At 73.3% G+C, this 57348-nt stretch carries 48 protein-coding genes and 1 pseudogene (2 of these 49 cut by a window edge); 22 read left to right on the top strand and 27 right to left on the bottom strand.

Annotated elements, in window-relative coordinates; genetic code table 11:
- Positions 1-557, top strand: the 3' portion of a protein-coding gene (locus QQM67_RS11010) for a hypothetical protein (protein WP_314173511.1). 433 nt of this gene lie to the left of the window's left edge; 557 of the gene's 990 nt are visible here — the last part of the coding sequence; its start codon lies beyond the left edge, outside the window; its stop codon occupies positions 555-557.
- A 283-nt stretch (positions 558-840) separates the two neighbouring features.
- Here the strand turns inward: QQM67_RS11010 and QQM67_RS11005 are convergent, their stop codons facing one another.
- Positions 841-1920, bottom strand: coding sequence for a lactonase family protein (locus QQM67_RS11005; RefSeq protein WP_314173768.1), 1080 nt, complete (start codon positions 1918-1920; stop codon positions 841-843).
- A gap of 191 nt (positions 1921-2111) precedes the next feature.
- Between QQM67_RS11005 and QQM67_RS11000 the strand changes: the two genes are divergently transcribed.
- A complete protein-coding gene (locus QQM67_RS11000; RefSeq protein WP_314173510.1) occupies positions 2112-2804 on the top strand; it encodes an HAD family hydrolase in 693 nt (230 codons plus the stop codon).
- A 16-nt stretch (positions 2805-2820) separates the two neighbouring features.
- Here the strand turns inward: QQM67_RS11000 and QQM67_RS10995 are convergent, their stop codons facing one another.
- The 3 genes from QQM67_RS10995 to QQM67_RS10985 form a co-directional block, all read right to left on the bottom strand.
- Positions 2821-3498, bottom strand: a complete 678-nt coding sequence (locus QQM67_RS10995) for a ScbR family autoregulator-binding transcription factor (RefSeq protein ID WP_314173509.1) — start codon at positions 3496-3498, stop codon at positions 2821-2823.
- Positions 3499-3703: 205 nt separating this feature from the next.
- Positions 3704-4666, bottom strand: a complete 963-nt coding sequence (locus QQM67_RS10990; RefSeq protein WP_314173508.1) for an NAD-dependent epimerase/dehydratase family protein — start codon at positions 4664-4666, stop codon at positions 3704-3706.
- Entirely contained in the window at positions 4663-5280 is a 618-nt protein-coding gene (locus tag QQM67_RS10985) for a ScbR family autoregulator-binding transcription factor (protein WP_314173507.1), read from the bottom strand. The genes QQM67_RS10990 and QQM67_RS10985 overlap by 4 nt, the downstream gene beginning before the upstream one ends.
- 110 nt (positions 5281-5390) lie before the next feature.
- Here QQM67_RS10985 and QQM67_RS10980 point away from each other — a divergent pair, with 110 nt between their 5' ends.
- Complete coding sequence (locus QQM67_RS10980) at positions 5391-6437, top strand: ScbA/BarX family gamma-butyrolactone biosynthesis protein (protein ID WP_314173506.1); 1047 nt, start codon at positions 5391-5393, stop codon at positions 6435-6437.
- A 167-nt stretch (positions 6438-6604) separates the two neighbouring features.
- A complete protein-coding gene (locus QQM67_RS10975; protein WP_314173505.1) occupies positions 6605-7558 on the top strand; it encodes a HemK family protein methyltransferase in 954 nt (317 codons plus the stop codon).
- On the opposite strand, the gene QQM67_RS10970 is transcribed toward QQM67_RS10975, so the two are convergent.
- Positions 7555-9081 (bottom strand): purine-cytosine permease family protein, encoded by a 1527-nt coding sequence (locus tag QQM67_RS10970; RefSeq protein ID WP_314173504.1) that lies wholly within the window; start codon positions 9079-9081, stop codon positions 7555-7557. The genes QQM67_RS10975 and QQM67_RS10970 overlap by 4 nt on opposite strands.
- Positions 9082-9624: 543 nt before the next feature.
- On the opposite strand from QQM67_RS10970, the gene QQM67_RS10965 reads away from it, so the two are divergent.
- Complete coding sequence (locus tag QQM67_RS10965; protein ID WP_314173503.1) at positions 9625-9972, top strand: hypothetical protein; 348 nt, start codon at positions 9625-9627, stop codon at positions 9970-9972.
- A gap of 147 nt (positions 9973-10119) precedes the next feature.
- Here the strand turns inward: QQM67_RS10965 and QQM67_RS10960 are convergent, their stop codons facing one another.
- The 7 genes from QQM67_RS10960 to QQM67_RS10930 form a co-directional block, all read right to left on the bottom strand.
- Positions 10120-10536 (bottom strand): ATP-binding protein, encoded by a 417-nt coding sequence (locus QQM67_RS10960; RefSeq protein WP_314173502.1) that lies wholly within the window; start codon positions 10534-10536, stop codon positions 10120-10122.
- 228 nt (positions 10537-10764) lie between these two features.
- Positions 10765-11148, bottom strand: coding sequence for a monovalent cation/H(+) antiporter subunit G (mnhG, locus tag QQM67_RS10955; protein ID WP_314173501.1), 384 nt, complete (start codon positions 11146-11148; stop codon positions 10765-10767).
- A complete protein-coding gene (locus tag QQM67_RS10950; protein ID WP_314173500.1) occupies positions 11145-11618 on the bottom strand; it encodes an MrpF/PhaF family protein in 474 nt (157 codons plus the stop codon). The genes mnhG and QQM67_RS10950 overlap by 4 nt, the downstream gene beginning before the upstream one ends.
- On the bottom strand, positions 11603-12364 hold the full coding sequence (locus QQM67_RS10945; RefSeq protein ID WP_314173499.1) for a Na+/H+ antiporter subunit E: 762 nt from the start codon (positions 12362-12364) through the stop codon (positions 11603-11605). The genes QQM67_RS10950 and QQM67_RS10945 overlap by 16 nt, the downstream gene beginning before the upstream one ends.
- Complete coding sequence (locus tag QQM67_RS10940; RefSeq protein WP_399066155.1) at positions 12361-14100, bottom strand: Na+/H+ antiporter subunit D; 1740 nt, start codon at positions 14098-14100, stop codon at positions 12361-12363. Before QQM67_RS10940 ends, QQM67_RS10945 begins: the two co-directional genes overlap by 4 nt.
- Before the next feature lie 238 nt (positions 14101-14338).
- Positions 14339-14974, bottom strand: coding sequence for a Na(+)/H(+) antiporter subunit C (locus QQM67_RS10935; protein ID WP_314173498.1), 636 nt, complete (start codon positions 14972-14974; stop codon positions 14339-14341).
- Positions 14971-18072, bottom strand: coding sequence for a Na+/H+ antiporter subunit A (locus tag QQM67_RS10930; RefSeq protein ID WP_314173497.1), 3102 nt, complete (start codon positions 18070-18072; stop codon positions 14971-14973). Before QQM67_RS10930 ends, QQM67_RS10935 begins: the two co-directional genes overlap by 4 nt.
- Before the next feature lie 348 nt (positions 18073-18420).
- On the opposite strand from QQM67_RS10930, the gene QQM67_RS10925 reads away from it, so the two are divergent.
- Positions 18421-18615 (top strand): hypothetical protein, encoded by a 195-nt coding sequence (locus QQM67_RS10925; protein WP_314173496.1) that lies wholly within the window; start codon positions 18421-18423, stop codon positions 18613-18615.
- Between the two features lie 86 nt (positions 18616-18701).
- Positions 18702-20369, top strand: coding sequence for a hypothetical protein (locus tag QQM67_RS10920; RefSeq protein ID WP_399066151.1), 1668 nt, complete (start codon positions 18702-18704; stop codon positions 20367-20369).
- A 185-nt stretch (positions 20370-20554) separates the two neighbouring features.
- Here the strand turns inward: QQM67_RS10920 and yczR are convergent, their stop codons facing one another.
- Complete coding sequence (gene yczR, locus QQM67_RS10915) at positions 20555-22054, bottom strand: MocR-like transcription factor YczR (RefSeq protein ID WP_314173495.1); 1500 nt, start codon at positions 22052-22054, stop codon at positions 20555-20557.
- A gap of 140 nt (positions 22055-22194) precedes the next feature.
- On the opposite strand from yczR, the gene yczE reads away from it, so the two are divergent.
- The 4 genes from yczE to QQM67_RS10895 all read left to right on the top strand — a co-directional run bounded on the left by yczE (position 22195) and on the right by QQM67_RS10895 (position 25913).
- Positions 22195-22935 carry a membrane protein YczE gene (gene yczE, locus QQM67_RS10910; protein WP_314173494.1) on the top strand — a complete coding sequence of 247 codons (741 nt, stop codon included), beginning with the start codon at positions 22195-22197 and terminating at the stop codon, positions 22933-22935.
- Positions 22935-23795: a glycerophosphodiester phosphodiesterase gene (locus QQM67_RS10905; protein WP_314173493.1), complete on the top strand. Its 861-nt coding sequence runs from the start codon at positions 22935-22937 to the stop codon at positions 23793-23795. Before yczE ends, QQM67_RS10905 begins: the two co-directional genes overlap by 1 nt.
- A 121-nt stretch (positions 23796-23916) precedes the next feature.
- Complete coding sequence (locus QQM67_RS10900; protein WP_314173492.1) at positions 23917-25275, top strand: MFS transporter; 1359 nt, start codon at positions 23917-23919, stop codon at positions 25273-25275.
- Between the two features lie 254 nt (positions 25276-25529).
- The gene (locus tag QQM67_RS10895; RefSeq protein WP_028434437.1) at positions 25530-25913 is read left to right on the top strand and encodes an RNA polymerase-binding protein RbpA; all 384 of its coding nucleotides are present in this window, start codon (positions 25530-25532) and stop codon (positions 25911-25913) included.
- Positions 25914-26067: 154 nt separating this feature from the next.
- On the opposite strand, the gene fxsA is transcribed toward QQM67_RS10895, so the two are convergent.
- The 5 genes from fxsA to QQM67_RS10870 all read right to left on the bottom strand — a co-directional run bounded on the left by fxsA (position 26068) and on the right by QQM67_RS10870 (position 32123).
- Positions 26068-26718 carry an FxsA family membrane protein gene (gene fxsA, locus QQM67_RS10890; RefSeq protein ID WP_314173491.1) on the bottom strand — a complete coding sequence of 217 codons (651 nt, stop codon included), beginning with the start codon at positions 26716-26718 and terminating at the stop codon, positions 26068-26070.
- Between the two features lie 3 nt (positions 26719-26721).
- Positions 26722-27492 (bottom strand): polyprenol monophosphomannose synthase, encoded by a 771-nt coding sequence (locus QQM67_RS10885; protein WP_314173490.1) that lies wholly within the window; start codon positions 27490-27492, stop codon positions 26722-26724.
- Positions 27489-29366: an apolipoprotein N-acyltransferase gene (lnt, locus tag QQM67_RS10880; protein ID WP_314173489.1), complete on the bottom strand. Its 1878-nt coding sequence runs from the start codon at positions 29364-29366 to the stop codon at positions 27489-27491. Before lnt ends, QQM67_RS10885 begins: the two co-directional genes overlap by 4 nt.
- A 632-nt stretch (positions 29367-29998) precedes the next feature.
- Positions 29999-31639, bottom strand: a complete 1641-nt coding sequence (locus QQM67_RS10875; protein WP_314173488.1) for an amidohydrolase — start codon at positions 31637-31639, stop codon at positions 29999-30001.
- A 43-nt stretch (positions 31640-31682) separates the two neighbouring features.
- Entirely contained in the window at positions 31683-32123 is a 441-nt protein-coding gene (locus QQM67_RS10870; RefSeq protein ID WP_314173487.1) for an Lrp/AsnC family transcriptional regulator, read from the bottom strand.
- Positions 32124-32324: 201 nt separating this feature from the next.
- Between QQM67_RS10870 and QQM67_RS10865 the strand changes: the two genes are divergently transcribed.
- Positions 32325-32723 carry a hypothetical protein gene (locus tag QQM67_RS10865; RefSeq protein ID WP_314173486.1) on the top strand — a complete coding sequence of 133 codons (399 nt, stop codon included), beginning with the start codon at positions 32325-32327 and terminating at the stop codon, positions 32721-32723.
- A gap of 125 nt (positions 32724-32848) precedes the next feature.
- A complete protein-coding gene (locus QQM67_RS10860; RefSeq protein ID WP_314173485.1) occupies positions 32849-33529 on the top strand; it encodes an HhH-GDP family DNA glycosylase in 681 nt (226 codons plus the stop codon).
- A gap of 103 nt (positions 33530-33632) precedes the next feature.
- Here the strand turns inward: QQM67_RS10860 and QQM67_RS10855 are convergent, their stop codons facing one another.
- Positions 33633-34808, bottom strand: coding sequence for an acyl-CoA dehydrogenase family protein (locus QQM67_RS10855; RefSeq protein ID WP_314173484.1), 1176 nt, complete (start codon positions 34806-34808; stop codon positions 33633-33635).
- 424 nt (positions 34809-35232) lie between these two features.
- On the opposite strand from QQM67_RS10855, the gene QQM67_RS10850 reads away from it, so the two are divergent.
- The gene (locus tag QQM67_RS10850) at positions 35233-36522 is read left to right on the top strand and encodes a glycoside hydrolase family 18 protein (RefSeq protein WP_314173483.1); all 1290 of its coding nucleotides are present in this window, start codon (positions 35233-35235) and stop codon (positions 36520-36522) included.
- Between the two features lie 128 nt (positions 36523-36650).
- A complete protein-coding gene (locus QQM67_RS10845) occupies positions 36651-38402 on the top strand; it encodes a bifunctional 3'-5' exonuclease/DNA polymerase (protein WP_314173482.1) in 1752 nt (583 codons plus the stop codon).
- 139 nt (positions 38403-38541) lie between these two features.
- Here QQM67_RS10845 and QQM67_RS10840 read toward each other — a convergent pair whose 3' ends face one another.
- The 3 genes from QQM67_RS10840 to QQM67_RS10830 all read right to left on the bottom strand — a co-directional run bounded on the left by QQM67_RS10840 (position 38542) and on the right by QQM67_RS10830 (position 44224).
- Positions 38542-38955 carry an HIT family protein gene (locus tag QQM67_RS10840; protein ID WP_314173481.1) on the bottom strand — a complete coding sequence of 138 codons (414 nt, stop codon included), beginning with the start codon at positions 38953-38955 and terminating at the stop codon, positions 38542-38544.
- 66 nt (positions 38956-39021) lie between these two features.
- On the bottom strand, positions 39022-42408 hold the full coding sequence (locus QQM67_RS10835; RefSeq protein WP_314173480.1) for an amidohydrolase family protein: 3387 nt from the start codon (positions 42406-42408) through the stop codon (positions 39022-39024).
- An 895-nt stretch (positions 42409-43303) separates the two neighbouring features.
- The gene (locus QQM67_RS10830) at positions 43304-44224 is read right to left on the bottom strand and encodes a LysR family transcriptional regulator (protein WP_314173479.1); all 921 of its coding nucleotides are present in this window, start codon (positions 44222-44224) and stop codon (positions 43304-43306) included.
- A 112-nt stretch (positions 44225-44336) separates the two neighbouring features.
- On the opposite strand from QQM67_RS10830, the gene QQM67_RS10825 reads away from it, so the two are divergent.
- Positions 44337-45302 carry an aldo/keto reductase gene (locus tag QQM67_RS10825; protein ID WP_314173478.1) on the top strand — a complete coding sequence of 322 codons (966 nt, stop codon included), beginning with the start codon at positions 44337-44339 and terminating at the stop codon, positions 45300-45302.
- A 226-nt stretch (positions 45303-45528) separates the two neighbouring features.
- Positions 45529-46497, top strand: coding sequence for an aldo/keto reductase (locus QQM67_RS10820; RefSeq protein WP_314173765.1), 969 nt, complete (start codon positions 45529-45531; stop codon positions 46495-46497).
- A 131-nt stretch (positions 46498-46628) separates the two neighbouring features.
- Here QQM67_RS10820 and QQM67_RS10815 read toward each other — a convergent pair whose 3' ends face one another.
- On the bottom strand, positions 46629-47414 hold the full coding sequence (locus QQM67_RS10815) for an aldo/keto reductase (RefSeq protein ID WP_399066366.1): 786 nt from the start codon (positions 47412-47414) through the stop codon (positions 46629-46631).
- 209 nt (positions 47415-47623) lie between these two features.
- On the bottom strand, positions 47624-48538 hold the full coding sequence (locus QQM67_RS10810) for a TIGR03619 family F420-dependent LLM class oxidoreductase (protein ID WP_314173476.1): 915 nt from the start codon (positions 48536-48538) through the stop codon (positions 47624-47626).
- A 318-nt stretch (positions 48539-48856) separates the two neighbouring features.
- On the opposite strand from QQM67_RS10810, the gene QQM67_RS10805 reads away from it, so the two are divergent.
- Both QQM67_RS10805 and QQM67_RS10800 read left to right on the top strand, forming a co-directional pair.
- Positions 48857-49420: a TetR/AcrR family transcriptional regulator gene (locus tag QQM67_RS10805; protein ID WP_314173475.1), complete on the top strand. Its 564-nt coding sequence runs from the start codon at positions 48857-48859 to the stop codon at positions 49418-49420.
- Between the two features lie 299 nt (positions 49421-49719).
- A complete protein-coding gene (locus QQM67_RS10800) occupies positions 49720-51609 on the top strand; it encodes a propionyl-CoA synthetase (protein ID WP_314173474.1) in 1890 nt (629 codons plus the stop codon).
- Between the two features lie 95 nt (positions 51610-51704).
- Here the strand turns inward: QQM67_RS10800 and QQM67_RS10795 are convergent, their stop codons facing one another.
- Positions 51705-51932 (bottom strand): DUF5133 domain-containing protein, encoded by a 228-nt coding sequence (locus QQM67_RS10795; RefSeq protein WP_314173473.1) that lies wholly within the window; start codon positions 51930-51932, stop codon positions 51705-51707.
- A 373-nt stretch (positions 51933-52305) separates the two neighbouring features.
- Here QQM67_RS10795 and QQM67_RS10790 point away from each other — a divergent pair, with 373 nt between their 5' ends.
- Positions 52306-53412, top strand: a complete 1107-nt coding sequence (locus QQM67_RS10790) for a PP2C family protein-serine/threonine phosphatase (protein ID WP_314173472.1) — start codon at positions 52306-52308, stop codon at positions 53410-53412.
- Between the two features lie 37 nt (positions 53413-53449).
- Here QQM67_RS10790 and QQM67_RS10785 read toward each other — a convergent pair whose 3' ends face one another.
- The gene (locus tag QQM67_RS10785) at positions 53450-54286 is read right to left on the bottom strand and encodes an endonuclease/exonuclease/phosphatase family protein (RefSeq protein WP_314173471.1); all 837 of its coding nucleotides are present in this window, start codon (positions 54284-54286) and stop codon (positions 53450-53452) included.
- 121 nt (positions 54287-54407) lie between these two features.
- Positions 54408-54803 carry a hypothetical protein gene (locus QQM67_RS10780; RefSeq protein WP_314173470.1) on the bottom strand — a complete coding sequence of 132 codons (396 nt, stop codon included), beginning with the start codon at positions 54801-54803 and terminating at the stop codon, positions 54408-54410.
- 234 nt (positions 54804-55037) lie between these two features.
- Here QQM67_RS10780 and QQM67_RS10775 point away from each other — a divergent pair.
- Both QQM67_RS10775 and QQM67_RS10770 read left to right on the top strand, forming a co-directional pair.
- Positions 55038-57140: pseudogene (locus QQM67_RS10775) on the top strand (penicillin acylase family protein); the annotation flags it as partial.
- Positions 57107-57348, top strand: the 5' portion of a protein-coding gene (locus QQM67_RS10770; protein WP_314173469.1) for a penicillin acylase family protein. The gene runs 151 nt beyond the window's last position; 242 of the gene's 393 nt are visible here — the first part of the coding sequence; its start codon is at positions 57107-57109; its stop codon lies off the right edge, out of view. The pseudogene QQM67_RS10775 and the gene QQM67_RS10770, both read left to right, overlap by 34 nt.

Genomic DNA, 57348 nt, shown 5'->3' with positions numbered 1-57348 from the left:
TGCTGGCCGGCCCGGACGCCGCGGGCATGCGGCAGATACGGCAGGCGGTGCTCTCCAGCGGCACGGGCGCGGAACTCACCGACGTGCTGGGCCCGCATCCGCTGCTCGCCGAGGGAGTGCACGTGAAGCTCTCCGAGGCGGGCCTGGCACGCGCCGACCGCGCCCGGCTGTTCACCGTCGCGACCGCCGCGGACGGCATCATCCTCGCGTCCGTCGGTGGCGAGGAGGCGGTGCAGGCCGCGGGCATCACCGGCATGCTGCTGGCCGCGCGGCTGGCCGTCCCCGTGCTCGCCGCGGGCCTCGACGAGGCCGGAGCGGTGGCGCGCGTGGCCGAGCAACTGCGCGAGTCGGGATCCCAGCAACTCGCGGTCGCCCCCTGCCTCATCGGCCCCGAGGTCCCGGAGGGGCTGCTGGACGCGGCAGCGGCCGAGGCCGGCTGTGCCGTGGCCGAGCCGCTGGGCGCCTACCCGGCGGTGGGCAAGCTGGTGGCGTCCACGTACGCGGCGAAGCTCGGCATACCGCACCAGCAGTCGCCGCAGGGCCTGGCGGCGCGCTGACGCAGGCGGGCCGGGCGAGCTCCTCGGTCCGCGTGCCGGTGCCATACGGAGGCGGTGTGCCCGTCGGAGACGACGGGGCGCGCCGCCTCTCGCGCGCGCGGACGGGCCGGGTCGGAGCCGGGGTGGACCAGGGCCCGGAACCGGAGCTGTGAGCTGTCAGCTGTCAGCTGTCAGCTGTCAGCTGTCAGCTGTCAGAGACCGTAAGCCGAATCCGTGCACCGAAGCCGTGGGCCGGAGTCCCCGAACTCCCGCCGTGAGCCCGCCCGCACTCCCCTGGCCCGCCTCAGCCGAAGACGATGCAGCTCGCCGCGGGAGCGGCCAGCGTCCCCACGCGGTGCGGGGTCCCGGTCGCCTGGTCGATGCCGAACCAGGTGACGTCGCCGGAGCGTTCGTTCGCCGCGTAGAGCCAGCGGCCGGACGGATGCAGCGCGAGGTCGCGCGGCCAGTGCCCGCCGCACGGCACCGTCCCCATCAGCTCTATCGAGTCGCCGGAGGCGGCGACCGTGAACACCGAGATGCTGTCGTGCCCGCGGTTGGCGGCCCACGCGAACCGCCCGTCCCGCGAAACGGTCAGCTCCGAGGGGTAGTTGCGCTCCGGGGCCGCGCCGTTCGGCACGGTGGCGGCCCCGCCCAGCGCTTCGAGTGCGCCGGTCGCCGCGTCCCAACTGCACACGGTCACCGTGGAGTCGAGCTCGCACACGACGTAGGCGTGGGCGCCGCCCGGGTGGAAGGTCAGGTGCCGCGGCCCGCTGCCGGGAGGCATGCACGCCTCGGCGTACGGCAGCGGCTCGCCCTCCGGGCAGGCGTCGCGCAGATCGTAGATCCACACCGAGTCGGTACCGAGGTCGACGGAGAGCAGCCACCGGCCGGACGGGTCCGGGACGACGGCGTGCGCGTGCGGTCCCTCCTGCCGCTGCGCCTCGGGGCCGCTGCCGGTGTGCTGGTGCACGGACGCGCGTCCGCCGAGCGTGCCGTCCGCCCGCACGGGCAGTGCGCTGATGCTCCCCGAGCCGTAGTTCGCGGTGATGAGGTGGCCGGCGGCGATGGTCAGATGGGTCGGTCCCCCGCCTCTGACGAGGGCCGGCTCGCCCAGCGGCTCGGGTCTGTCCCGGTCGGCGAGGGAGAAGGCCGCGGCACCGCCCGCGTCGCGCTCGCTGACCGCGTAGAGGTGTCCGCCGGGGCTGCCCGGCCCGCCGGGGCCGTCGGTGAGCGTGAGGTACGAGGGGTCGGGGACGAGCGTCTCCGTGTGGTGCAGCTCCGTCAGCGCGCCGCTCTCCGGGTCGAGTTCGGCGGTGGTGATGCCCCGGCCGCCGGCCGAGGTGAACGACCCGATGTACGCCCTGTCGGCCCACTGCCCGCTCACTTCGGTCACGACGCCGCACCCTTCCCTGTCAGACGGTTCCCCTCGGACGGATGCGCCGGGACGGATCCGCCGAGACAATTCCGTGATCTTGGCCGACCGTAGCAGCGCCCGGCGCGAGTCGGGGTTTCCCGATCACACACGCCCGCGGTCCGGGTCATACCCGCGCGGTGCCTCTTGGCACCCTGGTCGCCATGGACAGCTCTCCGGCCACGGCCACCGCCGTGATCTTCGACCTCGACGGCACCCTCGTGGACAGCGAACCCCACTACTTCGAGGCGGGGCGGCACGTGCTGGCCGCCCACGGCGTCACGGACTTCACCTGGCGGGACCACACCCGGTTCGTCGGCATCAGCACCCGCGAGACGATGGAGACGCTCCGCGCCGAGCACGCGATCGCCGCGCCCGTCGAGCAGTTGCTCGCGGAGAAGAACCGCCGCTATCTGGAGCTGGCCGCGCGCTCCACGCCGGCCTTCCCCGGGATGCGCGGCCTCGTCGAGCGACTGCACGCCGCCGCCTGCCCGTTGGCGGTGGCCTCCGGTTCGTCGCGGGCGGCCATCGACGCGGTGCTCGCGGGGTCGGGCCTGGCGGCGCTGCTGCCCGTACGGGTCTCGGCGGACGAGGTCGCCCACGGCAAACCGGAGCCGGACGTCCTCCTGGAGGCGGCACGGCGGCTGGGCACGGCCCCGGAGGACTGCGTCGTGCTGGAGGACGCACCGCCCGGCGCCGAGGCGGCCCGCCGGGCAGGCATGCGGTGCGTGGCGATTCCGTACGTACGGGGGACGGAACGGGATCCGGGGTTCGCCTCGGCGGGCCTGCTCTTCCCGGGCGGGCAGGGCGAGTTCGACCCGCGGCGTGCCTTCGACTGGATCACGGGCGCCGGGTGACGCCGGCGAGCGCGGCTCAGCCGGCGGCGTGCGGCTGCCCGCCCGCGGCGGCGGCCCGCAGCCAGTCCGTCTCCGTGCCCGCGCTCCACAGGTCCTCGGGCCCGGGCTGCGTCACGAGCCCGTGCAGCAGCAGCTGCCAGTGAGCCGCCAGGCGCTGGTGGACGTCGACACCGGAGTCGTCCGCCCGGCTCGCGCGCTCGGAGTGCGCCCCCGAAGCGAGGCAGAAGGCGAGCTCCGCGACGGACTCCGCGGTGGCCTCGCAGCGCAGCGTGCCCTCCTTCTCCGCCTCGCGCGCGACGTCCGTGAAGACCTGCTGCCAGCAGGCGAGCGGGTTGATCTCCGGGTCGGGCGGGGTGTCCAGCTCCCGGGCGAGCTTCACCGCCGCCCTGGCCAGGTGGTCGTGCTCCAGCTGATGCGCCACCAGGTGGGTCAGGTCGATGAGCGTCTGCAGCGCGGGCTGCTCCTTGGCGCGCAGCGACTCGGCCGCCCTGTACGTCCGGGAGCATGCCTCGCGCCGTACGGTGTCAGCCAGTTCCTCCTTGCTCCCGAAGTGGAAGGAGAGAGCGCCCTTGCTCATCGCTGCGCCGCGGCTGACCTCGAAGAGCGTGGTGCGCTGGTAGCCGAGACGGTCGAACGACGTCGCGGCCGCCATCGTCAGTGCCTGCCGGGTGAGTTCTGCACGCTCTTGCCTCATTCGGCTGTTTTCCCTTCATGCGATCCGGCCCGCGGGGAGACGAGCCGTCAGAAGCGGCGGTCGTGGGGGAGGAAGAAGTGCCGCCGCCCCCACAAACATACAAAGTGTTCTGTTTTTTTGCTCCGGAAGAGATGACAGAGCCGGTTGACTGAAACTTGTCGTCGGTTGTTCCGGCGGTGCCGACGGGCGGCGTGACGCCTTCGCGTCAGGGACGGTCCGTGCGGTCCGTAAGGGCCAGATGCGTGCGGTACCAGGGGGCGGCGGCCGCGAGCGCGGCCAACGGGCCGTCTCCGGGGGCGGATTGGCACGCCTGCCACAGCCCGGTCGCATAGTGATGGTCGAAGGCGAGGAGCGAGAGCTGACGCTCGGCGACCCGCCCGGGGTTCTTCTCCAGGAGCGCCAGGCACTCCTGCCACGTCAACTCACCGCTCACGGACGGCAGTACACCGAGTCCGGCGAGGGTGTCCAGCAGGTCCCGGTTGCGTACGGGCTCGGGGTGCACGGCGTGGTGGACGCCCCGTACGACGGGCGCGGGCCGTCCCGCTACGGGGAGCGGCAGGGAGGCCCGTACGACGAGCCGCGCCAGGTCGTCCACGTCGATCAGGGACAGCTCCGCGCGGCCTCCCCGCCAGTATCCCGGTACGCGGCGCGTCAGTTCGGCGAGCGCGGGCACGACCCAGCGGTCCCCCGGCCCGGTGATCAGACCGGCGCGCAGCACGAGGGCGTCCTCGCGCAGGGCGTGCTCCTCTGCGGCCAGGCGGCTGCGGCTGGCCGGGGATCCGGGACCGGGCTCCAGGTCGCCGACGGCGGCGCCGCGGTGGGGGCCTCGTCCGTAGACGGCGGTGGTGGACAGCTGCACGACGCGCTCGACACCGGCACGCCGTGCCTCGCGCATCAGGGCCGCCGTGCCCAAGTCGTTGACCTGCGTGCAGAGTTGCTCGTCGGAGCCGACGTGGGACGCGGCGTGTACGAGCACCCTGGCGCCGGAGCACACGCCCGTGAGGGATTCGGGGCGGGCTAGGTCGGCGTGGACCTGTTCGACGCCAGGGGGCAGCTGCCGCGGCGAGCGGGTGACGGCCCGTACGGCGGCGTCCTGCCGTACGAGCCGCCGCAGCACGGCGGATCCGATGAAGCCGCCGGCGCCCGTCAGCACGACGGGTGTGGTCATCCGGCAGCCAGCAACGGGGTGTCGGGGTTGACCACCATCTCGGCCGCGATCTGCGGCGGCGCGATGCCGAGCAGCATGTAGTGCCACAGGTCGGCGATGCGGTCGGGCAAGTCGGCACGTCTGCACGAGAGTTTGGAGAAGTGCTGCACGCCGGTGTAGCAGCCGACCAGCAGCAGCGCGAGGCGCTCCACCTCGACTCCGCTGCGCAGCTGCCCGCGCGCGGCGGCGGCGGAGAGCTGCCCGCGGAAGACCCCCGCCCACTCCAGGTACGGGGCGTCGTCGTGGAAGCCGATCTCCTCCTGCTCCACGGCCAGCCGGACCCCCGCACGCAGCAGCTTGTTGGTCTGCAACTCGCGGGCGAGGAGGAGGGTCGTGTCGATCAGGCGCTGCAACCCGTCGGGCCCGGGCGGCAGGACGACTGCGTCCCGCTGGGCGAGCATCACGGTGCGGGCCAGATCCATCTTGGAGGAGAAGTGGAAGTAGAGGGCTCCCTGGGTGATGCCCGCCCTGTGCATGATCTCCGAGATCCTTGCTGCCTTGTAGCCTCCCTCGTCGAACACCTCAGCCGCTGCTTCGAGGATCAACTGCCGCGTCTCCACGGCTCGTTGCTGCATCGGCTTCGCTCTTGCTGCCGCCATCCGACCTCGCCCCCAGAAGGTTCTATCGTTTCAGGCACAGGTCACTGTCACTTTCTTCGGACACCGTCCCACCCGGAGGACCGCACATGGCTTTCACCCCCGCTGTGCCCCATCTGCCGGAGAGCACAGCGTACTCGTGGCCGGTGCCGCGGGAGTTCGTACACAAGAGAGCCCATACGGAAGTGCTGCTGACCGGCTGGCGGCAGTGCAGCGAGCGCGAGTTCGAGGTGGGCGCCCAGTGGCCGCGGGACCACGGCTTCTGGCGCACGGACGGGGACGGTGTACAGGACCCGTTACTCCTCGTCGAGACGACGCGTCAGGTGCTGCCGCTGATCGCGCACGCCGCCTACGGGGTGCCGTCCGGGCACCAGTTGATATGGGACCACCACCACTGCGCCTTCTCGGCACCGTTCTTACCGGTGGACGGCAGCCCGGCAGAGGTCGTGCTCCGCCTGTCGGCCTCGCAGGCCCCGGACCGCAGCGCCCGGCTGCGCCGGATAGCGCTGACGATGACCGTGCACGGCGCGGGCCGCACCCTCGGCAGCGCCTCGACCGTCTACAGCGCGCACAGCCCTCAGGTCTATCGCAGGCTGCGCGGGCCCGGAACTCCCGCACCCCCGGAGGCCATGGCCGCGGCGCTCGCGCCCGCGGAGCCGCTGAGCCCGTCGCTCGTGGGGCGGGAGAGCGAACGGGAGGTGGTGCTCGGCCCGGACGGGGAGAGGGACGAAGCAGGCGACGCGGGCGGCGCCGGGAGCGGGGGCGGGGGCGAAGCCGAGGGGCGCCGGCGGCTGCGGGTGCTGACCACGAGCCCCTGGCTCTTCGACCACCCCGTCGATCACGTCCCAGGGATGCTCCTGATGGAGGCGGCACGCCAGTGCGCACACCTCGCCGCGGCCCCGTACCGGCCCCGACTGACGCGTCTGGAGGCCGAGTTCCACCGCTACGTCGACCTGGACGCGCCCAGCTGGGTCGAGTACTCGCCCGGTCCCGTCGCGGCGCCTGCTGCGGGTCCGCCGGACGGCGAGCGCACGCTGACGGTGAGCATCACGCAGCACGGCGAACCGGCCTTCACCGCGCTCGTCGGCTTCACCGTCGAGGCGGGTGCCGATGCACCCCCGCCGGTGCTCGGGTAGTGTTCCTGGCTTCAGGGACACGCCACGTCACCAGGGAGGTGGGACCGATCACCGCTGTCGTACGGGGTGCTCCTCTCCGCTTCCGCAGGCGTGCCGTCCCGCCGGCGTAGGCCCTGCCGGGAGCCGCGAGCCGGGAGCCCCCTCCGGAATCCGAGAGGTGCGCCCGCATGTCTGCCACTCCCCCTCCCGTCTCCTCGTCGCACGAGTCCCCCGTTTCCCTTCCGGCCCGGTCCTCAGCGCACTCCCCCGCGTCGCTCACCGATCTCGCCGCCCGGCTCCGGGCCGCGGGCTGCGTATTCGCCGAGGACGAGGCCGAGTTGCTGGCGTCCGCCGCCGGTACGGCCGAGGAGTTCGACGCCATGGCGGAGCGCAGAGCCGCGGGTCTGCCGCTCGAACATGTCCTGGGCTGGGCGGAGTTCTGCGGAACGCGGATCGCCGTGGAACCCGGGGTGTTCGTGCCGCGCCGCCGTACGGAGTTCCTCGTTCGGCAGGCCGCGGCCCTGACCGGGCCGGGGGCTCTCGTCGTCGATCTGTGCTGCGGTTCGGGGGCGTTGGGGGCGGCGCTGGCGGCGGCGGTCGCGCCCGCGGAGCAACGGCCGTACGGCGGCGGTGAGTCGTACCACGGGAGCGCGTCGTACGAACCGGTCGAGCGGCTCGGCCGGATCGAGCTGCATGCCGCGGACGTCGATCCCGCCGCCGTACGCTGCGCGCGCCGCAACGTCGCGGCGGCAGGCGGCCATGTCCACGAGGGCGACCTCTACGAGGCGCTGCCGCGGCGGCTGCGGGGACGCATCGAGGTGCTGCTGGCCAACGTGCCCTACGTACCGTCGGGTTCCGTGAGTCTGCTGCCCGCCGAGGCCCGCGTCCACGAGCCTCTGGTGGCGCTGGACGGCGGCGCGGACGGCCTCGACGTGCTGCGGCGGGTGGCGGCCGGGGCGGCGCGGTGGCTCGCGCCCGGCGGCAGCGTGCTGATGGAGACGGGCGAGGCGCAGGCCGGGGAGGCGGCAGCGGCCATGGAGAGCCTGGGGCTGACGGCACGGGTGGCGGGCTGCGAGGAGCTCGGGGCCACGGTCCTCATCGGGACGAGACCCGCGGGCGAGGCGTCAGAGGGCCCGCGCTAGGGCGTATCCGCTGCCGGGCCCGGGGCGGTACGGCCACCGGGGTCGCCCGGCGCCGCCGTCGAGGACGCCGGAGACGCCGGGGGCGGCGCGATCGGCGCGGGCGGTGCCGGCGGGGCGCTCTCCTGCGCCCTGACCGGGCCGCGCCCGCTCACCAGCGTCACGGCGAAGGCGAGCGCGAGGGCGGCGAGCACGCCGAGGTTGGCGGAGGCCCATCTGCCCGTGGTGCCGCCGAGGCCCAGCGGCCCCAGCAGATAGCCCTGCCAGGAGAGCCATCCGGCCGAGGAGTTGGTCACCAGGCCCCAGCCTGCGGCCGTGGCCCCGGCGAGAAGGGCGACAGGGAACCAGCGCACGTCGCCGTAGCGCCCGTTGGGCGAGAAGAGGTCGGCGTCGTCGTACGGCCGGGAGCGCAGGGCGACGTCGGCGAGCATGATGCCGCACCATGCCGCGACGGGGACGCCGAGTGTGGTGAGGAATCCCGTGAAGGAGCCGAGGAAGCCCGCGGAGAAGAAGACGATGTACACGGTGCCCGCGCCCATGAGCACGCCGTCGACGGCGGCCGCGACGGGGCGCGGGATGCGCGCACCGGCGGCCAGCAGCGCCAGCCCGGAGGAGTAGATGTCCAGCACCGCGCCGCCGACGAGCCCCAGCACGGCGACGAGCGCGAACGGTACGAGGAACCAGCCCGGCAGTGCGCCCGTCAGCGCACCGATGGGGTCCTCGGCGATCGCCGCGCTCAGGTCCGCCGAGGAGCCCGCGAGAAGCAGAAGGAAGACGAGCAGCACCACCGGGGCCGCCGACGCTCCCAGCGCCGTCCAGCCCGCGACGGCCCTGCCCGGACTGCGCCTGGGCAGGTAACGGGCGTAGTCCGCCGCGGCGTTGACCCACCCGAGCCCGAACCCCGTCATGAGGAAGACCAGGGCGCCGATGACGTCCTGGACGGAGCCGGCGGGCAGCGCGCGCACGGACTCCCAGCGGATCTCGTCGGCCGCCAGGACGATGTAGACGGCGGTCAGCGCGGCCGTCACCACGGTGATGGCCGTCTGCATCCGCATGATCAGATCGAAGCCGACGACGCCGGCCAGCACCGTGAGGACGGAGACGACGACCAGCGCGGCGATCTTCGTCGCCGTGCCTCCGCCCCAGCCGAGCCTGTCGAAGACGGTGGCCGTCGCGAGCGTCGCGAGGCTCACCAGGACCGTCTCCCAGCCGACGGTCAGCATCCAGGAGACCGCGGAGGGCAGCCTGTTGCCCCGTACTCCGAACGCGGCGCGGCTGAGCACCATCGTCGGTGCCGAGCCGCGCTTCCCCGCCACCGCGATGAAGCCGCAGAGCAGGAAGGAGAAGACGATGCCCACGACGCCGGCGGCCAGAGCCTGCCAGAACCCGATGCCGAACCCGAGCGCGAACGAGCCGTAACTCAACCCCAGCACCGAGACGTTGGAGGCGAACCACGGCCAGAACAGCTGCGCGGGACGGCCCTTGCGCTCGGCGTCCGCGATGACGTCGAGGCCTTTGGCCTCCACGGCGAGCGTCCCTCCGGCGGACTTCCCGCCGCCGCCCTCCCCCGTCCCGCCCCGCGGTGAACCCGCCTCCGTACCAGGCACAGCGCCCCCGTTCCGCCGGATCGATTCGCGATACGCGATACGCGATACGCGATACGCACGGAGCGTCCTGTGATCCTTGAGGCGGCGTCAAGTACGCACTGCTGCGGGGGCGTTGGACACCGCTGCGGTGCCGGCAGGCGCCGAACCGCCCCGCGCGAAGCAATCGCGTACTGCCATGACCAGCGATCGTGCCGGACCGTACTGCCCGGGGCCGGGCGCGTTCCCAACTTCCCACGGCCCGCCCGCCGTTGGAGTGCTGCGCAGGCGGGAACGGGGCGTTCTCGTCGGGAATTGCGAGGAGAACGTGCCGTTCGGTCACCCACCTGCCCGAATGAGGTAGCAGCCGTGATACTTGTGTGCGCCAATCAGAACGGCAGCTACACGGACGTGAACCGTACGGACCGGTGCGGCACGGGCATTGATCCTCCCGCGACGGAACGTACGGTCGGGACAAGGGCTTTCATGGGGACGGCGACCATACAGGTGCGAGTCCTGGCCGTCGCGGGCCGGCGTGTGTGGATGGCGGTGAGCGGCACCCTGTGCGCCGCCACGCTCAGAGTCCTCCACTACAGCCTCTGCGCCCGAGTCACGGACGAGCGGACGCAGTTCTACCTCGACCTCAACGCCGTGCACTGGGACGAGGCCGTGGCCCCCGCCGAACTCCCCCGGCTGCTGCCCGTCGGCGGCCGGCTGCGCTTCCACATCGTCGGAGCGCACGAGCGCTTCCGCGCACCGCTGCGAGCGGACGGGCGGTGCCGGTTCCATTCGGACGTCGCCTCCGCGTGGGCGGCGTGGTCGGGACAGCCATGAACGGCGCCCGGAATCACGGCGGTTGGGCTGGGCGGAGCCGCTCACGGAGAACCGGTTACCGGGTCGGTTGCGCGGACCGAGGTGACCACGCCGTGGCAGCGGGGACGGCGTCCGGCCACCGGCCGGGGAGCCGGAGCCCTCCTCCTGCTAGGCGGCGTCCAGGACGGCGCTGACGGTCTTGCCTCCCCCGGGCGCCGCGGTGACGTCGAGACGGCGGGCGAGCATGCCGACCATCGCGATGCCCCGGCCGCTCTCGCACTCGCGCCCGGCCTGGCGGATACGGGGCAACCGGCCCCCGTCGTCGCGGACTTCGACCGTGACGGTGTCCTCGCCGCTGCTCAGCCGCAACCGGCAGCGTCCCCCGCCGTGCAAGGTGGCGTTGGTGACGAGCTCCGAGACGACCAGCCTCGCCTCCTCCACACGCCGTGCCGCCTGCGGCGGTGTCCGGGAGCCGGTGAGGAATCCGGTGGTCAACTGGCGTGCCACACGGGCGGATGCGGCTCGCCGCGGCAGCGTGTACTCGACGCGTGCTGTGCGCCGCGGGAGACGCGAGCTCGCGTGCATGACGTTCACTTCCTCTCGGTGGCGGCGCCTGCCCGGGAGGCGGTGCCGCCGTCCGCGCGAATCGAGACCTGCACGTGCTGGTTCCCTGAGGGAGGCCGGGCATTCACCGGAGGCGGGCCGCCGCGCGTCCGGGCACGGGAAATCCACCATTCCGCCGCGTTCTTCACGAAAGCCGCCTCACGACTCCGGGGAACCGGGCCCCGGGTCGACGGTTCGTGAGTCGGCGCTTCACCTGCCGGGGCTCTCGCCGGGGTTGCTTTCGTGGGGCGCCACGCTGAACTCTTCGCCGAACTCGTCGACGACGAGATGTTCTCGGTCCGTCCTGCCCGTCCGGTAGGCGGCGCGGCCCACCATGTGCGCCGCCACGGGCACGGTCAGCAGCTGGAAGAGCCCGACCAGGATCAGCGTGCCCAGGTCCGCCGCGCTGCGCAGCCGCAGTCCCGCCCCGATGAGTACGAGCAGCAGGCCGAGCGCCTGCGGCTTGGTGGCCGCGTGCATGCGCGTCAGCACATCGGGCAGCCGCACCAGCCCGATCCCGGCGAGCAGGCACAGCACCGCGCCCGCCGTCATGCAGACCAGTGCGGCCCCGTCGGCCGCGTCCGAATACCTCATGAGCCGCTCCCCTGTTCCGTTCCGCCGCCTGGCTCCGCGTCCCGCCGCCCGTACCCTGCCTGCTTTCCCCGCTTTTCCCGGTTTCGCTTCTCCCGGTTTCCCCGCCTGCCTCTCCTGTCCCCCTGGCCCCCGTTCTCTGCGCTCCCCGCGCCGCCTGCGCCGGGCTCGCCGGAGCCGTCTCCGGAGTCCTCGTCGGGGTCCTCGCTTCCGGCCTCGTCCCGCAGCGCGAGGAAGCGCGCGATGCTCACCGAGCCGGTGAAGCCGAGGAACGCGAGGACGAGCAGCGCCGGAAGGTAGTAGGGGATCTCCTGCGCGGCGGTGAGCACCCCGATACCGGCCATGACGACCGCGACCAGCGCGTCGAGGGCGACGGCCCGGTCGAGCGTCGAGGGCCCGCGCACCAGCCGTACGACGACGAGCACACCGGAGGCGAGCAGCAGGCCAACGACCGTGCTCAGAGCGGCGTCCACGGACCGCTCCTCCCACCGGAGTCCCCACCGGACTCCCCACCGCCGCTGCCGCCGCCGGGCCCGCCGGTTCCGGAACCGGACCCGTTTCCGGAACCGCCCGCCCCGCCCCGCCCGGCCCGCGCGTCGAGGACGGCCACGTCCGCGCGGGTGCCGAAGGCGCGGACGACGCGGTCCTCCAGGCGCAGCACCTCGTAGCGGGCGCGCTCCCGTTCGGACTCGTGACCGGCGCCCACCACATGCACGTACAGCGTGCCGGACGCGCGGTGCACATCGAGCACGTTGCTTCCCGGTACGGCCGCGACCGCGACGGACGTCACCGTCAGCATCAGGTCGCTGGGGCTGCGCATCCTCACCGCCAGCACGGCGCACAGGGGCGTCCCCGGCCCGAGGATGTACCTGTTGAGGCGCCAGCTGGAGACCCCCATGTCGATGACGAAGCGGACCGTGAAGCGGAGCACGGCGAACGGCCGCAGCCGCACCTGGGTCTGGATCGGGGGAAGCGGAAAGATCACGCAGACGACGACGCCGACGATGACCCCCGTCACGACGTTGGCGACGCTCAACGTCCCCCACAGCAGCACCCACAGCACGGTCAGCCACAGCACCGTCGGCCACTGCGCCGCCCTGATCCGGCTGCTGAAGCGGCGGCGGCCGTGCGCGCCGCCCGAAGGTCCGCTGCCCGCTCCTCCGTCCGCACTCGCCGGTCCGCTCCCCGCTGCGGCTCCCGTGCCGGGTGGTTCGCTCATCGTCCCGTCACAGCCGTCACGTAGGGCGTACGGGCCGTCAACTCGCCCGCCACCCGGGCGGTCAGCGAGGACAGCGGCCCCGCGAGCACGGTGAAGGCCAGCCCGGCGGCCACCAGCGCGGCGGTCGGTACGAGCATCGCGGCGGGCGGCTGCCCGGTGGTGATGGCGCGGCCCGCGAAGCTGGTGGTCCCGGCCCGCCCGGCGAGCACGTCCACATCCACGGCTCCGCTCCCCCCGGAGGACGCTCCCTGCTCCCGGCCTCCCTGTTCCCGGCCCCCGCGTTCCCGGCCCTCCTGCTCCGGGCGGGCCGGAGGCTCCTCCGGCGACTCCTCGTCCGTCTCGACGGTGTCGAGCACGACGCCCACCACGTACAACTGCGGCGGTGCCGCCCGCCAGAAGCCCAGGTTCCACGCCTTGGCGAGGGCGTACAGCGTGAGCAGGCTCGTCGCGCTGCCGGCGGCGATCAGCACGTAGACCATGGCCCCGCCGTGCGCGACGCCCGCGCGCAGCAGCCCGAACTTGCCCAGGAATCCCGGCAGCGGCGGCACCCCCGCGAGGTTCATGGCCGGTACGAAGAAGACGAGGCCGAGCACCGGCGAGAGCTTCGCGATGCCGCCGAGACGCCGCAGATCCGTGGTGACGCCGCGGCGTTCGACGAGGCCGACGACGAGGAACAGCGTGGTCTGCACCGTGATGTGGTGCACGACGTAGAAGACGGAGCCGGCGAATCCCGCGCGGGTGGCCAGGGCGATGCCGAAGACCATGAAGCCGATGTGGCTGACGAGCGTGAAGGAGAGCAGCCGCTTGAGGTCGGTCTGCGCCACGGCCCCGAGGATGCCCACCAGCAGGGAGAGCAGCGCGAGCACCATCAGCGCACCGCTGAGCCGGTCGCCGGGGAAGAGCAGGGTCTGGGTGCGCAGCATCGCGTAGATGCCGACCTTGGTCAGCAGCCCGGCGAAGACGGCGGTGACGGGAGCGGGCGCGGTCGGATAGGAGTCGGGCAGCCAGGCGGCCAGGGGGAAGACGGCCGCCTTGGTGCAGAAGACCGTCAGCAGCGAGATCTGCGCGAGTACGGCCACACCGGCGGGCAACGCGTCGAAGCGGCGGGCGAGTTCGGCCATCGTCACGGTGCCGGTCGCCGCGTAGACGACCGCGACCGCGGCGAGGAAGAGGACCGACGAGAGCAGCGAGACGATCGCGTACGTGGCTCCCGCCCGGATGCGTGTGACGGTGCCGCCCAGCGTCAGCAGCACGTAGCTGGCCGTGAGCATGATCTCGAACCCGACGTACAGGTTGAACAGGTCGCCCGCCAGGAAGGTGTCCGAGACCCCGGCCACCAGGACCAGGTACGCGGGGTGGAAGACCGACATGGGCGTGCCCTCCTCCTGGTCGGCCATGCCCTGGCCGACGGAGTAGAGCAGCACGCACAGCGTGACCGACGAGGAGACCACGAGCATGAGCGCGGAGAGCCGGTCGGCGACGAGGACGATGCCGACGGGCGGCCGCCACCCTCCGGCGAACATGACCTGCGGGCCGTACCGGTCGGCGTCGACGAGCAGCACGAGCGCGACGGCCAGAACGGTGGCCAGGACGACCGTGCTGATGACCCGCTGGGTGCGCTGAAGCCGTACGCCGATGCCGAGCTTCAGGCCCGCGGCGAAGAGCGGGAGGATCACCGGCAGGGCCACCAGGGCGGAGGCCGGGCCGTCGGCGCCCGCGGGCGAGGCGGCGATCACGGGAGCAGTCCCGTCGCGGGGCGGGCGGGAGCGCAGTGCGCGGAGGCGGACACGACAGCAGCGGCAGCGGCGGCAGCGGCCACGGTCCGGGTGCCGCCAACTGCCCGAGCGGGGAGGGTCGTTGCGGCGGCAGCGGTACGGGCCGCGCTCGCGGGGACGGCGACCGTGGCGCGGCCTGCGACGGCCGCACGACCCACGGCCGTCACGTGAACAGCGGCGGCGGCACGGAACGCGGCGGTCATCGGTCCGCCCCGAGGATCGTCTCCCACAGATCCTCCTCGGCCGCGTCCTCTTCCGTACGGGCCTCGCGCGCGTGGTGCGACCTCGTCTCCGCGCGGGCGCGCCGCCGGGCCTCGTGGAAGTGGGAGCCGGAGCGCCGCAGACGCCGCAACGCCGCCTCCCGGCCCGCGCGTTCCTCTTCCTCTCCCGCGCCGAGCAACTCCCTGCGGCGGGCGCGCCGTTCGCGCTCCCTGGGCATCCGCCGGCCGCCCTCCCCGGCGTGCTCCTCGCCGTACTCGGCGCGGTGCGCGACGCGGAGGTCCTCCACGTCGTCCTGTACGTCGTCCGTCCCGGACAGCTGCCACGCGCGGTAGGCCATCGCCGAGAGGAACGCGGTCAGCGCCAGCGTGATGACGATGGCGGTCAGCACGAACGCCTGCGGCAGCGGGTCCGAGATGCGCTGCGGTCCGAAGACCCGGTAGAGCAGCGGTGCGCGCGAGGCGGCGCCGGAGGTGGACAGGAGCAGAAGGTTGACGCCGTTGCCGAGCACGACCGTGCCCAGGACGATGCGCGTGAGCGGGCGGCTGAGCAGCATGACCGTGCCCGCGGCGATGAGGGCGCCGCCGGCGGTCACGAGCGCGAGCGTCTCGTTCATCCGCCGGCCTCTCCGCCGGCCGGGCCACCGGATGGTCCGCCTGCCGGTCCCCTGGCCTCCGCGCCGGCGCGCTTCGCGCGGTTCTCGTCGTGCAGGGTCCTCTCCACGCGCCGGTCGATCTCGGAGCCGAGGCTGCGCAGCACGTCCAGTACGACGCCGAGGACGAGCAGGTAGATACCGGTGTCGAAGAGCACGGGGCTGGAAACGTGGAACGCACCGATGACCGGCGAATCCGCGTGGTACGTGCCCGCTTTGAGCACCGAGCCGCTCAGCACCAGCCCGGTGAGCCCGGTCCCGGTCATCGTCATCAGCCCGAGCCCGAGGAGGAAACCGGCGTCGACGGGGGCGGCCGCGTCCAGTTCGTACCGTCCGCCCGCGAGATAGCGCACGGCCAGCGCCAGCCCGGCGACGAGGCCCGCGCTGAAGCCGCCGCCGGGCAGGTTCTCCGCGCAGAAGAGCAGGTAGAGGGAGAGCACGACGATGGGGTGGAACACGAGCCGTGCCAGCACCTCGAAGATCACCGAACGCCGCTCCGGGGCCAGGGTGCCGCTGGCGGAGAGCCACACCCTGCGGGGAACGGCACCCGCTCCGGTCCTCGTTCCCCGGTGCCCCTCCCCGGTGCCGCGCCGCTCCGCGCGCACCGGCCACACATGCCCGGCGCGGTGCGCGCCCCGGCCCTCGGCGCCGTGGCCGCGCCGTTCGTGGCCCGCGGGACGCCCGGCGGCCGGGGCCGGGGGCACCGTCTCGGGACCGGCGGGCCACGCCGTGACGGGGCTTCCCGTACGGCGCCGCAGGAAGACGAGGCTGGTCACGCCGACGGCGGCGACGCCGAGGACGGCGGACTCGCCGAGTGTGTCCCACGAGCGCAGATCGACCAGGGTCGTGGAGACGACGTTCTTCAGCCCGTGGTGCGAGGTGGCGGTGATCAGCCCGGGGCCCGACGGCTGCGACTCGCGGGCCGCGCCCGCCACGTACGTCAGCACGGCCGCGAAGGCGCCCGCGGCCACCCCGGTGACGACCCGTGAGATGCGCCGCAGCAGGCTGGTGCGCCGCTCGTCGGGGAAGCGGGCGGGCAGCCTGCGCAGCACGAGCACGAACACAACGAGGGAGACGGTCTCCACGGAGAACTGGGTCAGAGCGAGATCCGGCGCCCCGTGCAGCACGTACAGCACCGCCGTGCCGTAACCGGTGACACCGGCCAGGACGACGGCGGTCATGCGCTGACGCGACGTCACGCACAGCGCGGCCACCATGCAGACGGCGACGGCCACGCCGAGCTGCGGCACGGAGTCGAACCAGCGCACCGTGCCGACGTGCCGCCACGGCGGGTCGACGATCATGGCCACGCTCTGCGCCACGATCAGCACGGCGAGGACGGTCCCGAGGTAGACCGGCAGCGATCCGCGCTGCACACCGCCGGTGACTTCCAGCGCGGTGCGCTCCAGGGCCCACAGCGAGCGGGCGAAGACGTGCCGGCCCTCCGGCACCGCGAACCGCTTCCCGAGGCGTTCCACCGGGCGGGCCGCCAGGAAGAGCGCGCCTCCCCCGAGCCAGCCGAGGGCCGACAGTCCGAGCGAGGGGCTCAGGCCGTGCCACAGGGCGAGTTCGTACGGCGGGCCGGACCCGCGAAGCGTGCGGGCATAGCGGTCCAGCAGCGGTCCCACGCTGAAGACGCCCGGGCCCAGCGCCACTCCGGCCAGCGCGCACGCGGCGGCCGGAGCGGTCAGGAGCAGGCCGGTGCGCGCTCGCATCGGCGTGGGGGGCGCGTGGACCCCGTCCCGGTCGTGCTTCGTCGCGAACGCCCCCCACAGGAAGCGCAGCGTGTACGCCGTCGTCAGCACCGAGCCCACCGTGACGGCGGCCGTCACCACGCCCGGCACAGGGCCGGGCAGCGGCGCCGTGCCGGCGCCCGTCAGCGAGGTGAACGCGGCCTCCTTCGCGACGAATCCGAGCGCCGGAGGCAGCGCGGTCATCGACAGCCCGGCCGTGACGGCGACGGCGCACACCGCGGGCATCGAACGGGCCAGCCCCGACAGCCGGTCGGCCTGCCGCGTTCCGGTCGCGTGGTCGATGATGCCGACGACGAGGAAGAGCGGGGCCTTGAACAGCGCGTGCGCCAGCAGCATCGCCGTGCCCGCGAGTGCCGTGTCCCGCGTGCCCGTCCCCGTCAGGACGGTGAGGAAGCCGAGCTGGCTGACGGTGCCGTAGGCCAGGAGCCGCTTGAGGTCCCTCTCGCGCAGCGCACGCCAGCCGCCGAGGAGCATCGTCGCCGTCCCGAACCCCAGCACCGTCACCTGCCATTGCGGCGCGTGCGCGTACGCGGGCGCCAGCCGCGCCACGAGGTAGACGCCCGCCTTGACCATGGCCGCGGCGTGCAGATACGCGGAGACGGGCGTCGGCGCCGCCATGGCGCCGGGCAGCCAGAAACTGAAGGGCCACAGGGCGGACTTGGACAAAGCGCCGGCGAGGATCAGCACGAGGGCGACGGAGACGGTTCCGGCCGCGGGCGGCGGGTCGGCGAGGATGCCCGAGATGCGGTATGTACCGGCGGCCTGCCCGAGCATCAGGAGGCCGACGAGCATCGCCAGTCCGCCGGAGACGGTCACGATCAGCGCCTGGAGCGCGGCCAGCCGGTTGGGACGGCGCTCCGGCACGTGGCCGATGAGGAGAAAGGAGAAGACCGTCGTCAGCTCCCACATGACGTACAGCACGATCAGGTCGTCCGCGAGGACGAGGCCGAGCATCGCCCCGGCGAACGCGGTGAGCGTCCCCGCGAACTGCCCGAGCGAGAACGCCGGCCGGCTGAAGTAGCCCGCGCAGTAGACCAGCGCCAGCGCGCCGATGCCGCCGACGAGGGCCACCATCAGCAGGGCGAGCGCGTCGCACCGCAAGTCCAGCCCCACGCCCAGGGGGGGCATCCACGGCCACCGCTCGACGGGCGTCTCCCCTGCCGCCACGCCGCCGTACTGCCGCACCGCCCACCCCAGTGCCGCCGCGGGGATCAGGGCCAGTACGAGGAACGCGCGCGTGCCCAGCCACCGCACCAGCAGCGGAGCACAGCACGCCCCGGCGAAGTGAAGGAGGATCAGCGACAGCACAGCGCAGATGATTCCATGACGAATCAGTCATTCCTCGGACAAAGCCCACGGCTGCGGTGCAGCGCGGCCGGGACGCGGCGGGGCCGACTCCGTACATGCGCCGACGGCGCACTCGGCCTCGGCACCCCGACATGCCTTCCGGCCGCCGCACGCGACGTCCGGAACCGACCGCCACGGCCGCTTCGGGCCGAGGCCAACACCCCCTGCTCCAGCGGGAGTTCACCGTACGAACGGGTCCGCGTGCGAGCACATGACCGGCAAATCACCCGTCTGCCAGTTTCCCTGCTCAGCCACTTTCTGTGACTCTTGGAGAACTCAGGGTGAAAATCCCCTACATCAGGAGTCCCCATGATTCTCAGCGTCTCCGGCGTCCTCCTGCTCGGCTTCATCATCTTTCTCTTCACGCGCAAGGACGGGCTCAAGATCTCCCACGCGCTGGTGTGCGCGCTCTTCGGCTTCTATCTGGCGGGCACGGCGATCGCCCCCAGCATCAAGGCGGGCGGCGCGAGCCTCGCCGGGCTGCTGAGCGGCCTGAAGTTCTAGCGCGGAGCGTGCTGCGCGAGGCGCGCACCTCACCGGGCCCGCCGCACGCGCCGCGCGCCGGGCCCGCATTCGTCACAGGAGGTTCAGTGGTGCGTTGGCCGCTCACCCGGCAGCCCGCGGGCACGGGTGCCGCACATCCGGCCCTCCGCGTCGTACGGGCCGGCGCCGACGGTGCGCTGGACGTGCTGCATCCGCTCATCATGCTCGTACGGGGCCTGGCCCGGCTGACGGTCCTGGCGGTGCGCTGGTGGGCCGGGGCCCCGAAGGAGCGCCGGGGCCCGGTGCTCTTCGCCGCGGCGGTGGCGGTGATGGTGGTGGGCCTGCTGCCGTGGGGGCCGGTGTTCGCCGTGGCCCTCGTCGTGGGCGCCGCGGCCTGGCACGGGCGCGACGGCGCGCGTCCGCTCGGCGGACCCGGCGGCGAGGAGGCCGAGAACGCGCGCCTCCAGACGGTGTACGAGGCGCTCGTGCCGTACTTCGCCCTGGGGGACGATCCGGATCCAGAGCCCGTCTACGCACACGACGGCGCGTGGGAACGGGCCTTCGAGGAGGTCGAGTTCACCGACGAGGGCCGCATCGGGCGTCTCCTCGTCCGCTACCCGGCCCACTTTCCCGACAGCGACGCCGCGCACCGGCTCGCGGTGGAGAGCCGCCTGAGCGCCAAGGCCGGACGCGATCGCGAGTACCGCTTCGTGTGGGACGAGGAGCGCAACCAGCTGGAGATGACGGTCCCCGAGCCGCTGCCGCAGGGCATCCGCGCCCAGCGCTTCGTGACGGGCCCCGGCGAGATCGTGCTCGGCTTCACCGACCCCGAGGCGGTGCCGCGCCGGATCCCGGTCACCGACGGCGACCGGGCGCGCGACGTCCCGCCGGTGGTGTGGCGCACCGGTGCCCGCTCGGCGCAGTCGCATCTGCTCGTCGTCGGGGCGCCCGGCGCGGGTTCGAGCACGCTGCTGCGGTCGGTCGTGCTCCAGGCGCTCCAGGACGGCGACGTGCTCGTCGTGGAAGGCGGCGGCTCCGGCGAGTTCGCGTGCCTGACGGGGCGTGAGGGCGTGCTGGCCGTCGAGACGTCGCCGGCCGGTGCGGTGGCGTCGCTGGAGTGGGCGGTGCACGAGACGGAGCGCCGGCTCTCGGCTGCGAGCCGCGCGCGGCACGCGGGGCTCCCGCTTCCGGAGGATGTGCGGCGTCCGCTGTGGGTGGTCCTCGACCGTCCGGCGGCGCTGAGCCATCTCGCGCGCGCGGAGGGGCGGCGTGACCCCCAGGAACTGCTCCAGGTTCCGCTGCGGCACGGCCGGGCGGCGCATGTGACGGTCGCGGTGGCGGAGCACTTCGAGTGCGCGGACGGGCTGGGCCCCGCGGTGCGCTCGTACTCCAGAGCGCGAGTGCTGCTCGGCGCGGCCTCGCCGGAGGAGGCGTGGGCGGTGCTCGGCGAGGCCACGCTCTCCCCGCCGGACCCGGACGCCGCGCCGGGCCGGGGCTTCGCGCGGCTGGGCGCCGGGCCGGTGCTGAGGTTGCAGGTCCCCGCGGCGCCCGACCCGCTGGACGACGCGGCGGGCGAGGCCGAGCGGCAGGCGGTGCTGGCCCTGCTGCCGCCGCTGGCGGGATCGCAGGCGCGGGCCCTGGCGGGACAGGCCGCCCACCCGACGGAGCTGCCCGCCAAGTCACCCCACATGTCCGGGACTTCGCAACGCCCGGTCCCACCAGGCACCGATCCGGGACCGGGGCCGGACCCGGAGACACGGAGTCAGGCCACGTAGGTACGCGGCCCGCCGCCCCCGACACCGCACCCGTACGAACATCGCAGGCACCGGCCCGGCCACACAGACCCACCCAGCCCGGCGGCGGTCCGGCCCGCCAAGTCACCCCACATGTCCGGGACTTCGCAACGCCCCGCCCCACCAGGCACCGAGCCGGGACCGGGGCCGGACCCGGAGACACGGCGTCAGGCCACATAGGTACGCGGCACATCGCCCTCGGCGACCGCGCCCGTACGGACGAGGTCGGCCGCCTTGGCCAGTCGCGCGACGGCCTCACCGACGACCGGTCCCGCGACGGTGAACAGCAGCCGCACGTAGCCCTCGAAGGCCCCGTCGACGCCGAAGCGCGTACCGGCCGGCACGCGCACGCCGATCCGCTCGCCCGCGTCCGCGATGCGCGAGCCGGACAGGCCGCCGGTGCGGGTCCACAGGGTCAGCCCGCCGCGGGGAACGTTGAACTCCCAGTCGGGCAGCCTCTCGTGGAGCTCGGCGACGAGCGCGTCACGGTTCTCGCGTGCTCCCGCGCGGCGCGCGGCGACCGCCGACTCCCATCCGTCCCCCCTCATCAGCCGCGCCACGGCGAGCTGTTCGAGCACGGGGCTGCCCAAGTCGGCGTAGACGCGGGCCGCGACGAGGCTGCGGATCACCTCGGGTGCCGCCCTGACCCAGCCGATGCGCAGCCCTGCCCAGACGGCCTTGCTGACCGAGCCGACGGTGATGACGGCCGAGCCGCCCGGATCGAACGCGGCCATGGGGCGCGGCAGTTCGACGTCCTCGTCCAGGGTCAGGTCGGTCATGGACTCGTCGGCGACGAGGACCGTACCGGCGGCGCGCGCGGCGGCGACCATCTCGCGCCGCTGGTCGTCGGGGGCGAGCGCGCCGGTGGGGTTGTGGTAGTCGGCGATGACGTACGCCATGCGCGGTGCGCTCTCGCGGAACGCCTGCCGCCAGGCGGGCAGATCCCAGCCGGCCAGGCCGTCGGCCATGGGGACGGGCACGAGGCGGGCGCCGGCGTCACGCAGCAGGTGCAGCACGTTCGCGTACGAGGGGTGCTCGACGGCGACGCGTTCGCTGCGCGGGACCAACTGCCGTGCGAGCGCGGCCACCGCGCCCATCGCGCCGGTGGTGACCATGATCTGCTCGGGCATGGTGGGGACGCCGCGCGCGGTGTAGCGCGCCGCGAGAGCCTCCCGCAGGGCAGGCAGTCCGCCGGGATAGTTGCCGTGGGTGTCGGTGTAGGGCGCGAGGTCGGCGACCGCGCCCTGGAAGGCGTCGGTCAGGTGGGGCTCGGGCGCCAGGAAGGTGGCGCAGGCCAGGTCGATCACCGATCCGGCCGACTCGGGCGGCAGCGGCTCCAGTCCGCGCGTGGGCAGCGGCTTGCCGGCGGGCACCGCGGTCCAGCTGCCCGATCCGCGCCGCGAGGCGAGGAAGCCGTCGCCGCGCAGCGCCTCGAAGGCGGCGGCCACGGTCGTACGGCTGACCTTCAGCGCGGCGGCGAGCTCCCGCTCCGCGGGCAGCCTCGCGGCCACCGGGATGCGGCCTTCGAGCACGAGGAGGCGGACTCCGTCGGCGAGCGAGCGGTACGCCGGTACGCGGTGTCCGGCGTCGGCCGCGGTCGCCGCGCGCTGCGAGGCCAGCAGCCGGGCGAGTTGAGGAGCACCGACGGCAGAGGTCCACTGCACCATGCTTGCGGTCCACCTTCCCCAGATTGGCCATGGATGTGGCCTGGTTCGTGTTCCAGACTGCCACGCGACCGTCGACCGGCGCCAGCAGCGGGCCGGGCAGCGCACGGGAGAGAGCCGCACCGGCGAGAGAGGAGCCCTCGTTGTCACCTTCGACGGGTCCGCCACGGCGTCTCGGACGCCGGCTGACGCAGTTGTACGCAGGCCTGCTGCTGTACGGGGCCAGCATCGGCCTGATGGTGCGCTCCGGCCTCGGGCTCCCCCCGTGGGACGTGCTGCATCAGGGGATCGCCCGGCACACGGGCCTGTCGATCGGCACGGTCTCGATCGTCGCCGGGGCGGCGGTGCTGCTGCTGTGGGCGCCGATGCGTCAGCGCCCGGGGCTGGGCACCGTCTCCAACGTGGTCCTGGTCGGGCTCGCGATGGACGGCACGGTCTGGCTCGCCCCCGCACCGCAGGCACTCGCGCTGCGGATACCGATGGTGGCCGCCGCCGTGGTGCTCAACGGCGTGGCCACCGGCCTGTACATCTCCGCCCGCTTCGGGCCGGGCCCGCGTGACGGGCTGATGACGGGGCTGCACCGCGTCACGGGCCGCTCGGTCAGGCTCGTACGTACGGCGATCGAGGCGGCCGTGCTGGTCTCCGGGCTGCTGCTCGGCGGCACGGCCGGCGCCGGGACGGTGGTCTACGCGCTCGGGATCGGCCCTCTCTCGCAGCTCTTCCTGCGGGTGTTCGCGCTGCCGGAGCAGCGGGCCGAAGCGGAGGCGACCGCGGCCGCGGGTCCCTCTCGTGTGGTGGCGCGCGGCAGTCGCCGGCACGAGGAGCACGCGGCCGGAGGGCAACGGCGCGCGTGGTGGCGCGGGGGCGCGATACTGCGGCGGTGATGAGCACCGACCCGCACTCCGTCCAACCGCCACGGCCGGTCCCCGCGTTCGCCGTGCACCCGGCAGCGCTGCGCCGCACGCCGCGCCATCCGTTCCTCGACCACCCCGGGCCGCTCGCCTTCGCCCACCGCGGCGGCTCCGCGGACGGCCTGGAGAACACGCACACCGCCTTCGCCCGCGCCGTCGGCCTCGGATACCGCTATCTGGAGACGGACGTGCACGCCACCGCCGACGGACGTCTCGTCGCCTTCCACGACGAGACCCTCGACCGGACGACGGACGCCAGCGGCGCGATCAGCGAGCTGTCATGGTCCGAGGTGCGCCGCGCCAGGGTCGGCGGAAGCGAACCGCCGCCGCTGATGCGGGAGTTGCTGCGCGCCTTCCCCGGAGTGCGGTGGAACATCGACGTCAAGGCGGAGTCCGCGCTGCTGCCGCTGCTGGAGCTGATCTCGGAACTGGACGCGTGGGCGCGCGTGTGCGTCGGCTCCTTCGAGGAGGAGCGGGTGGCGCGTGCCCAGGCCATGGCAGGCGCGCGGCTCGCGACCTCGCTCGGCACGCGGGGCGTGGTCCGGCTGCGGCTGCGCTCGTACGGACTGGTGCCGGCGCGGGCCGTACGTCCGACCGCGGTGTGCGTCCAGGTTCCCGAACACCGCTCGGGCATCCGCGTGGTGGACCGTGCCTTCGTACGCGCCGCTCACGCCCGCTGGATGCAGGTGCACGTATGGACCGTGAACGAAAGAAACCGGATGCGGGAGTTGCTCGACCTGGGAGTTGACGGCATTGTGACCGATCACATCGAGACACTGCGCGACGTCCTGACCGAGCGGGGTGCGTGGATGCACGGGCCCGGCCCCCGGTAGGGCGTCGGATCTCCCCGGGGCGAGGCCCGGGGAAAGGCTCCCGAGCCCTGCCGTCCACCGCACGCACCGCGCGGGGCGGCGCGCTCCCGGAGCCGGACACGGTGCCGGAGACGAGGGGGGCGTGACTGTGAGCGCTGTCGTGACGGGCGCCGGGGACGGCACGGCGGCCGAGCGCCGCCGGGAGCAGCGCGGCTGGTACTTCTACGACTGGGCCAACTCCGTCTTCTCCACCAGCGTCCTGACCGTCTTCCTCGGTCCGTATCTGACGGAGGTCGCCAAGGCGGCGGCGGACGCGGACGGTTACGTGCATCCGCTGGGCCTCCCGGTGCGCGCGGGCTCGTACTTCGCCTACACCGTCTCGCTCTCGGTGCTGCTGTCGGTCTTCGTGATGCCGCTGGCGGGCGCGATAGCGGACCACACGGGCCGCAAGAAGCCCATCCTCGGGGTCTTCGCGTATCTGGGAGCGGCCGCCACGGCCGGGATGTTCTTCCTGGACGGCGAGCGCTATGTGCTGGGCGGCGTCCTGCTCGTGGTGGCGAACGTGTCGTTCGCGACCTCCGCCGTCATCTACAACGCCTTCCTCCCGCAGATCGCGGGCCCGGAGGAGCGGGACGCGGTCTCCTCACGCGGCTGGGCCTTCGGCTACGCGGCCGGCTCGGTGGTGCTGGTGGCGAATCTGGCGCTCTTCCTCCAGCACGAGGCGCTGGGCGTCTCCGAGGGTTCCGCGGTGCGCATCTGCCTCGCCTCGGCCGGGGTGTGGTGGGCGGTCTTCACGGTGGTGCCGCTGCTGCGGCTGCGGGAGCGGCCCGGCGCGGCGGCGGGATCGCGCGTCTCGCTCCTCAGCGGCTGGCGCCAACTCGCCGTCACCTTCCGCGAACTGCGGCGCTACCGGCTGACGATGCTCTTCCTGCTGGCGTATCTCGTCTACAACGACGGGGTGCAGACCGTGATCACGCAGGCGTCGGTCTTCGGCTCGGAGGAGCTGGGCGTGGACCAGACGACCCTCATCGGCGCGGTGCTGCTGGTGCAGGTGCTGGCGGTGGCGGGCGCCCTGCTGCTCGGCCGGCTCGCGGCCCGCCACGGCGCGAAGCGCACGGTTCTCGGCTCGCTCGTGGCCTGGACGGTGATCGTCGCTGCGGGATACTTCCTGCCCGCCGGCGCCCCGGTCTTCTTCTTCGCACTGGCCGCGGGGATCGGGCTGGTCATGGGCGGCAGCCAGGCCCTCTCCCGGTCGCTGTACTCGCAGTTGGTGCCCGCGGGCAAGGAGGCCGAGTTCTTCTCCCTGTACGAGGTGAGCGACCGCGGCACGAGCTGGCTGGGCCCGCTGGTCTTCGGGCTCGCGTACCAGCTGACGGAGAGCTATCGTGCGGCGATCATCTCGCTGGTCGTCTTCTTCGTGCTGGGTTTCGTGCTGCTGCTCCGGGTACCGGTGGAACGGGCGGCCGCGGCCGCCGGCAACCCCCAGCCGGACCGGATTTAGGACTTGCGGCGGCGGCGCGGTAGTGTACGCCCTCGGCTCGCCGGATGGACCGTTACTGCACGCCAAAGAGATGAGAACGCTGGGTGACATCTCCTGTCAGTTGTGACAAACCGGTCATTGGTGGGTACACGAAGGGCGGCACGACGGGCGACGCATCCCCGATTCGGGAATCTTCACCGCCGACCGGACGTTGACCAGATGACGACGACAGCGACACCTGTCCTGTGGGCGACAAGCCCGGGAGGCACGAATTCATGAGTGAGCGAGCTCTTCGCGGCACGCGACTCGTGGTGACCAGCTACGAGACCGACCGCGGTATCGACCTGGCACCGCGCCAGGCCGTGGAGTACGCATGTGAGAGCGGGCATCGTTTCGAGATGCCGTTCTCAGTAGAGGCCGAGATTCCGCCCGAGTGGGAGTGCAAGGTGTGCGGCGCACAGGCACTCCTGGTGGACGGCGAGGGGCCGGAGGAGAAGAAGGGCAAGCCCGCGCGTACGCACTGGGACATGCTCATGGAGCGGCGCACCCGCGAGGAGCTGGAAGAGGTTCTCGCGGAACGGCTGGCCGTACTCAGGTCCGGCACGATGAACCTCGCTGTGCACCCGCGGGACGGCAACAACAAGCGCAAGTCCGCGTAGACGAGAGCAACCGGCAGGCGCGCGCCGGGCGTTCGCCGGATCCGGGCCCGATGGGCCCGGTCGCGCGTCCCGAAACACAGCGCGGGCCGGTGGTCTGTTTCTCAGGCCACCGGCCCGCGCTGTGCTGTGCGCCGAGCCGGGCGGAGAGCCGGGCTCAGCGGTTGGGAGGCTCCTCCCCCTTGGGAGGCCCGTCGTCGCGGACGACCTCTCCCTCGACGACCTTGCCGTCGGGCCTGCGCATGCGCATCTGCTCCTCGGCATTGCGAGCCTGCTGGTAGGCGTCGCCGATGGTGCCGGGCGCGAAGCCGGAGCGCCGCTCCAGATAGCGCTGCGTCGTGCGCCTCATCAGCGAGGCGGCCGGCGGGAAGAGGCACAGCAGCCCCGCCGCGTCCGAGACGACGCCGGGCACCATGATCAGCAGCCCGCCGAGCATCATCAGTGCGTTGCCGCCGCCGGACTTCTCGGTGCTCTCAGGCGGCGCCTGCCCCTGCTGCGCGGCCTGTTGCGCCTGCTGGACGCTCTCGGTGAGCCGACGCCAGGCTCGCCGGCCCGCGCGTTTGATGACGAAGACGCCGAGCAGGAAACCGGCGACCAGCAGCCCCAGCACCGCCAGACCGCCCACCGTCTCGCCGATGAGGATCAGCAGCCAGATCTCCAGCAGCGCCCACACCGCCACTCCCAGCGGGATGAACCGGGAGGCCCGCGAACGGCGCGGGCCTCCGGGGCGCTGTTCCGCCCCGGAGGAGCGGCCGGAGCCCTGCTCGTCGTGGGGCGGCTCGTAGGGGTACGGTGCGCGACTCGTCATGCTTCAAGTGTGCCTGCGGTCCAGGGCACGCTTCACCCGGCCCTCGACGCCCCACGCGGTCACTCGCCACAGGGCCTCGACCATGATGTCGCGGCTCATCTTCGAGTTGCCCCGCACGCGCTCGATGAAGGTGATCGGGACCTCGACCACGTGGTATCCGGCGCGCACGGCCCGGTTGGCGAGGTCGACCTGGAAGCAGTAGCCCTGCGAGGCGACCGCGTCCATGCCCAGTCCCTTGAGGGTCTCGCTGCGGAAGGCGCGGAAGCCGCCGGTGATGTCGCGCAGCGGAAGCCCCAGCATCACCCGCGAGTAGACGCTGCCGCCGCGGGAGATCAACCGGCGCGAGCGCGGCCAGTTGACGACCCGTCCGCCCGGCACCCAGCGCGATCCGAGCACCAGATCGGCGCCCTTGAGGGCCGTGAGCAGGCGGGGCAGCTCCTCGGGCTGGTGGGAGCCGTCGGCGTCCATCTCCACCAGCACGCCGTAACCCTGGTCGATGCCCCAGCGGAATCCGGCGAGGTAGGCGGCGCCCAGGCCCTGCTTGCCGGCGCGGTGCAGGACGTGGATCTGCTCGTCCTGGGCGGCGAGTTCGTCGGCGATCTTGCCGGTGCCGTCGGGGCTGTTGTCGTCGGCGATCAGGATGTGCACTTCGGGCACGGCCTCGCGCAGCCGGGCGGTGATCGATTCGATGTTGTCGGCCTCGTTGTACGTCGGGATGATCACCAGAACCGTGCCCAGCGGGCCGTACCGCCGCGCCTGTCCGCCGTCCGTCACCGCTGCTGCCCCTCTTGCTTCCGCCGTGCATCGGTCTGCCGCGCCTGTCCCGCCGGCTGCGCGGGCCGGTGGTCGGTCCGGCCGCGCCGGCCTGCGTACCAGGCCGCGGCGCACGCGAGAACGCCCACCATAGCGAGCGTCCACTCGGGTACGGCGCCGACGCGGTCGGCGGTGGTGACTTCGTCGCGCAGCGGCAGCGTCGCGCTGAGCACGTCGCGCTCGAATTCCTGCGTGCGCTGCCGGACGGTGCCGTCGGGCCCGACGACGGCGCTGATGCCGCTGGTCGCGGCGGTGACGACGGCCCGCCCGTGTTCGACGGCGCGCAGCTTGGACATCACCAGCTGCTGCTCGGGCTGCCCGGTCCTGCCGTACGTGGCGTTGTTCGTCTGGACGACGAGCGCGCGGGCCCCGGCGTTGACGGTGTCGCGGGGGATCTCGTCGTAGGCGACCTCGAAGCAGATCACGTCCCCGAGGCGCGCCGGCCCGGTCTGGAGGACGCCCGAGTGATCGCCGGGCCAGAAGTCGCGGGGGATCTGCTGGAGGCGGGTGATGACGGTGCTCAGCTCGTCCCGGAAGGGCACGTACTCGCCGAAGGGCACGGGGTGCTGCTTGGTGTACGACTTGCCGGGGCCCTTCCGCGGGTCCCACACGATGCCCTGGTTCTCGACGTACCCCTTGGTGCCCGGGTGGTCGACGAGCGCCCCCACGAGGATCGGCACGCCGACGGCCTTGGCCGCCTGGTCGATGCGTTCGCGTGCCTCGGGCCAGCGGTAGGGGTCGAGGTCGGAGGAGTTCTCGGGCCAGATGACCAGGTCGGGCCGCTGGGCCTCGCCGGACTTGATCTTTTGTGCGAGGTCGAGAGTGGCGTCGACGTGGTTGTCGAGGATCTTCATCGGCCGGCCGAGGAAGTTCATGCCGGGCTGCTGCACGTTGCCCTGCACTACGGCGATGTCGGCCGTGTCGTCCGCGGCGGTGGGGACGGGCACGGCGTATCCGGCGCCGGTGACGGCCGCCGCGGCCACGAGGGAGGCGACCAGCGGCGTCAACGCGCGCCGGCGGAGTCCCGTACGAGCGGCTTCGCCGTCCCTGCCGGCCTCGCCGTCCGCTTGCCCGGTGCGCCGTGCGGCGCGCAGGCGCAGGAGCACGACAGCGGCGGCGGCGAGCGCCGTGCCGGTCAGAGCCGCGGCGAAGGTGACCAGCGGGGCGCCGCCGAGCGCGGCCAGCGGCGTGTAGGGCGACCCGGTGTTGGCGAAGGCGAGCCGCCCCCAGGGAAAGCCCCCGAAGGGCACGCGGTCGCGGGCCCACTCTTCGGCGACCCACAGGCACGCACCCCACAGCGGCCAGAGCGGCAGCCGCGAGGTCACGGCGAGGGCGGCGCCGAGCGCGGCGACGAACAGCGACTCGATGAAGGCGAGCCCCACGACCGCGTCCCAGCCCACGACGTGCAGCCACTTGAGCAGGACGATGAAGAACGGCCAGCCGAAGGCGAACCCCGTCCAGGCGCCCTGGCGCGCCGTGCGGCCGCGCGTGAGCAGGCTGAGGGCGGCGACCGTCAGCAGCGACAGCGGCCACAGACCGTACGGCGGGAAGGCGAGCGCGAGCGCGATTCCGGCGACGGCGGCGCAGGCGCTGCGGGCGGCCTCGCGACGGACGAGCGCGCGCAGCCGCCGCAGCCGGCCACCGCGTGCGGGAGAGCCATCGCTCGCCGGAGAAGGCGGGGCGGTGACGGTGGTCTCCGCCCCGGTGGACTCTCCGGTTCCGTCGCCGGTGTGCGGCAGGTCGCGCGGGGGCTGCGTCTCGTCGCGGCCGTCCGGGCCGTCGGCGGACTGGCCGCCGGCGGCGGATTCGGCGGTCGTGTCGGAACCCGATGGCAAGGTCGCGCCCTTCCTGGCAGGTCGTGCGGTGGTGAAGCGACCGTATAACGGCGGCGCACCCCCGCGGGCCCGGGGCCGGGAATGCCACCGGCGCCGGAGGACGGCGCGAAGGGCGGCGGAACCGTCCGCAGGCACGGCGAGCGCACCGAAGAAAAGCGCATGAGAGGAAGGAGAAGCGGGGAGAACCGGGGGGCGTCGGCCCGGTCGCTGCCCTGGGCCGGGCGCGAGTCTGCGGGTCGGGGCCCGGTGCCCTTCGGGCCGACCTGGGACCCGCTGGCTGCGAGTCGACCGAGAGCCGTTGTCTACTGAGCATCCGGGCCCCACCCGGGTCACACCCGCCGGCCAGCCTCAACCTTCCGCCCCCGTGCCGCGGGCGCTGGACCTGGCTCCCAGTGGTGATGTCCCGGTGCGGTACACCACCCCCTGGCCCAGCGGCGTTCGACGACTGCGCGGGGAATGGCCAGCCGGACGTCCTGTGGTGGACCTGGCCGAACCTACCCGGCGGCTGCCATCGCCTGTCAACAGCGACGCTACCTGCGGCGTTTCGCAGAATCAGCAGGTCAGTTAGGCGGAAGGGGCGCGGGGGCGACAGTCTGAGGGGTCGTCGGCGGGGCGCAACGGACACTCATACATCACTCGTTCGGCCGCTCGTGGACGGTCCGGCCCCCCACCACCGTCCGCAGACAGACCGGCAGTTGGCCGCCGGGCGTGAGATCCGGCAGCCCGGGAGTGCCGGAGCGGGGATCCGTCGACCAGTTGGCGACGCGCAAGTCGGGCGCCTGTACGACCAGTTCACCGGTGCGCCAGAGCACGTAGTCGGCGGGCGCGCCCGGGACGAGCACGCCCCCCTCGTCCGCGCCCACCGCGCGCCGACCGCCGCGGGTGTGCGCGGTGAACCCGCCGCGTACGGAGATGCGGTGGCCTTCCGTGCGATGGAAGGCGGCGGCGCGGACGGCCTCCCACGGGCCCATGGGCGTCACCGGGCTGTCGGAGCCGAACGCCAGCGGGACGCCTGCGCGTTGCAGGGCGGCGTACGGGTTGAGGCGGGCGGCGCGCTCCTCGCCGAGGCGTGCCGCGTACATCCCGTCGGGGCCTCCCCACGCCGCGTCGAACGCCGGCTGCACGGACGCGGTGAGCGCGAACTCGGCGAAGGCGGCGATGGTTTGCTCGTCGAGCATCTCGGCGTGCTCGATGCGGTGGCGGGCGGCGCGGACCCGGTCCGTGCCCACGCGGGCGGCGGCGGCGCGCACGCCGTCGGTCACGGCGGCGAGGGCGGCGTCGCCGATCGCGTGGAACCCGGCCTGAAGTCCGGCCTCGGTGCAGGCGGCGACGTGTGCGGCGACGCCGTCGGCGTCGAGGTAGGCGCTCCCGGTGTGGGGTGCGTCGGCGTACGGCGCCGTCAGATGTGCGGTACGGGAGCCGAGCGAGCCGTCCACGAAGAGGTCGCCCGCGGCACCGACCGCGCCCAGCGCGCGGATGCGGTCGGCGTCCGCGGGCGAGGCGACGGGTTCGGCCCAGTAGCCGTGCACGCGGGGGCCGTTGTGCCGGGCGGAGAGGGCGAGGAGCCCGGTGAAGTCGTCCTCGCCGGAGATTCCGGGACCGGCGCACTCGTGGAGGTCGCCGATGCCGAGGGAGGCGGCGTGGTCCAGGGCGGCGCGCTGGGCCTCTTCACGGCGGGCGGGCGTGAGGGTGGAGTACGCCCGGCCGCGCACGGCGTGGTGGGCGTCGCGGGTGAGGGGCTCGCCGTCGGCGAAGCCGTCCAACTGCGCGACGTCGGCGACGAGTTCGAGCAGAGCCGTGGTGACGAGGGCCGAGTGCACGTCCGTACGGGAGAGGTAGAGGGGGCGGCCGCCCGCCGCCTCGTCGAGCTCCGCGCGGCCGGGGTGGCGGCCCTCCGGCCAGTGGGTGGCGTCCCATCCGTGACCGAGCAGCACCGGGTCGCCGGGGCGCGATGCGGCGTAGTCGCGGATGCGGTCCAACGCGTCGCGGAGGGTGGCGGCACCGGTCAGGTCGAGACCCGTCAGCGCCAGGCCGGTGGCGGTGGTGTGCACATGTGCGTCCGTAAATGCGGGGGTGACGAGCGCGCCGTCGAGGTGGACGACCTCGTCGACGCCGTCGGCGAAGGAGTCGGCGGCGCCCTCGGAGCCGATCCAGGCGATGCTGCCGCCCTGCGTGACCATCGCGGTGGCGAAGGGATCGGCCGGGCTGTGCACCTCCCCGCCGCGCAGCAGGACGGTGCGGGTCTCGTGCCCGTGGGCGGTGCGCTCACTCATGGCGACAAGTCTCCCGCCCTGCCGCAGGCGGGCGCAGGCCGGGTCAGAGCGAGGGAGGACGCGCCTCGTACGGAGTGGAGAGGACGACCGTCGTACGGGTCGAGACGCCGGAGAGCGAGCGGATGCGGGCGAGGAGGTTCTCGAGCGCGATGGGGGTGCCCACGCGGACCTTGAGGATGTAGTTCTCGTCGCCGGCGACGCTGTGGCACGCCTCGATCTCCGGTACCTCGGCGAGGCGTTCGGAGATGTCGTCGGGCGCGCTGGGGTCGAAGGGCTTCACCGAGATGAACGCCGTGAGCGGCAGCCCGACCGCCTCGGGGTCCACGAGCGCGGTGTATCCGCGGATGACCCCGCGCTGTTCCAGCCTCCGTACGCGCTGGTGCACGGCCGAGGTGGACAGGCCCGTGGCCTTGCCCAGATCGGTGTAGCTCATCCGCCCGTCCTTGACGAGCAGATCGACGATGTGCCGGTCCACTTCCTCCACAGCAGGTCAACCTACTGTGCCAGGCGCACTCCGGCACACCGGGCGCAGGGAGGAGCGCACATGAGGGCGCTCCGTGTGACCAAGGCCACATCCACGCTCCCGTGTCCCCGGGCGTGCGGCGATTATGCGAATCACGCCGCGGGCAGTGCTTGCTGAGGCCGGGGGCGGGTTGCCCGGCAGGTCCACAGGAGGGGGATTTGCATGCGCACTGAGAAGCCGGTCCGCCTGTCCAGGGAGGCCGCCCCGGCGGTGGAGGACGAGGCCGTCGAGGCCGTCGCGGGCGGGACGTACGACGAGGACGGGATCTACGAGATCTTCCGGGTGACCTGCCCGGACTGCGGGCAGCCGATCGCTCTCTTCGCGGACGAGGAGAGCCTGCCCGAGCACGCGCTGTGCGCTTCACCGTGGGATCCGTTCGGGCTGACGGTCTGCCAGGGCTCCGGGCGTGCGGCGTCGGAGGCGGACGCGCTCGACGGTGACGGCGGCCAGGAGCACGGGCTGACGGCGCTGCTGACGCTGCCCGAGGGGCTCGACTGGCGCACGCAGCCGTTCTCGCACGTCGGCGGTCCGCGCACGCCGTCGCTGCTGCCCGGGGGGTAACCGGAGCCGGCTCTTGCGGGGCGGCCCGTCCGGACCGTGCTGTCTTCACGGACCCGGCAGGTGGATACCGCCGCCCCGATGGGCACCCGTACGGCCTCTGAAGGCGAGAGCCGAGCGAGGGCCCCATGACACAGACACAGACAAGGCCGCAGGCGAAGCCCGCGCAGCAGTCCGGGCACCGGGCGACGGCACGGGCGCTGCTGGAGACGCACGGCCTCACATACGCCGAGCAGGCGGGCATCACGCTGCGCGACACCCCGTCGCCGCTGTACCGGCTGCTGGTGCTCTCGATGCTGCTCTCGGCGCGCATCCGGGCGGACGTCGCCGTCGCCTCGTCGCGGGCGCTGTCGGACGCGGGGATGAAGGACGCCCGGCGGATGGCCGACGCGACGTGGCAGGAGCGGGTCGACGCCCTCGGCGTGGGCGGCTACCGGCGCTACGACGAGCGCACCGCCACACAGCTCGGCGACGGGGCGGAACTGCTGCTCAGCAAGTACAAGGGCGACCTGCGCGGCATGCGGGAAGGCCGGAAGACCGCGGAGCGGCTGCGCGAGGTGCCCGGGATCGGGCCGACCGGCGTCGACATCTTTCTGCGGGAGGCGCAGGCGGTGTGGCCGGAGTTCGGGCCGTACTTCGGCATGAAGGCGGAGCAGGGCGCGGAGCGCCTCGGGCTGCCCACGTCGACGGGCAGGCTGGCGGGGCTGGTCGCCGAGCGCGATCTGGCGCGGTTCGCGGCCGGGCTGGTGCGCGCGGCGCTCGACAAGAAGGTCGTCGAGGACGTACGAGAGGCGGCGGAGGCGGCGTAGCCCCCGCCCGCGCCCGCACTCCCAGGGGTTCTGCGCGGTGTGAGGCCGCGGCAGGCTGCGCCGGGGCGACCGGCGCGGGCGCGGATACGGGCGCGGAGCGCGGCTAGCGGACGCTCTCGGGGCCGACGAGCTGACGGGCGATCACCATGCGCTGGATCTGGTTCGTGCCCTCGACGATCTGAAGCACCTTGGCCTCGCGCATGTAGCGCTCGACGGGGAAGTCGGCGGTGTAGCCGTAGCCGCCGAGGAGTTGGACGGCGTCCGTCGTCACGCGCATCGCCGCGTCCGTGCAGAACAGTTTCGCCATGGCGGCCTCCCGGCCGAACGGGAGTCCCGCGTCCCGCCGCCGTGCGGCGCTCAGGTACAGGGCACGCCCGGCCTCGATCTGCGTCGCCATGTCGGCGATCATGAAGCGCAGGCCCTGGAAGTCGGCGATGGGCCGGCCGAACTGCTCGCGTCCGAGCATGTAGGCGTGCGCCTCGTCCAGGGCGGCCTGTGCGAGGCCGACGGCGCAGGCCGCGATCCCGAGGCGCCCGGACTCCAGGGCGGAGAGCGCCACGGTCAGGCCCTGGCCCTCGTCTCCGATGCGGCGTGCGTCGCCGACGCGTACGCCGTCGAAGTGGACCTGGGCGGTGGGCGATCCGTGCATTCCCATCTTGCGCTCGGGCGCGGCCGCGGTGATCCCGGGGGCGTCGGCGGGGACGAGGAACGCCGTGATCCCGCGCGGCCCTTCGGGGCCCGTGCGCGCGAGGACGGTGTAGAAGTCGGCGACTCCCCCGTGGGTGATCCACGCCTTGGAGCCCTCCAGCAGCCACTCGTCGCCGTCGCGGACCGCGCGGGTGCGCAGCGACGCGGCGTCGGAGCCCGAGGAGGGTTCGGAGAGGCAGTACGCGCCGAGCGTGCCGCCGCCGAGCATCGCGGGAAGGTGGTCGGCGCGCTGCTGCTTGGTGCCGAAGACGCCGAGCGCGTGACAGGCGAGGGTGTGGACGCTCGTGCCCAGGCCGACGGTCAGACGTGCCGAGGCGAGCTCTTCGAGAACCTGGAGGTAGACCTCGTACGGCTGGTCGCCGCCGCCGAACTCCTCCGGGTACGGCAGTCCCAGCAGCCCCGATTCGGACAGCAGGGTGAAGATCTCACGCGGGAAGCGGCCGGCGGCCTCCTCCTCGTCCGCGCGGGGACGGATCTCCCGCTGGACCAGTTCGCGCACGAGGGCCAGCAGATCGCGAGCTTCCTGCGTGGGCAGTTGGCGCTGGACCGGCTGCGGTCCGTAGTCGGGCATCACGACGCTCTCCTCCTGTTCGGGGGCCGCGGCGGCGGACCGGGGTGTGGTGCGCCGCCGTGATCAGGGCCGCGGCCGGGAGCCGGGACCTGTGCGAAGCCGCCTCGCCGGTTCGCCGCGCCGGGTTGCGACGGCGGCTGACCAGGGGTTGCGGCGAAAAAAGTATGCCCGATCGGCAGCACCGCGTCACCGCCGGGACGGGCCGGGGGGCGCGAGGTGTGAGCGGAGGTCCGGCACTGGCGTGCGCGGAGATCGGGGCGGAAGCCCCAGGCGGGATTGGTTCAAACCATTGACGCAATGGTCTAGTCCTTCTAGATTCCGGCTGGAACTTCCGCCGCACTCCCGGCGGATCACCCCCCACCACGCACCGAGGGATCACCAGCAGCATCCATCCCCAACCCCTACAACTCCCTTGAGGAGAGCCATGACCGGACCCTTCGCACGACGCCGCAGATCCGCCTCGTCCGCTCCGAGGGGACGCATCCTCGCCCTGATCGCCGCCGCGTGCGCGGCCGTTCTCGCCGCCACGCTCTCCGGTGCCGGCGCAGTCGCGGCCCCGGCGGGCGGCTCGCACGCCGCCGCGCAGACTCGCTCCGCCGCGCGTGCGGCTGCCGACGGAAAGCTCGTCGGCTACTTCGCCAACTGGGATGTGTACCAGCGCAATTACCACGTCAAGAACATCGAGACGTCCGGCTCCGCCGGCGAACTCACGCACATCAACTACGCGTTCGGCAACGTGCAGGGCGGCAAGTGCACCGTCGGCGACTCCTACGCCGACTACGAGAAGGCCTACTCGGCCGACCAGAGCGTCGACGGCAAGGCCGACAGCTGGGACCAGCCGCTGCGCGGCAACTTCAACCAGCTCCGCCAACTCAAGGAGAAGCACCCGGACTTGAAGGTGCTGTGGTCCTTCGGCGGCTGGACCTGGTCCGGCGGCTTCGCCGAGGCGGCGAAGAACCCGGCGGCGTTCGCGGACTCCTGCTACAGCCTGCTCAACGACGAGCGCTGGGCGGGGCTCTTCGACGGCATCGACATCGACTGGGAGTACCCCAACGCCTGCGGTCTCACCTGCGACGAGAGCGGCCGGGAGGCCTTCACCGACGTGATGAAGGCGCTGCGCGCCAAGTTCGGCGGCGACAAGCTCGTGACCGCCGCGATCACCGCCGACGCCTCGGCCGGCGGCAAGCTGGAGGCCGCGGACTACGCGGGCGCCGCGCAGTACGTCGACTGGTATCTGCCCATGACGTACGACTACTTCGGCGCCTGGGACGCGCAGGGACCGACCGCTCCGCACTCCCCGCTCACCGCCTACGACGGCATTCCCAAGGACGGCTTCAACACGTCCGCCACCGTCGAGAAGCTGACCGGCATGGGTGTTCCCGCAAGCAAACTCCTGCTGGGTCTCGGCTTCTACGGGCGCGGCTGGAACGGCGTGGACCAGGCGGAGCCCGGCGGCACCGCGACGGGCGCCGCACCCGGGACGTACGAACAGGGCATCGAGGACTACGAGGTGCTCAAGGGCCGCTGCCCCGCTACCGGCAAGGTCGCAGGCACGGCGTACGCGCACTGCGGCAGCCAGTGGTGGAGCTACGACACCCCCGAGACCATCGGCAGCAAGGGCGAGTGGGCCGCGCAGAAAGGCCTCGGCGGCTCCTTCGTATGGGAGTTGAGCGGTGACACCCCGGACGGGGAGCTGATCAAGGCCGTCCGTTAGCCGCCAGATCGTTCCGTGCCGCACCGCCGTCACCGTTCCGCGCCCCGTGGGTCCCACGGGGCGCGGGGCGTTGTGAGGGCGTCGCCGGTGTGAGGGCGTTGTCAGTGCCCGGTGCAAGACTCACGCACATGACGGGTGACCCGGTCACGGCGGTGCGGTGGGCGCTCGCGGAGCGCGACGACGGGCGTGCCCAGGTCTGCCCGCTGGACGCGCGCGGAAGGCCGGCCGGTCCCGTCCGTACGGAGGAGTCGGCGGTCGCCGCGGTGCGTTCCCGGCCCGGCGTGGGCCGTTGGGTGTGGCGGGCGAGCGCCTCGCTGCATCCCCGGCTGCTGGAGGCGGGCGTCGGGGTGGAGCGCTGTTACGACGTGGAGACGGCGGAGGCGCTGCTGCTGGGGCACGAGGGCCGGGCAGGCGACCCCCGCTCACTGCCGGCGGCGTGGGCGAGGCTGCACGGTCTGCCCGTGCCGCAGGACCTTCCCGCCGCGTCGCGGGGAGCGGAGGCGGAGCCGTCGCTGTTCGACGCGGCCCCCGCTCCGCTGCCCGACGGGGTCGACCCGATGACGGCGCTGCTGGAGGTGTACGCGGCGCAGCTGGAGCGTACGGAGGCCGCCGAACACCCGGAGCGCATGCGGCTGTTGCTGGCCGGAGAGTCGGCGGGGACGCTCGTCGCGGTCGAGATGGGGCGCGCGGGCGTGCCCTGGCGCGCCGACGTACACCGCGAGCTGCTGGAGGAGCTGCTCGGCGAGCGGTACGGGGGCGGGGGCGTGCCGAAGCGCCTCGCCGAGCTGGAGGAGGAGATCTCCGCGGCGTTCGGGCCGGGCGCGCGGGTGCGGCCCGATCTGCCGGCGGACGTGCTGCGGGCCTTCGCGCGTGCGGGGCTGAAGCTGTCCTCGACGAGGGCGTGGGAGCTGCGGCGCGTCGACCATCCGGCGGTCGAGCCGCTGCTGCGCTACAAGAAGCTGTACCGGCTCTGGACGGCGCACGGCTGGTCGTGGCTGCGCTCGTGGGTGCGGGACGGGCGCTTCCGCGCCGAGTACGTGCCGGGCGGCGCCGCGTCGGGCCGCTGGACCACCAACGGCGGTGGTGCGCTTCAGATTCCGAAGGTGGTGCGGCGGGCGGTCGTCGCCGATCCGGGCTGGCGGCTGGTCGTGGCGGACGCGGGGCAGATGGAGCCGCGGGTGCTCGCCGCCGTATCGCGCGATCCGGGGCTGATGGCGGTGGCGGGCAGCGGTGAGGATCTGTACACGCTGCTGTCGCAGCGGGCGTTCGGCGGTGACCGGGCCCAGGCCAAGCTGGCGCTGCTCGGGGCAATCTACGGGCAGACCAGCGGTGACGGGCTGCGGAATCTGGCGGCGCTGCGCCGCCGCTTCCCCCGCGCGATCGCGTACGTGGACGAGGCGGCAAGGGCGGGCGAGGAGGGGCGGCTGGTGCGCACGCATCTGGGCCGCACCTGCCCGCCCGCCGGAGCCGCCTCGGAAGAGGACGGCGGGGGCACCGGCCCGGAGGCCGAGGGAGCGTGGGAGGGCGGCGGCGAGACGCCGCCCGCGCCGCCGCCCGCGGGGTCGGGCGCGAGCGCGAGCGCCGGTGCGGCGCGGGCGCGAGGGCGCTTCACACGGAACTTCGTGGTCCAGGGCAGCGCGGCCGACTGGGCGGTGCTGATGCTGGCCTCGCTCCGCCAGGAGCTGGCGGGCTCGGCGGCGGAGCTGGTCTTCTTCCAGCACGACGAGGTCATCGTGCACTGCCCCGCGGAGGACGCCGAGCGGGTCGCGGCGGCGATCGTGGAGGCGGGAGAGCGGGCGGGGCGTGCGGCGTTCGGCGATACGCCGGTGCGGTTCGCGTTCAGCACCGCCGTCGTGGAGTGCTACGCGGACGCCAAGTGAGCACGGGGCAGGGGTTGACCGGGCCGAGCGGGTTGACCGGATTGACTGGGACGAGCGGGTTCAGTGGCTGGCCTGGTTCAGTGGCTGGCCAGCCTCGTCCGGCCGCTGCGACGCCGTCTGCTCCTGGGCTCCGCCGGTTTCATCCGGCCAGCGCGGAGCGCAGCCTGGCGGCGACCGCCCGGGCCTCCTCCTCGCTGCCGTAGCGGCTGCGCGGCCAGAAGAAGCCGCGCAGCCCGTCCTTGGGGTTGCGGGGGACGACGTGCACATGGAAGTGCGGCACGGACTGGCTGATCCGGTTGTTCGCGGCGACGAACGAACCCGCCGCCTCCATCGCGGACTCCACGGCGCCGGTGATGCGCTGCACCCGGGTGAAGAACGGCCCGACGGTCGCGGCGGGCAGGTCGGTCAGCGTCTCGTGATGCTCGCGCGGGACGACGAGTGTGTGCCCGGGGAAGAGCGGACGCGCGTCGAGGAAGGCCACCACGCTCTCGTCCTCGAAGACACGGTGGCTCTCGCGGCGGCCGTCGACGATGTCGCAGAAGATGCACTCCACTCCCCCAGTCAACAGCCTCCGCCGCGCCCGCGGGAGGAGCCGGGCGACGGCGAGGGCGGTGCGCGCTCAGGCGCCCATGTCGCAGCAGCCCTCCCGGCGCAGGTGGCGGCTCACGTGCCGCCAGCCTGCCGAGGAGCCGGCGGCCGCGGTGCCGGCTCCGCCCGCGGTGTCCCCGGAGCCCGCGGTGTGCGCCCCCGACTCGGGGAAGGCGCCGGTCAGTTCGGAGGCCTCGAAGAGTTCACCGCCCCGCAGCACCGACACCGTCCGTACGAGGTCGTCGAAGTCGGTGAAGGGGTCGCCGTCGACGAGCGTGAGGTCGGCGAGCTTGCCCTCCTCGACCGTTCCGAGGTCCTTCTCGGCGCCGAAGACGCGCGCGGGCATCACCGTCGCCGTGCGCAATGCCGCCGCCGGGGACAGACCGCCCCGGTGCAGCGCGCGCAGCGCCAGATGCAGATGGAGGCCGACCGGTACGAGCGGCTGGTCGGTGCCGAGCGCGATGAGGCCGCCGCCGTCCAGCACTCGCCGGTAGATCGCCGTCTCCCGTGCCAGCGTGGCCAGTTGGGCGCCCGTCGGCGGTGTGCCCGCGAGCTCTTCGACGGCACCGGTGTCCCATGGCGGCATGAGCCGCGTCACCCGCGGATCGTCCGCGAGGGACGGGTCGGCGCCCAGCAGCGGCGCGGCCGTGAACGGAGTCGCGATGAGGTGGAAGCCGGCTCCCTGTGCGGTGTAGATCTCCTCGACGTCCTGGTAGGCGCGTCCGGTGGCGCTGGTCGCCCGCCCGGACTCCAGGCGCTGCGTGGCCTGGAGATGGGTGGTCAGGTCGCCGCCGAGCTGTATGCCGGGTGTGCACAGGTGGCTGCCGGAGCGCACGCCGAGCCTCTCGTGCGCGAAGCGGGCCGCTTCCGCCATGATCCAGCCGGGTGCGCGTACGTACGTCTTGACGAAGTCCCAGTCGAGCCCTTCGGCGCGCTCCAGCGAGCGGCGCAGGCCGTCCCGGGTGCGGTGTGCGCGGCCCATGCTGTAGGCGACGCGCGCCCCGTCGAGGAGTTCGCCGGTCGCGAGCAGCCGCGGACCGGCGAGGGCGCCGCCGGCGACGGCCTCGCGGATGCGGGCCTGTTCGTAGGCGAAGCCGCCGAGGGAGACGGCCGTCGTGATGCCGTACGCGAGTTGCGTGGCGGTCTGGCGCGCGCCGTAGGTGCTCTGCCAGGGGTGCGTGTGGGAGTCCCACAAGCCCGGCACCACCGTCAGGTGCGACGCGTCGACGCGGCGGGCCGCCGAACGCCCCGGGCGGTGCGGTGAGACGGCGCGGATGCGGCCGCCCCGCACCACGATGTCGACGTCCTCGCGGACCTCTTCGCCCGTGCCGTCCCAGAGCCTTCCGGCACGGACGACGGTGTCGCGGGCCCGCGGCGGGCGGTGGCCGAGCCGGACGGGCACGGTGCGCACGGCGCCGCTGTGCACGTCGAGCAGCCGCAGCCTGCCCGCGGACAGATACAGCAGTGTGCGCGAATCGGCCGCCCACGAGGGGTGGTCGGCGCTCTCGTCGGTGATGCGGCGCGGCTCGCCGCGGGGCGTGCCGTCGGGGCGGACGGGCAGCAGCCACAGCGCGGACTCGCTGACGACGGCGAGGTGCGTGCCGTCGGGCGACCAGACGGGGCCGCTGTCGTAGCGGTCGGAGATCGAGGCGTGCGGAGCGAGGACGTACAGCCGGTCCTCGCCGCTGGTGGCGTCGACGATCCGGACGACGTTGTAGCCCTCGCGGAAGCGCTGGTTGAGGCGGTTGCGGTCGCACAGCGCCAGGTACCGGCCGTCGGGCGACCAGCTCGGTCTGCCCGGCAGCCCCGCGGCGCCCAGCGGCTCGGCCAGGACGCGTTCGGCCTCGTCGCCGGGCTTCGCGGGGGACGCGCCGCCGCGCAGATCGCGTACGACGAGATTGCCCGTCATGTCGAGGGCCGCGAGGCGGTCCCCGTCCGGGGCGAGCACGGGGAAGACGCGGCCGCCGGGGGCGAGCACGGTGTCCTCGCCGGTGCGCAGGTCGCGCCGGTGGACGCCGAGGAGACCGTCACGGTCGTCGGAGTACACGAGGCCGTGCCCGTCGGGCGTCCAGGTGGGCGCGAGCGGATAGCGGGTGGGGCTGCCCGCGACGACCTTACGCGGCCCACCGCGGCCCGAAGTCTGCGCGACCCAGAGGGAGTTCAGCGCCGCGAAGGCCACCTGCCGGCCGTCGGGCGAGAGCGCGGGCAGGTGCAGGGCGCGCACGGGGCGGCTGCCGCCGCCCGGCGCGAAACCGTAGTCCTTGACCGGGTATCGGGGCCGCTCGACGGGCAACGAGGCGGCGAGCGGGATGTGTTCGGCGTCCTTCGGTGCGGCGGTCCGCACGACGCTGAACCTGCCGTCGACGGTGAGGAGCAGTTCCCCGGCCGAGATCCAGCGCGGCGGCACGGGGAGCACCTCGCCGTCCACGGCGAGCTCTTCGCCGTCGACCATCAGCGTGCAGGAGGCGGCGGGCGCGGGTGTGGTGCGCAGATGCGCGAGCCTGCCCGCGGGCGAGACGGCGGGGGTCATCACGTCGGCCTCGGCGCTTCCGGTGTGCTCCGTACGCACCGGTCCCCTGCCGTCGGACGGTACCGACGCGATCGTGCGGCTGCGCAGCACCGGCCCGTTCTCACCCTCGGCGGGGGCGCCGCGCACGAACAGCACGCGCTTGCCGTCGGGCGACCAGGCGGGGTCGAAGTCCTCCCAGGCGCCGTCCTGTTGGGGCCCGTCCTGGCCGGGCAGGCCCGTCAGCCTGGTGAGTTCGTCGGTGCGGAGATCGAGCACCCAGATGCGGTACGGACTGCCCTTGACCGCGTCGCCGCCGCGCTCGGAGGAGAAGGCGATGCGCGTGCCGTCGGGGGACCATGCGGGGCCGCGGTCGTCCCAGGGGCCGTCGGTGCGCTGCCGGAGTCCGGACCCGTCGGGTCGCAGCGTCCACACGTGGAAACCGCCGCCCCGGTAGGCGCAGACGGCCAGTTGTTTGCCGTCGGGTGAGAACTCCGGGCGGGTGGGCTCGAGTTCTGGGTCGGTCAGCGGTACGGCGCGTCCGCCGCCGCGCGGCAGGGACCACAGGACGTTCTGGACCTCGGCGACGAGCCTGTCGCCGCCGGGGGCGAGGGTCGCGGCGCCGTTGGTGGCCGCGGTGAAGGAGAGCGTGACGCGGGAGGCCCCGCCCGCCGTCGCATCGGCGGGCGGGGCGATGACCGGTGCGGTGGCGGCTGCGCCAGCGGGCCCGGCGACGGTTACGGCGCCGGCTGTGGCCGCGCCAGCGGCGGCCGTGGTGAGGAAGCGGCGCCGGGAGAGACGCGCGGCGCGCGAGAGCGGATGCCGCCGGGCGGCGGGCGGGCCGGGCTCGGGCCCGTCCGCCGCCCCGGTCGCGGGATCGGCGGCGGCGTCCGGTCTGTCGGTGGGGGTCATCGGCCCTCCCGGGCACGGTCCTGGGCGAAGCGCAGTGGTCAGGGGCGAGCATACGTCCCTGCTTACGCCGGATCACCCGGGTTTCCGACCCCGGGCACCGGCCCAACACGGCACGTATGCAGGGGCGTCGGGGCGCGACGGGCGCGCGGAGGCGCGCCCAAAGAGCACGCTCCGGGCACGCGACGGTGCGGGCCGTCTCTCAAACGGGCGGGCCTGTCCCGCTGCGCGTCGCCGTTCCGGCCAACCGGCCCACGTGCATAGGGCAGTTGGGGCAACGGCGGACGCGCGGAGGCGCGCCCCAAGGAGCACGCTTCGGGCACGCGGCGGTGCGCGCCGTCTCCGCGCGGGCCTGTCCCGCTCCGCATCGCCATACCGAGCAACCGGCCACGTGCATAGGGCAGTTGGGACGCCGCCGCCTGGGCGAGAGGCAGGCGGCACAGGCGCGCGGCGGTGCGCGCCGCGCCTCACGCGGGTGGGCCGTTCCGCGGCATCGCCATTCGGGCACCGGCACGGCCCAACATGGCACGTACGTACGGTCGTTGGGGCGCCGCCCACGTTGCGTGGCGGGGCGCGTGGCAGCGGGCGCCACGTCTCACGCCGACGGGCCCTCCCCTCCGCGTCGCCATACCGGGCACGGTCACCGGCCCAACGCGGCACATACGTACGCCCATTGAGACTCCACCGAGTGACGCGACGGGCGCGCGGAGGCGTGCCCGGAAAGGCGCGCGAGCGCGGCAGGACCGCTCGGTGGGCCGGGTCATCCCCTCCGCCTCGCCCAATCCGAGCACGGGCAACCCCGCCCAACACAGCACGTACGTGCGGCCATTGGGGAACCGTCCAGGTTGCGCAGAGGCGCCTGCGCCCCCGGCGGGCGGGCGGCGGAGGGCGCCGCGTCTCACGCGCGCCGGCCGTCCCCCTCCGCGTCGTCGTCATCCGCCGGCAGGTCCAGCAAGGAGCAGAGCTTCCGGGCGGCGGGGCTCGCGGCGTCCCCATGTGGGCGGGCGAGGGAGACCTTCCAGATCGGCTGTGGTCCTTCCGTCAGCGGCACGGCGCACACGCCCGCCGCCTGCGGCTTGCGCGCGAAGTGCCGGGGGACGACGGCCACTCCGAGGCCCTGCTCCACCAGCTCGATGAGGCTGTGCACGTCGTTGACCTCCAGCGCGACCTGCCGCTCCACACCGGCGGCGGCGAAGGCCCGGTCGGTGAGCTGCCGTACGCCCCAGTCGGGCTGGAAGTCCACCAGCGCCTCGCCCTTCAGCTCCGCCCAGCGTGCCGCCTCTCCCCCGGCGAGCGCGTGCCCGGGGTGGCAGAGCAGCACGAGCGGCTCCTCGGCGATCGGCGTGAGGCGCACGCCCTGCGGCGGCGGGCCGCACAGAGCGACGAAGGCGAGGTCGAGCCTGCCCGCACCGACGTCCTCGGCCAGCCTGGCCGAACCCGCCTGCCGCAGGCGGATCTCCACCTGCGGGTGCTCGGCCCGGAACCGGGCCAGCAGCTGCGGCACATGGACGCCCGCGATGCACTGTTCCGTACCGACCGACAGGGTGCCGCGCAGCAGCCCCTGTGCCGCGGCCACCGCCTCCTTGGCGGCGCGCACGCTCGCGAGGGTCCGGGTCGCCTCGGCGAGCAGCGCCCTGCCGGGGCCGGTCAGCTCGACGCTGCGGGTGGTGCGTACGAACAGCTTCGCGCCCAGCTCCCGCTCCAGCGCGCGCACGGACGCCGAGAGCCCGGACTGCGAGACGAGAAGCCGCTCGGCGGCGCGGGTGAAGTGCCGTTCCTCGGCGACGGTGACGAAGTATTCGAGGTGCCGTAGTTCCACGATTGAGAAGACTAGCTGCTCAATCCGTTCGCTTTCTTCTATTGGACGCACGGCTTGGGGCGGGCGAGGCTGGAGAGGTCCACGCCCGACCGCCGCGAGGAGGAGCGAACGCATGCGGACCACCACACTCGGAGTCACCGGCCTTCAGGTCTCCCGTGTCGCCTTCGGCACCTGGCAACTGGGCGGCGACTGGGGCCCGTTCGACGAGGACGCCGCGATCGCCGCCGTCCGGCGTGCCCGGGAGCTGGGCGTCGACTTCTTCGACACGGCGCAGGCCTACGGCTTCGGCGCCTCGGAACGGCTGCTGGGCCGGGCGCTCCGCTCCGATCTGGTCCGCGACCGCGACAGCGTGGTCATCGCCACCAAGGGCGGCGTACAGCCGGACGGCGGGGGACGCGACGCCTCCGCCGCGTTCCTGCGGGAGGGCGTGGAGCAGAGCCTGCGTGCCCTGGACGTGGAGACCATCGACCTTTACCAGGTGCACTGGCCGGATCCGAAGACGCCGGCCGCCGAGACGGCCGGCGCGCTCCAGGAGATGGTCGACGAGGGCAAGCTGCGCCATGTCGGCGTCTCCAACTACGACGCCGAGCAGATGGCCGAGTTCGCGGCCGTACGACCCGTTGAGACGCTTCAGCCGCCGTACCACCTCTTCCGGCGCGGCATCGAGGCGGAGATCCTGCCGTACGCGCGTGAGCACGGCATCGGCGTCCTCGCCTACAGCCCGCTCGCCAGCGGTCTGCTCACCGGCCGGTTCGACGAGAACACCCGCTTCGACGAGGACGACTGGCGCAGCAAGGCCACGGCGTTCACGGGCGACGCGCTGCGGCAGAACCTCGAAGTGGTGCGCCGCCTCTCGGAGTTCGCGCGGGCACGCGGGCACAGCGTCAGCGAGATCGCGATCGCGTGGGTGCTGGCGCACGTGGACGTGGCGCTGGTGGGCGCGCGCAGCACCTCCAGCATCGAATCGAGCGCCGCTGCCGCGGACATCACCCTCAGCGACGACGAGGTCGCCGAGATCGAGCGCATCGCGTCGGACGGCGTCCAGATCGAGGGCGCCAGCCCCGAGGGCGTCGCCTGAACCGGCTCCGCCCGTACGTCCTTTCCCGTGCCGGGTCCGGACCGATCGGGCCGCCGGCACTACCGGCCACCGCCAACCGGCCAGTGACGAGCGGCCATTGACGACCGGCCGTTGACGACCGATCGCCGATCGACCGTCACCCGTCGACCGGTCACCGACCACATCACGCAGCAAGCACCGAGGAGACTCCCCCGTGTACCGAGCCGACGCCGGCCGCTACGAGACGATGCCCTACCGCCGTACGGGCCGCAGCGGCCTCCACCTCCCCGCGATATCGCTGGGCCTGTGGCACAACTTCGGCACGGACCGCCCGCTGGAGCGCCAGCAGGCCATCGTCCGCCGCGCCTTCGACCTGGGCGTCACCCACTTCGACCTCGCCAACAACTACGGGCCTCCGCCCGGCGCCGCGGAGACCGCCTTCGGCCGCATCGTCCACCAGGACCTGCGCCCGTACCGGGACGAGATCGTCGTCTCCACCAAGGCGGGGCACCTCATGTGGCCCGGCCCGTACGGAGAATGGGGCTCGCGCAAGAGCCTCCTCGCCTCCCTCGACCAGAGCCTCGGGCGTCTGGGCCTGGAGTACGTCGACATCTTCTACTCCCACCGGCCCGACCCCGAGACGCCGCTGGAGGAGACGATGGGGGCGCTGCACACCGCGGTGCAGCAGGGCAAGGCGCTCTACGCCGGTGTCTCCAACTACTCGCCGGAGCAGACCCGTCAGGCCGCCCGCATCCTGGGCGAGCTGGGCACACCGCTCCTCATCCACCAGCCGCGCTACTCGATGCTCGACCGTCAGCCGGAGGAGGGCCTGCTGGAGACGCTGGGCGAACTCGGCGCCGGCTCCATCGTCTTCTCGCCCCTGGCGCAGGGCCTGCTCTCGGACCGCTATCTCGACGGCGTGCCCGAGGGGTCCCGTGCCGCCGGAGCGAGCCCGTTCCTCAGCAGCGACCAGATCACCGCGGAGACCGTCGCGATGCTGCGAGGGCTGAACGAACTCGCGCGGGAGCGAGGGCAGTCGCTCGCGCAGATGGCCCTCGCCTGGGTGCTGCGCGACGGCGTCACCTCGGCGCTCGTGGGCGCGAGCAGCCCAGAGCAGCTGGCTGACAGCGTCGCCGCGAGCGAGCGCCTCGGCTTCGGGGACGACGAACTGGCGCGCATCGAGGAGCTGTTGGCGCAGGGCCCGGCCCTTCGCTGACCGGGGGCGACGGCCGTCGCCCGCGGCGGCTTCCTCCGTCCGCGGGCGACTCCGCCCGGCAGCGGGCCAGTCCAGCAGGCCAGTTCAACGGGTCAGTTCAACGTGTCGGTTCAACGGGCCGGTTCAGACGATCAGTTCAAGGTGTCGGGGTCCGGCCCGACGCGTGCACCCGTCTCCAGCGCCTCGACGGCGGCCAGGTCCTCCGCGTCCAGCTCGAAGCCGAAGGCGTCCAGATTCTCGCGGATACGCGCCGGGTTCACCGACTTCGGGATGACGATGTTGCCCAGCTGGAGGTGCCAGCGCAGCACCACCTGCGCGGGGGTCCTGCCGTGCTTCTCGGCGATGCCGATGACCGCCGGGTCCTCGAGCACGCCGTTGCCGCGGCCGAGCGGCGACCAGGCCTCGGTCGCGATGCCGAGACCGGCGTCGAAGGAGCGCAACTCCGCCTGCTGGAGGCGGGGATGAAGCTCGATCTGGTTGACGGCGGGGACGATGGAGCTCTCCTCCGTCAGCCGGCGCAGATGCGCGGGCTGGAAGTTGGAGACGCCGATCGCCCTGGCCCGTCCCTCGCCGTGGATCTTCTCCAGGGCCCGCCACGTCTCGACGTACAGATCACGCGCCGGAAGCGGCCAGTGGATGAGATACAGATCGACGTAGTCCAGGGCCAGTTTCTCCAGTGACGTGTCGAAGGCCCGCAGGGCGGCGTCGTAACCCTGGTCGGTGTTCCACAGCTTGGTGGTCACGAAGAGCTCGTCGCGCGGGATGCCCGACGCGGCGAGCGCGCGGCCGGTGCCGGCCTCGTTCCGGTAGAGGGCCGCCGTGTCGATGCTGCGGTAGCCCGCTTCCAGCGCGGAGGCGACCACGCTCTGGGTCTCGTCCTCCGGCACCTGGTAGACGCCGAAGCCCAGCTGCGGCATGCGGATTCCGTTGTTGAGGGTGACTTCCGGGAGTGTGCTCACGTGGCGTGCCTCAGTTCCTCGGTTCCTGGGGTTTCGTGGATTCCTGGATTCCTGGGTCCTTGCGGTTCCTGGGTCCTGCGGTTCCTGGGTCCGGCGTGACGGGGTGTCGCGGCCCCTTGCCCGCACCACTCTACGGAATATGACGTTCCGTTCAGCTGTCGAGCGGCTCACCGTGCCGGGTGGTGAAGCTCGCCGCCGATCACATGCTCCGCGAGGGTCTCCAGCAGCCGCTCGTCCTCTTTCTGCGGTCGCATCGAGGCCGGTTCACCGCGGTAGGTGTCGAAGAGGACGTGCGCCGCGCCCAGTTCCGCGAGGCCCTCCAGGTCGCGCCGGACCTGGTCGAGCGTCCCCTGACCCGCCGGCCGCGTCTCCTCGGGCAGCGGCGAATCCGCGAGCCTCAGCGGCAGCCGCGGAGCGAACTGCGGTACGGGCCTGCCCTCCTCCTCCGCGATGCGGTGCAGCGCGGGAAGCCCCTCGTCCCGGTAGAAGCGCATGGTCTGGTTGAGCGGATGCCAGGCGTCGCCATACCGCACGGCGCGGCGCAGCGCGGCCCTGCTGCCGCCGCCGACCCACACCGGGGGCACGCGAACCGGCAGCGGACCCGTGGCGACGTCGTCGAAGGAGGCGAACTCCCCGTGGTGGGAGATCCTCTCGTGCCGCCAGGCCCTGGTGACGACGTCCAGATACTCGTCGGTGATCGCTCCGCGGCGGCGATGCTCGACCCCGAGCGAGCGGTACTCGCTCGCGCTCCAGCTCACCCCGACTCCGACGATGAGCCTCCCGCCGCTGAACCTGTCGATGTTCGCGGCCATCCGGGCGGTCAGGAGGGGATGGCGGAAGGGCAGCACGGTCACCGTGGTGCCCAGTTCGATCCGCTCGGTCTGCCCTGCGAGCCAGGCCAGCGTCGTGAACGGGTCGTAGAACGGGGCCTCGTACTGCTCGGCGACCTCCGGCGTGACCGCGACGTGGTCGGAGATCATCGCGAAGTGGAAGCCCCGCTCCTCGGCGTACCGCGCCCAGCGGAGCAGGGTGTCCGGAGCCGTGCCCGCACCGAAGTTGAGGATGTTGACGCCGTATCGCACTTCGCTCTCCGTCCCCCGCCCGTGCGGGCGCGATCGTTCACGGCACTCGCGTGACGCCCTGCTGCCGTCCCGCGTCCACGGTAACGATCAGGCTGCGGCGCGGCGGAGGGACGGACGCCGGGGGACGCTGAGGCGCCCGGGGTCGCGGCCGGGCATGCGGTACCGCTCCGCGGCAGTCCGGCCAGGCGCGCCCCCCTGCGGCTTTCCGGGACGCTCACCCGGCGCGCGCCCGCCTGGCCGGACGGATTGAGAACGACCGTTCTCCGCCGAGGAGGCTACAGTGCGGAGCGGTGGTTCTCAAGTGGTGAGGAGGGCAGCATGGATACCGAAGTCCCTGCGGACACACGCGTGTTGGACGCGGCGGACGCCCTCTTCTACGCCCACGGCGTGCAGGCCGTCGGCATCGACCGCATACGGGACGCCTCCGGCGTCTCCCTCAAGCGCCTTTATCAGTGCTTCCCGTCGAAGGGCGCCATCGTGGAGGCCTATCTGCGCCGCCGCGACCAGCTCTCACGCACCGCGCTGGAGGAGCACATCGCTCACTACGCCACGCCCAGGGAGCAACTGCTCGGAATGTTCGAGTGGTTGCACGCGTGGTTCCTCCAACCCGGCTTCCGCGGCTGCGCGTTCAACAACGCCTTCGGCGAACTCGGGCCCGGCTCGGCGGCGGTCGCCGAGGTCGTGCGTACGCACAAGGCCGCGCTGCGGGCGCGCATCCGAAGCCTCGTCGAGGCCTCCGGCGTCGTCGATCCGGAGCCCGTGACGGGGCAGATCGTCGTCCTGTTCGACGGGGCGATCACGGTCGCCACCGTCGCCGGCACACCCGACGCGGCCCTCCAGGCCCGCGACGCCGCACGCGTCCTCCTCGCCGCCTGCGACTGACCACACCACGGCGGCGGGCACAACACGGCACCAGGTCCACGCAGCAGGTCCGCCGCGCACGGACGCTGACGGACGCGGTGGACGGACGCGAAGGACCGGGGCGGCACCCATGACGCGGGCCGCCGCGAGGCTGACCCGCCGCGTGCCCGGGCCGTATCGTCTCCGTACCCGCCGGTCGGTGAGACGTCCGGCACCCCGCGCGGCGGCGGCCATGGTCCCGTCCCGGCTGGGCACGCTCACCGGCGGAAGACGACGCACAAGCGGGCGGACCCGGCAGGACCGCCCGGAAGGAGGCCAGGGTGGGCGAGTACGAGAAGATCTTCCGTGCCAGCGTCGCGGACCGTGAGGGGTTCTGGCTGGCGGCTGCCGGCGCACTGGACTGGCACAAGGCGCCGACGAAGGCGCTGGACGATGCGCGGCCTCCCTTCTACCGCTGGTTCCCCGACGGCGAGCTCAACGTCTGCCACAACGCGCTGGACCGGCACTGCCAGGCGGGCCGCGGAGACCAGGCCGCGCTGGTCTACGACTCCCCCGTCACGGGCGTGAAGGAGACCTACACCTACGACCGGCTGCGCGACGAGGTCGCCGTATTCGCGGGCGTGCTGCGGGACTTGGGCGTCTCGGCGGGCGACCGGGTCGTCATCTACATGCCGATGGTGCCCGAGGCCGCCGTCGCGATGCTGGCTTGCGCGCGGCTGGGCGCCGTCCACTCGGTGGTGTTCGGCGGGTTCGCCGCGAAGGAGCTCGCGGTGCGGATCGACGACGCCTCCCCCACCGTCGTCGTCTCCGCGTCCTGCGGCATCGAGGGGTCACGCGTCATCGAGTACAAGCCGCTGCTGGACCAGGCGATCGAGCTGGCCTCCCACAAGCCGGCGCGCCAGGTGATCCTCCAACGCCCGCAGGCCGAGGCGGCGATGGGCGCCACGGACGTGGACTGGGCGTCCGCGTGTGCCGCCGCCTCGCCCGCCGGCCCCGTGACCGTGCGCTCCACCGACCCGCTCTACGTCCTCTACACCTCCGGAACCACCGGCAAGCCCAAGGGAGTCGTGCGCGACAGCGGCGGCTATGCGACCGCCCTGGCCTGGAGCATGACCAACGTCTACGACGTCGGGCCCGGGCAGGCCCTCTTCACCGCTTCCGACGTCGGCTGGGTCGTCGGGCACTCCTACATCGTCTACGCCCCGCTGCTCGCCGGGGCGACGACGGTGCTCTACGAGGGCAAGCCCGTCGGCACGCCCGACGCGGGGCAGTTCTGGCGCGTGGCGTCCGAGTACGGCGTGCGCTCGATGTTCACCGCCCCGACGGCCTTCCGGGCGCTGAAGAAGGAGGACCCGGAGGGCGAACTCGCCCGCCGGTACGACCTGTCGTCGCTGAAGTACCTGTTCCTCGCCGGGGAACGGCTCGATCCCGAAACCTACCGCTGGGCCTCGCAGTTGCTGGGCATCCCCGTCATCGACCACTGGTGGCAGACGGAGACCGGCTGGCCCATCGTCGCGAACCCCGCGGGGATCGAGCTGCTGCCGGTCAAGCCCGGGTCGCCGACGAAGCCGCTTCCCGGCTGGGACATCCAGGTCCTCGACCCCGGCGGCGAGCCGGTGCCGCCGGGCACCAACGGCGCGATCGTCGCGAAGCTGCCGATGCCGCCGGGCGCGCTGCCGACGCTGTGGAACGACGACGAGCGGTTCGTGTCGTCGTACATGTCCGCCTTCGACGGCTACTACCTCACCGGCGACGGCGGCTACTTGGACGAGGACGGCTATCTCTTCGTCATGGGCCGCACCGACGACGTCATCAACGTCGCCGGGCACCGCCTGTCCACCGGCGGGATGGAAGAGGTGCTCGCCGGTCATCCGGACGTCGCGGAGTGCGCCGTCATCGGAGTCGCCGACGAGATGAAGGGGCAGGTTCCGCGCGGCTTCGTGGTGCTCAAGTCCGGCGTGGACTCCACGGCGGAGGGCTATGAGGAACGGCTGCGCGGGGAGCTGGTGCAGCTGGTGCGGGACCAGGTCGGCGCCGTGGCGTCCCTCAAGGACGTCGCGGTCGTGGCCGCGCTCCCGAAGACCAGGTCGGGGAAGATCCTGCGCAAGTCGATGCGGAGCATCGCCGACGGTACGGACGAGCCCGTGCCGAGCACGATCGACGACCCGGCCGTGCTCGACGCGCTCCGCCCCACGCTGCGGAACCGGTAGCCCGGACGGAGGCCGACACCCGGGGGCGCGGCGGAAGGCGCCGCGGGCCCGTCGCCCGGAGCGGCCGACCGGGCCGGAGCCGCCGGAGCGGCCGCTCAGCGGGCGAGGGCCGAGTCGTCGTCCGGCTGGGCACCGGGCAGGTGGTAGCGGGCGGCGATGACGGCCGCGTCGACGTCGCTCGTCCCGGTGGAGATGCAGAGCGTGTAGGCGAGGTCGTCGAGCCGCTGCTGGGCCGCGGGATCGCCGTCCTCCGCGTGGAGTTCGCGGAGGGTCTCGTACTGCGCGAGCGTCTTCGTCAGGACGGCGGGGTGTGCCATGAGCATGGAAGCGCTCCTTCTCTGGGCCTGCGGGCGGACCTGACGCGGAAGAAGCACCGGGCCGGACGGCGGCAGTTCGCACACCGGGGGCCGGAGGCGGCCGACTTCCGCGGATGTGCCTGCTGTCCGAAGCACTCGGTCACTCCGGTGACCCCGTCGGCGAGGCTCAAACCCCGTGCCGCGGACGGAATTCGGCGTGCGGGGCGGGCGGGGGGCGCGGCCGACCGGGCACCGGCGTGTGAAGCTGCACCGCATGGCCACAGCACGCTTGGTCCGGACGGCAGCGGGCAGGCGGCCCCTCCGGGCCGGCGCCCCCGTGCGTACGTACGTCCAGGTGGCCCGCTCTGCGCCGCGGAGCCCGCGGGGGTAAGGAGTAGGTATGTCGCAGCGGTCCGTCGGCCCCCTGAGCCCGTCCATTCCGGCGAGCCATTGGATGCTGGCCATCCCGGTGGCCTGGATCGTCATCGTCGTCGTGGCCGATGTGACGGCACCGCCGTTCATCCACCTCGGACCGCTGCTGGTCGCCGCCCCCGCGATCACCGCCTCCTTCGCCGGGCCGCGGATGACCGGACTGATCGCCCTCCTCGCCGTCGCCGCCCAGTCGCTGATCGCCGTACTGCGCGACAAGGACGAGCTGATCTCGGCGAACCACCAGGCCCAGATCGCCGCCCTGGTCCTCGTGGGGGTGTCCCTGGTCGTCTTCTGCGTGGTGCAGGAGCGCCGCGCGAGGGAGCTGACTCAGGTCAGGCGTGTGGCCGAGACGGCGCAGCAGCTGGTCCTGCGGCCCCTTCCGGAGAGGGTCGGCCCGCTTCGGATGGCCTCGCTGTATCTGGCCGCGGAGGCCGAGGCCCGGATCGGCGGCGATCTGTACGCGGCCGCGCGTACGGGCTCCAGCACCCGCCTGCTGATCGGGGACGTACGGGGAAAGGGCATGTCCGCCGTGGGGGACGCGGCGCTCCTCATCGGAGCCTTCCGTGCGGCCGTGCACGAGCGGACGGCCATGGCCCAGATGGCCGCTCTCCTCGACGAGAGCGTGACCTGGAACCTGGGCGATCCCGCCAGGGCGGAGGGCGCGCAGGAGACGTTCATCACCGCGTCGCTTCTCGACATCTCCGACGAGGACAGCGGATGCGACCTCGTCGTCTGCGGGCATCCGCCGCCGCTGCTGCTGCGCAAGGGGCACGTCACCACCGTCGAGGGGCACCGGCCCGCCCCGCCGCTGGGGCTCGGCAAGCTGGCGCACACGGGCTACCACGTCGACGGGTTCGAACTCGAGGCCGGAGACCTGCTGTTGCTGTACACGGACGGCATCACGGAGGCCCGCGACCGGTCCGGGCGCTTCTATCCGCTCGCGGAGCGCATAGAGGGGTGGACGGTCTCCGGCCCGGACGCCCTGCTTCAGCGGCTGGCGCACGACTTGCGACACCACGTGGGCGGACCGCTGAACGACGACGCCGCGGTGATCGCGGTGGAGCGACTGCCCTGAGGCACTGCCACCGTCCCTGACGCCCGGCAGCCGGGCGTCAGGCGCCGTCCGGGAGCGCGAGGGTGGCCTGAACGGGAAAGTGGTCGCTGGGGTACTCGCCGCCGAGCGCGAAGGTGTTGATCTTGGCGGAGGTCGTACGGACTCCGGGCGAGGTGAGGATCCAGTCGATGCGCCGGCCGCCCTTGGAGGGCCCGGCATAGTCGTGCCAGGTGGCGTACTCCTCGCCGCGCGCCTCGGGCGGGGCGGCGGTCCAGCTGTCGGTCAGCCCTCCGTCCGTCAGCAGCGTCGCGTAGACGCCGCCCTCCTTGCTGACCGCCGGCACGTTGAAGTCGCCCGTGACGACGCACGGCAGGCCGGGGTCGAAGGGCGGCAGCGGATCCCGGGGGCGGTGCATCTGCTGGACGAGCAGCCGGGCGCCCGCGAGGCGGGCCTTTCCGCTCACGTTGTCCAGGTGCGTGTTGAGGACGTAGAACTCACGGCCGGTGCCGGTCTCCCGGAAGCGCGCCCATGTGACCATCCGGGGCGAGCCCGCGCCGGGCCACTTCGCCCCGATGTCGTGCGGGCTCTCGGCGATCCAGAAGTGCTCGTACTCGACGGGGGTGAGACGGCCGGTGTCGTAGAAGAGCGCCATGAACTCGCCGCGACTGCCGCCCTCGCGGCCCGTCCCGATCCAGTCGTACGACCTGCCGGGCTGCTGGATGTCGGCGTGCACGTCGCTGAGCTGCCGGTACAGCCCCTCCTGGGTGGCGATGACGTCGGGCGCCTCCTGCTTCAGGAGGGCAGCCACCGCGGGGCGGCGGCGGCTCCAGGAGTGCGGGGCGCCGTCGTCGTAGTCGGCGTAGCGCAGGTTGAAGGTCATCACGTGCAGATCCACGGCACTTCCCTATCACCACTTCACGGGATCGTTCCGTGCGTGCTCCGGAGAGCACAGACATGACGGGACCGGGGCACCGGCTGGACCGTCGCCCCGACCCTGGAGCACGGGGACGGGGACCTCAGGAGCCCGGACGGCCCCGCCCTCCGGCGTGACGTCCGCGGGCGCACAGTCCCCACACGGACAGGGCTCCCCAGCCGACCGACACGGCGACGGCCTTGGCACGCGCGCGGCGCGGAAGCGTCGAGCCCAGAAGGAGCGCGTCGCCGAAGTCCGAGGCGATGCGTACGAGCGCTGCGGTGCGCAGCGCGGGGCCCTCCGGGGCGCACACCATCGCGAGCCCGCCGGCCACGTCGCGCCATACCAGCGGGCGCAGGGAGATCCGTGTCGCCTCCCCCGCTCGTCCGTCCTCGCCGGTCAACCCCGAGGGCCGCGCCAGGAGTTCGGGGGCGGCGGTCACCGCGAGCCCGTACAGGGCGGTGGCCGCACCGACCCAGCGCAATGTCTTTACGTGCACTGTGCTTCGCCTCGCGTTCTCTGGTCTCCCGCTCTCGTCTCCGGCGGGCGCCGCAAGCGCCGCCCGCGTCCGCGGGCCGGGTACCCCGCCGTGGCGAGGGGAGACGCCCTCGCGCAGCCCGCGGGCGCCCTCCCCGGGTACCGGGCACGGAGCGGGTGTGGAGCGAGCGCACGGAGTGTGGCGTCATGGGCAGTGGCGAGGTGAAGGACGCACAGCGCGGGAGGGGCTCGAAACGTGCCGGACGACACTCAGGAACCACCGACCGTCTTCGCGGTGCCCGGGCTCTCCGCGCCCGTGGAGATCCGCGTCGACCGGTGGGGCGTGCCCCATCTGTACGCGTCCTCGCGTGCGGACCTCTTCCTCGCCCAGGGCTTCAACGCCGCCCGGGACCGGCTCTTCCAGATCGACCTGTGGCGGCGCCGCGGCCTGGGGCTTCTCTCCGAGGTGTTGGGCGAGCGCTGCCTTCAACACGACCGCGCCGCACGGCTGTTCCTCTACCGGGGTGCGATGGAGGACGAGTGGCAGGCCTACGGTCCGGACGTGGAGCCTGCGGCGCGCGCGTTCACCGCGGGCGTCAACGCCTACGTCGAGCTGTGCCGGCGCCAACCGGACCTGCTGCCGCCGGAGTTCGCCCTGCTCGGCTACGAGCCCGCGCTGTGGGACCCGTCCGATGTGGCCCGCATCCGCAGCCACGGGCTCTACTACAACCTCGGCGAGGAGGTCGCGCGGGCGCTGACGCTGCGCGACTTCGGGCCGGAGGCGGAGGATCTGCGCCGGGTGCGCGAGCCGGCACCGCACCGGCTGCGGGTGCCGGACGGGCTGGACCTCTCCGTGATCCCCGACGACGTACTGCACGTGTACCGGCTGGCGACCGTACCGCCGTGGGCACCGCAGTCCGGACCGCAGGCGGCGTCCCGTGCGGGGCTCGACGGCAGCAACAACTGGGTGCTGGCGCCCTCACGCACGGCCACGGGACGCCCGCTGCTCGCCAACGATCCGCACCGTGCGCTCACGCTGCCGTCGCTGCGCTATCTCGTGCATCTCTCCGCGCCGGGCCTCGACGTCGTCGGAGGGGGCGAGCCGGCCCTGCCGGGCGTCTCCATCGGGCACAACGGGCGGATCGCGTTCGGGCTGACGATCTTCCCCATCGACCAGGAGGACCTGTACGTCTACCGGACCGACCCGGACGATCCCACCCGGTACCGGTACGGCGACGGCTGGGAGTCCATGGTCAGGGTGACCGAGACCGTTCCGCTCGCCGGCGGCGAAGAGGCCGAAGTGGAGCTGTGGTTCACCCGTCACGGGCCCGTCGTCCGCAGCCTTCCCGAACGCGACGCGGCGTTCGCCGTGCGGGCGGCCTGGCTGGAGCCGGGCATGGCTCCCTACCTGGGCAGCATGAACTACATGGGGGCGCGGACGCCCGACGAGTTCACGGCCGCCATGCGGCGCTGGGGCTCGCCGGGCGAGAACCAGGTGTACGCGGCCGACGACGGCACCATCGGCTGGTGTCCGGCGGGCCGGGTGCCCGCGCGTCCGGACTGGGACGGATCGCTTCCCGTGCCGGGCGACGGCCGCCACGAGTGGGCCGGCAGCCGCCCGCCGGGCACCCTGCCCTCGGCGCGCGACCCTCGGTCCGGCTGGCTCGCCACGGCCAACGAGATGAACCTGCCGCCCGGTTACCCCAACGCCGAACACACGGTCACCTACGACTGGTACGCGCCCTACCGGTACCGGCGCATCGCCGAGGAGCTGGAGAGCCGTCACGACTGGACCGCCGCGGAGTGCCTGCGGCTCCAGACCGACCAGATCAGCCTGCCGGCGCGCGCCGTACTGCGCCTGCTGAACGGGGAGCAGGACGGCGGCGGCGATCACGGACTCGGACTCGGGCCCCTTCTCGGCGCCGGTCTCGGCGCCGGTCTCGGCGCGGGTGCGGACACGGCCGACGCGGCGCGCACCGCGAAGGCCCTGGAGATGCTGCGCGGCTGGGACGCCCGGCTGGCCCCGGACTCGTCGGCGGCGGCCCTCTACGAGATCTGGTTCCGGCGCCATCTGCGACCGGCCCTGCTCCGGGCCGCACTTCGGCGCCTCGTGCCCCCGGAGCAGATCCCGCGGGCGCTCGCCCGGATCATGCCCCCCGAGGACGCCTCCGCGGACGCTCGCGTGGATCTGGAGCTGCTGCTCACTCCGGGCGAACGGCTGGGCCCCGAACCCGCGCGCACGCTGCGCCGCATCGTCCACGACACCCTCGCCGCCGCCTTCGCCGAAACGGAAGATCTGCTCGGTGAGGACCCCGGCAGCTGGCAGTGGGGGGCTCTCCACCACAGCCTCCTGCGCCATCCGCTGGCCGAGTCCGTACGGGAGCGGACGGGAGGCGAACCGGAGTGGATGACGGTGGGCCCGGCGGCCCGGCGGCCCGGGGCGGCAGCGGCGACACGGTCGGCGCGGCCCCGTACGCCTCCGCCTTCCGGCAGAGCGGCGGCGCCACCTTCCGGCTCGTCGTGGACGTCGGGTCCTGGGACGAGTCCCTGGCCATGAACTCCCCCGG

The organism is Streptomyces winkii (assembly GCF_032248595.1).
Classification (GTDB): domain Bacteria; phylum Actinomycetota; class Actinomycetes; order Streptomycetales; family Streptomycetaceae; genus Streptomyces; species Streptomyces winkii.
Note: the sequence above shows the minus strand (reverse complement) of the source record. Positions and strands in the feature narration are given on the sequence as shown.

Bases quoted from the DNA above. Each gene is read 5' to 3' on its own strand.
- fxsA (WP_314173491.1), bottom strand. From the start codon at position 26,718: ATGACGAGTCGCGCACCGTACCCCTACGAGCCGCCCCACGACGAGCAG.
- mnhG (WP_314173501.1), bottom strand. From the start codon at position 11,148: ATGAGGTATTCGGACGCGGCCGACGGGGCCGCACTGGTCTGCATGACG.
- QQM67_RS10855 (WP_314173484.1), bottom strand. From the start codon at position 34,808: ATGCCCGACTACGGACCGCAGCCGGTCCAGCGCCAACTGCCCACGCAG.
- QQM67_RS10865 (WP_314173486.1), top strand. From the start codon at position 32,325: ATGCGCACTGAGAAGCCGGTCCGCCTGTCCAGGGAGGCCGCCCCGGCG.
- QQM67_RS10790 (WP_314173472.1), top strand. From the start codon at position 52,306: ATGTCGCAGCGGTCCGTCGGCCCCCTGAGCCCGTCCATTCCGGCGAGC.
- QQM67_RS10965 (WP_314173503.1), top strand. From the start codon at position 9,625: ATGGGGACGGCGACCATACAGGTGCGAGTCCTGGCCGTCGCGGGCCGG.
- QQM67_RS10850 (WP_314173483.1), top strand. From the start codon at position 35,233: ATGACCGGACCCTTCGCACGACGCCGCAGATCCGCCTCGTCCGCTCCG.
- QQM67_RS10805 (WP_314173475.1), top strand. From the start codon at position 48,857: ATGGATACCGAAGTCCCTGCGGACACACGCGTGTTGGACGCGGCGGAC.
- QQM67_RS10995 (WP_314173509.1), bottom strand. From the start codon at position 3,498: ATGAGGCAAGAGCGTGCAGAACTCACCCGGCAGGCACTGACGATGGCG.
- QQM67_RS10945 (WP_314173499.1), bottom strand. From the start codon at position 12,364: ATGAGCGAACCACCCGGCACGGGAGCCGCAGCGGGGAGCGGACCGGCG.
- QQM67_RS10825 (WP_314173478.1), top strand. From the start codon at position 44,337: ATGCGGACCACCACACTCGGAGTCACCGGCCTTCAGGTCTCCCGTGTC.
- QQM67_RS10935 (WP_314173498.1), bottom strand. From the start codon at position 14,974: ATGAACGAGACGCTCGCGCTCGTGACCGCCGGCGGCGCCCTCATCGCC.
- QQM67_RS10845 (WP_314173482.1), top strand. From the start codon at position 36,651: ATGACGGGTGACCCGGTCACGGCGGTGCGGTGGGCGCTCGCGGAGCGC.
- QQM67_RS10815 (WP_399066366.1), bottom strand. From the start codon at position 47,414: ATGCCGCAGCTGGGCTTCGGCGTCTACCAGGTGCCGGAGGACGAGACC.
- yczR (WP_314173495.1), bottom strand. From the start codon at position 22,054: ATGGTGCAGTGGACCTCTGCCGTCGGTGCTCCTCAACTCGCCCGGCTG.
- QQM67_RS10905 (WP_314173493.1), top strand. From the start codon at position 22,935: ATGAGCACCGACCCGCACTCCGTCCAACCGCCACGGCCGGTCCCCGCG.
- QQM67_RS10795 (WP_314173473.1), bottom strand. From the start codon at position 51,932: ATGCTCATGGCACACCCCGCCGTCCTGACGAAGACGCTCGCGCAGTAC.
- QQM67_RS10895 (WP_028434437.1), top strand. From the start codon at position 25,530: ATGAGTGAGCGAGCTCTTCGCGGCACGCGACTCGTGGTGACCAGCTAC.
- QQM67_RS10860 (WP_314173485.1), top strand. From the start codon at position 32,849: ATGACACAGACACAGACAAGGCCGCAGGCGAAGCCCGCGCAGCAGTCC.
- QQM67_RS10985 (WP_314173507.1), bottom strand. From the start codon at position 5,280: ATGCAGCAACGAGCCGTGGAGACGCGGCAGTTGATCCTCGAAGCAGCG.
- QQM67_RS10960 (WP_314173502.1), bottom strand. From the start codon at position 10,536: ATGCACGCGAGCTCGCGTCTCCCGCGGCGCACAGCACGCGTCGAGTAC.
- QQM67_RS10835 (WP_314173480.1), bottom strand. From the start codon at position 42,408: ATGACCCCCACCGACAGACCGGACGCCGCCGCCGATCCCGCGACCGGG.
- QQM67_RS10980 (WP_314173506.1), top strand. From the start codon at position 5,391: ATGGCTTTCACCCCCGCTGTGCCCCATCTGCCGGAGAGCACAGCGTAC.
- QQM67_RS10990 (WP_314173508.1), bottom strand. From the start codon at position 4,666: ATGACCACACCCGTCGTGCTGACGGGCGCCGGCGGCTTCATCGGATCC.
- QQM67_RS10820 (WP_314173765.1), top strand. From the start codon at position 45,529: ATGCCCTACCGCCGTACGGGCCGCAGCGGCCTCCACCTCCCCGCGATA.
- QQM67_RS11000 (WP_314173510.1), top strand. From the start codon at position 2,112: ATGGACAGCTCTCCGGCCACGGCCACCGCCGTGATCTTCGACCTCGAC.
- QQM67_RS10925 (WP_314173496.1), top strand. From the start codon at position 18,421: ATGATTCTCAGCGTCTCCGGCGTCCTCCTGCTCGGCTTCATCATCTTT.
- QQM67_RS10975 (WP_314173505.1), top strand. From the start codon at position 6,605: ATGTCTGCCACTCCCCCTCCCGTCTCCTCGTCGCACGAGTCCCCCGTT.
- QQM67_RS10875 (WP_314173488.1), bottom strand. From the start codon at position 31,639: ATGAGTGAGCGCACCGCCCACGGGCACGAGACCCGCACCGTCCTGCTG.